The sequence below is a fragment of the Streptomyces antarcticus genome (assembly GCF_026627255.1).
GTDB lineage: Bacteria > Actinomycetota > Actinomycetes > Streptomycetales > Streptomycetaceae > Streptomyces > Streptomyces antarcticus.
Genome location: NZ_JAPNLM010000006.1, coordinates 113,252 through 170,922, shown reverse-complemented (window position 1 = coordinate 170,922; position 57,671 = coordinate 113,252). Strand labels below are relative to the sequence as shown.

42 protein-coding genes, 4 pseudogenes and 1 riboswitch (2 of these 47 running past the window's edge) are annotated in these 57,671 nt (G+C 73.8%); of the genes and pseudogenes, 22 read left to right on the top strand and 24 right to left on the bottom strand.

Annotated elements, in window-relative coordinates:
• Positions 1–556: pseudogene (locus OTB16_RS12365) on the bottom strand (tRNA (adenosine(37)-N6)-threonylcarbamoyltransferase complex transferase subunit TsaD) (its annotated part extends 112 nt beyond the left edge of the window); the annotation flags it as partial.
• Positions 557–704: 148 nt separating this feature from the next.
• Between OTB16_RS12365 and OTB16_RS12360 the strand changes: the two are divergent.
• Complete coding sequence (locus OTB16_RS12360; protein WP_267720160.1) at positions 705–1,646, top strand: trypsin-like serine peptidase; 942 nt, start codon at positions 705–707, stop codon at positions 1,644–1,646.
• Between the two features lie 77 nt (positions 1,647–1,723).
• On the opposite strand, the pseudogene OTB16_RS39520 reads toward OTB16_RS12360, so the two are convergent.
• Both OTB16_RS39520 and OTB16_RS12350 read right to left on the bottom strand, forming a co-directional pair.
• Positions 1,724–2,003 (bottom strand): annotated as a pseudogene (locus OTB16_RS39520) (IS701 family transposase); the annotation flags it as partial.
• A 232-nt stretch (positions 2,004–2,235) separates the two neighbouring features.
• On the bottom strand, positions 2,236–3,198 hold the full coding sequence (locus OTB16_RS12350; protein ID WP_267720158.1) for a hypothetical protein: 963 nt from the start codon (positions 3,196–3,198) through the stop codon (positions 2,236–2,238).
• A 53-nt stretch (positions 3,199–3,251) separates the two neighbouring features.
• Between OTB16_RS12350 and OTB16_RS12345 the strand changes: the two genes are divergently transcribed.
• The 3 genes from OTB16_RS12345 to OTB16_RS12335 all read left to right on the top strand — a co-directional run bounded on the left by OTB16_RS12345 (position 3,252) and on the right by OTB16_RS12335 (position 5,132).
• Positions 3,252–3,755 (top strand): EndoU domain-containing protein, encoded by a 504-nt coding sequence (locus OTB16_RS12345; protein WP_267720156.1) that lies wholly within the window; start codon positions 3,252–3,254, stop codon positions 3,753–3,755.
• 93 nt (positions 3,756–3,848) lie between these two features.
• Positions 3,849–4,226, top strand: a complete 378-nt coding sequence (locus tag OTB16_RS12340; RefSeq protein ID WP_267720155.1) for a hypothetical protein — start codon at positions 3,849–3,851, stop codon at positions 4,224–4,226.
• Between the two features lie 273 nt (positions 4,227–4,499).
• A complete protein-coding gene (locus tag OTB16_RS12335; protein ID WP_267720154.1) occupies positions 4,500–5,132 on the top strand; it encodes a TetR/AcrR family transcriptional regulator in 633 nt (210 codons plus the stop codon).
• Between the two features lie 313 nt (positions 5,133–5,445).
• Here the strand turns inward: OTB16_RS12335 and OTB16_RS12330 are convergent, their stop codons facing one another.
• Both OTB16_RS12330 and OTB16_RS12325 read right to left on the bottom strand, forming a co-directional pair.
• Entirely contained in the window at positions 5,446–6,378 is a 933-nt protein-coding gene (locus OTB16_RS12330) for an oxidoreductase (RefSeq protein WP_267720153.1), read from the bottom strand.
• A 51-nt stretch (positions 6,379–6,429) separates the two neighbouring features.
• Positions 6,430–7,392, bottom strand: coding sequence for a winged helix-turn-helix domain-containing protein (locus tag OTB16_RS12325; protein ID WP_267720152.1), 963 nt, complete (start codon positions 7,390–7,392; stop codon positions 6,430–6,432).
• A gap of 442 nt (positions 7,393–7,834) precedes the next feature.
• On the opposite strand from OTB16_RS12325, the gene OTB16_RS12320 reads away from it, so the two are divergent.
• From OTB16_RS12320 to OTB16_RS12305, 4 genes are read left to right on the top strand one after another with little or no spacing between them, the layout of a single operon-like run.
• Positions 7,835–9,052, top strand: coding sequence for an MFS transporter (locus OTB16_RS12320; RefSeq protein WP_267720150.1), 1,218 nt, complete (start codon positions 7,835–7,837; stop codon positions 9,050–9,052).
• Positions 9,049–10,383 carry a precorrin-6y C5,15-methyltransferase (decarboxylating) subunit CbiE gene (cbiE, locus tag OTB16_RS12315; RefSeq protein ID WP_267720149.1) on the top strand — a complete coding sequence of 445 codons (1,335 nt, stop codon included), beginning with the start codon at positions 9,049–9,051 and terminating at the stop codon, positions 10,381–10,383. Before OTB16_RS12320 ends, cbiE begins: the two co-directional genes overlap by 4 nt.
• Positions 10,380–11,129, top strand: coding sequence for a precorrin-4 C(11)-methyltransferase (gene cobM, locus OTB16_RS12310; RefSeq protein WP_267720148.1), 750 nt, complete (start codon positions 10,380–10,382; stop codon positions 11,127–11,129). Before cbiE ends, cobM begins: the two co-directional genes overlap by 4 nt.
• Positions 11,119–12,006 (top strand): cobalt-precorrin-6A reductase, encoded by an 888-nt coding sequence (locus OTB16_RS12305; RefSeq protein WP_267720147.1) that lies wholly within the window; start codon positions 11,119–11,121, stop codon positions 12,004–12,006. The genes cobM and OTB16_RS12305 overlap by 11 nt, the downstream gene beginning before the upstream one ends.
• An 85-nt stretch (positions 12,007–12,091) precedes the next feature.
• On the opposite strand, the gene OTB16_RS12300 is transcribed toward OTB16_RS12305, so the two are convergent.
• From OTB16_RS12300 to cobG, 3 genes are read right to left on the bottom strand one after another with little or no spacing between them, the layout of a single operon-like run.
• Entirely contained in the window at positions 12,092–13,597 is a 1,506-nt protein-coding gene (locus OTB16_RS12300) for a precorrin-2 C(20)-methyltransferase (protein WP_267720146.1), read from the bottom strand.
• The gene (locus tag OTB16_RS12295; RefSeq protein WP_267720145.1) at positions 13,594–14,241 is read right to left on the bottom strand and encodes a precorrin-8X methylmutase; all 648 of its coding nucleotides are present in this window, start codon (positions 14,239–14,241) and stop codon (positions 13,594–13,596) included. The genes OTB16_RS12300 and OTB16_RS12295 overlap by 4 nt, the downstream gene beginning before the upstream one ends.
• On the bottom strand, positions 14,238–15,545 hold the full coding sequence (gene cobG, locus OTB16_RS12290; protein ID WP_267720144.1) for a precorrin-3B synthase: 1,308 nt from the start codon (positions 15,543–15,545) through the stop codon (positions 14,238–14,240). The genes OTB16_RS12295 and cobG overlap by 4 nt, the downstream gene beginning before the upstream one ends.
• Positions 15,546–16,089: 544 nt before the next feature.
• Positions 16,090–16,189, top strand: a riboswitch (cobalamin riboswitch).
• A 53-nt stretch (positions 16,190–16,242) separates the two neighbouring features.
• On the opposite strand from cobG, the gene cobN reads away from it, so the two are divergent.
• Both cobN and OTB16_RS12280 read left to right on the top strand, forming a co-directional pair.
• On the top strand, positions 16,243–19,860 hold the full coding sequence (gene cobN / locus OTB16_RS12285; protein WP_267720143.1) for a cobaltochelatase subunit CobN: 3,618 nt from the start codon (positions 16,243–16,245) through the stop codon (positions 19,858–19,860).
• Between the two features lie 324 nt (positions 19,861–20,184).
• The gene (locus OTB16_RS12280; protein ID WP_267720142.1) at positions 20,185–22,401 is read left to right on the top strand and encodes a terpene synthase family protein; all 2,217 of its coding nucleotides are present in this window, start codon (positions 20,185–20,187) and stop codon (positions 22,399–22,401) included.
• Between the two features lie 86 nt (positions 22,402–22,487).
• On the opposite strand, the gene OTB16_RS12275 is transcribed toward OTB16_RS12280, so the two are convergent.
• From OTB16_RS12275 to OTB16_RS12250, 6 genes are all read right to left on the bottom strand, one after another.
• Positions 22,488–23,729, bottom strand: a complete 1,242-nt coding sequence (locus tag OTB16_RS12275) for a GNAT family N-acetyltransferase (protein ID WP_267720141.1) — start codon at positions 23,727–23,729, stop codon at positions 22,488–22,490.
• A gap of 178 nt (positions 23,730–23,907) precedes the next feature.
• Positions 23,908–25,059: an XdhC family protein gene (locus OTB16_RS12270; RefSeq protein WP_267720140.1), complete on the bottom strand. Its 1,152-nt coding sequence runs from the start codon at positions 25,057–25,059 to the stop codon at positions 23,908–23,910.
• A 70-nt stretch (positions 25,060–25,129) separates the two neighbouring features.
• The gene (locus OTB16_RS12265; RefSeq protein ID WP_267720139.1) at positions 25,130–26,593 is read right to left on the bottom strand and encodes an NCS2 family permease; all 1,464 of its coding nucleotides are present in this window, start codon (positions 26,591–26,593) and stop codon (positions 25,130–25,132) included.
• Positions 26,594–26,920: 327 nt separating this feature from the next.
• Positions 26,921–29,323, bottom strand: a complete 2,403-nt coding sequence (gene pucD, locus OTB16_RS12260; protein WP_267720138.1) for a xanthine dehydrogenase subunit D — start codon at positions 29,321–29,323, stop codon at positions 26,921–26,923.
• 2 nt (positions 29,324–29,325) lie between these two features.
• Positions 29,326–29,937, bottom strand: coding sequence for a (2Fe-2S)-binding protein (locus OTB16_RS12255; protein ID WP_267720137.1), 612 nt, complete (start codon positions 29,935–29,937; stop codon positions 29,326–29,328).
• A gap of 2 nt (positions 29,938–29,939) precedes the next feature.
• On the bottom strand, positions 29,940–30,833 hold the full coding sequence (locus tag OTB16_RS12250) for an FAD binding domain-containing protein (RefSeq protein ID WP_267720136.1): 894 nt from the start codon (positions 30,831–30,833) through the stop codon (positions 29,940–29,942).
• Positions 30,834–31,086: 253 nt separating this feature from the next.
• On the opposite strand from OTB16_RS12250, the gene OTB16_RS12245 reads away from it, so the two are divergent.
• Together OTB16_RS12245 and OTB16_RS12240 are read left to right on the top strand one after the other, a co-directional pair.
• Complete coding sequence (locus OTB16_RS12245; protein WP_267720135.1) at positions 31,087–32,766, top strand: PucR family transcriptional regulator; 1,680 nt, start codon at positions 31,087–31,089, stop codon at positions 32,764–32,766.
• A gap of 165 nt (positions 32,767–32,931) precedes the next feature.
• Positions 32,932–33,711, top strand: a complete 780-nt coding sequence (locus tag OTB16_RS12240; protein WP_267720134.1) for a hypothetical protein — start codon at positions 32,932–32,934, stop codon at positions 33,709–33,711.
• A gap of 108 nt (positions 33,712–33,819) precedes the next feature.
• Here the strand turns inward: OTB16_RS12240 and OTB16_RS12235 are convergent, their stop codons facing one another.
• A complete protein-coding gene (locus tag OTB16_RS12235) occupies positions 33,820–34,635 on the bottom strand; it encodes a GntR family transcriptional regulator (RefSeq protein ID WP_420717682.1) in 816 nt (271 codons plus the stop codon).
• Between the two features lie 21 nt (positions 34,636–34,656).
• Between OTB16_RS12235 and OTB16_RS12230 the strand changes: the two genes are divergently transcribed.
• Together OTB16_RS12230 and OTB16_RS12225 are read left to right on the top strand one after the other, a co-directional pair.
• The gene (locus OTB16_RS12230; RefSeq protein WP_267720132.1) at positions 34,657–35,517 is read left to right on the top strand and encodes a (2Fe-2S)-binding protein; all 861 of its coding nucleotides are present in this window, start codon (positions 34,657–34,659) and stop codon (positions 35,515–35,517) included.
• Positions 35,518–35,771: 254 nt separating this feature from the next.
• Positions 35,772–36,860, top strand: a complete 1,089-nt coding sequence (locus tag OTB16_RS12225) for a DUF2637 domain-containing protein (RefSeq protein WP_267720131.1) — start codon at positions 35,772–35,774, stop codon at positions 36,858–36,860.
• Positions 36,861–36,990: 130 nt separating this feature from the next.
• Here the strand turns inward: OTB16_RS12225 and OTB16_RS12220 are convergent, their stop codons facing one another.
• The 4 genes and pseudogenes from OTB16_RS12220 to OTB16_RS12205 form a co-directional block, all read right to left on the bottom strand.
• Positions 36,991–37,404: an ATP-binding protein gene (locus OTB16_RS12220; protein WP_267720130.1), complete on the bottom strand. Its 414-nt coding sequence runs from the start codon at positions 37,402–37,404 to the stop codon at positions 36,991–36,993.
• 172 nt (positions 37,405–37,576) lie between these two features.
• Positions 37,577–38,927 (bottom strand): annotated as a pseudogene (locus tag OTB16_RS12215) (thiamine pyrophosphate-dependent enzyme).
• Positions 38,928–39,011: 84 nt separating this feature from the next.
• Positions 39,012–40,067: a protein phosphatase 2C domain-containing protein gene (locus OTB16_RS12210; RefSeq protein WP_267720129.1), complete on the bottom strand. Its 1,056-nt coding sequence runs from the start codon at positions 40,065–40,067 to the stop codon at positions 39,012–39,014.
• A 741-nt stretch (positions 40,068–40,808) separates the two neighbouring features.
• On the bottom strand, positions 40,809–44,576 hold the full coding sequence (locus OTB16_RS12205; protein ID WP_267720128.1) for a S8 family peptidase: 3,768 nt from the start codon (positions 44,574–44,576) through the stop codon (positions 40,809–40,811).
• A 200-nt stretch (positions 44,577–44,776) separates the two neighbouring features.
• Between OTB16_RS12205 and OTB16_RS12200 the strand changes: the two genes are divergently transcribed.
• Positions 44,777–45,754 carry a helix-turn-helix domain-containing protein gene (locus OTB16_RS12200; protein ID WP_267720257.1) on the top strand — a complete coding sequence of 326 codons (978 nt, stop codon included), beginning with the start codon at positions 44,777–44,779 and terminating at the stop codon, positions 45,752–45,754.
• Positions 45,755–46,024: 270 nt separating this feature from the next.
• Positions 46,025–47,233: a cation diffusion facilitator family transporter gene (locus OTB16_RS12195; protein WP_267720127.1), complete on the top strand. Its 1,209-nt coding sequence runs from the start codon at positions 46,025–46,027 to the stop codon at positions 47,231–47,233.
• 156 nt (positions 47,234–47,389) lie between these two features.
• Here OTB16_RS12195 and OTB16_RS12190 read toward each other — a convergent pair whose 3' ends face one another.
• From OTB16_RS12190 to OTB16_RS39515, 3 genes and pseudogenes are all read right to left on the bottom strand, one after another.
• Entirely contained in the window at positions 47,390–47,857 is a 468-nt protein-coding gene (locus tag OTB16_RS12190) for a hypothetical protein (RefSeq protein ID WP_267720126.1), read from the bottom strand.
• A gap of 149 nt (positions 47,858–48,006) precedes the next feature.
• On the bottom strand, positions 48,007–49,131 hold the full coding sequence (rsgA, locus tag OTB16_RS12185; protein WP_267720125.1) for a ribosome small subunit-dependent GTPase A: 1,125 nt from the start codon (positions 49,129–49,131) through the stop codon (positions 48,007–48,009).
• Positions 49,132–49,534: 403 nt separating this feature from the next.
• Positions 49,535–49,750 (bottom strand): annotated as a pseudogene (locus tag OTB16_RS39515) (hypothetical protein); the annotation flags it as partial.
• 304 nt (positions 49,751–50,054) lie between these two features.
• On the opposite strand from OTB16_RS39515, the gene OTB16_RS12170 reads away from it, so the two are divergent.
• Positions 50,055–50,477 (top strand): VOC family protein, encoded by a 423-nt coding sequence (locus tag OTB16_RS12170; RefSeq protein WP_267720122.1) that lies wholly within the window; start codon positions 50,055–50,057, stop codon positions 50,475–50,477.
• Here OTB16_RS12170 and OTB16_RS12165 read toward each other — a convergent pair.
• Both OTB16_RS12165 and OTB16_RS12160 read right to left on the bottom strand, forming a co-directional pair.
• A complete protein-coding gene (locus OTB16_RS12165; RefSeq protein ID WP_267720121.1) occupies positions 50,387–51,196 on the bottom strand; it encodes a helix-turn-helix domain-containing protein in 810 nt (269 codons plus the stop codon). The two genes, OTB16_RS12170 and OTB16_RS12165, sit on opposite strands and share 91 nt — an antisense overlap.
• Before the next feature lie 38 nt (positions 51,197–51,234).
• Positions 51,235–52,350, bottom strand: a complete 1,116-nt coding sequence (locus OTB16_RS12160) for a YihY/virulence factor BrkB family protein (protein WP_267720120.1) — start codon at positions 52,348–52,350, stop codon at positions 51,235–51,237.
• 17 nt (positions 52,351–52,367) lie between these two features.
• Between OTB16_RS12160 and OTB16_RS12155 the strand changes: the two genes are divergently transcribed.
• The 5 genes from OTB16_RS12155 to OTB16_RS12140 all read left to right on the top strand — a co-directional run.
• A complete protein-coding gene (locus tag OTB16_RS12155; protein ID WP_267720119.1) occupies positions 52,368–54,011 on the top strand; it encodes an acyl-CoA dehydrogenase family protein in 1,644 nt (547 codons plus the stop codon).
• A gap of 372 nt (positions 54,012–54,383) precedes the next feature.
• Entirely contained in the window at positions 54,384–55,646 is a 1,263-nt protein-coding gene (locus OTB16_RS12150; RefSeq protein ID WP_267720256.1) for a GAF domain-containing protein, read from the top strand.
• Positions 55,647–55,651: 5 nt separating this feature from the next.
• Positions 55,652–56,215, top strand: coding sequence for a GNAT family N-acetyltransferase (locus OTB16_RS12145; RefSeq protein ID WP_267720118.1), 564 nt, complete (start codon positions 55,652–55,654; stop codon positions 56,213–56,215).
• 206 nt (positions 56,216–56,421) lie between these two features.
• Positions 56,422–56,505 carry a putative leader peptide gene (locus OTB16_RS39240; protein WP_312847410.1) on the top strand — a complete coding sequence of 28 codons (84 nt, stop codon included), beginning with the start codon at positions 56,422–56,424 and terminating at the stop codon, positions 56,503–56,505.
• Between the two features lie 219 nt (positions 56,506–56,724).
• Positions 56,725–57,671 carry the 5' portion of a nitrite/sulfite reductase gene (locus OTB16_RS12140; RefSeq protein ID WP_267720117.1) on the top strand. The gene runs 763 nt beyond the window's last position, so the window shows 947 of its 1,710 coding nt (coding positions 1–947); its start codon is at positions 56,725–56,727; its stop codon lies off the right edge, out of view.

The window sequence follows — 57,671 nt, the reverse complement described above, 5'->3', positions numbered from 1 at the left end:
GCGCCCGCCCGTACCAGGAGGTCGCCGATGGCGGCGATCATCGCCCCGTTGGAGGTCCCGGACCCGGGAGTTGGCTGCGACGCCGCCGACCACCACGAGGGTCCTGACCCCGTGGGCCGTGCAGGCCGCGACCGCCTTGCGGGTGAGGACGTCGGCCACCGCATCCTGGATCGAGGCCGCGCCGTCGGCGACCGGCGGCTCCTCGCCGCGCAGCCGGTACCCCTCCGCCCAGCGGGCGGGGGAAGGAGACGGCCTGGGGATCGCCGCCGCGGGCGGCGCGGTCGATGGCCGGGCCGCCGGGGTAGGGCAGGCCGAGCACCCGGGCGACCTTGTCGAAGCACTCCCCGGCGGCGTCGTCCAGGGTGTCCCCGAGGTACAGGATCGGCTCGCGCACGAGATCGCGTACGAGCAGCACCGAAATGTGGCCGCCGGAGACGATCAGCACCATGCAGGGCTCGGGCAGCGGACCGTGCTCCAGGGGGTCGGCGGCGACGTGGCCGGCGAGGTGGTGGACGCCGTAGAGCGGCAGGCCGAGGGAGTGCGCGAGGGTCTTGGCCCGGGGACGGGGACGGGACGGGGACGGAAGGGGACGCGCCGGGCGGCTGTGACGACGGACACGCCGCTCCCCCGGAACCGGCGCGGCCGTACCCCCATCGAACGGTGCGGAAAAGAATCGGACGGGTGAACGCGCGGGAGTGCCACACATGTCGAACGAGTTCCGCGGGCGGGGCCTGCGCGCCACCGCGCTCGCCGCCGTCCTCGTCACGCTGGTCCTCGCGGGCGGCTGGTACGTGTGGGAGCTGCGCGGCATCGCGGCCCACCGCGCGGACGGCAACCCGGCGGAGGGCTCCTACCAGCAGGACCCGGAGCGCGCCGACCGGACGGCCTTCGCCGTCCTGGAGTCGGTCACCCAGGGCAGCCCGGAACCCGGGCCGGACGCCAAGACCTCCGCCGGCGCCGCACCGGAGCGGTGGCGGTCCGGCGGCTGGCAGCCCTCCGCCCCCCTGGAAGCCCGGCCCGTACCCGCCTCGCCCTCGATCGGGGCACTGTTCTCCCCCGGCGACGACACCGACCCCGACCACCACTGCTCGGCGGTCGTGGTCCACTCCCCCGGCGGCGACCTGATCGCCACCGCCGCCCACTGCGTGTACGGCGGCGGCTTCCGGACGAACCTGGCCTTCGCGCCGGGCTACCGGGACGGCGCGGCACCGTACGGGGTCTGGGTACCCACCCGGATCGACGTGGATCCGCGCTGGGCCGAGGACCAGGACCCCGACCACGACCTCGCCTTCGTCCACCTGCGCCGGCCGGGCTATCCGGAGCAGCGGCTGGAGGACATCACGGGCGCCGAGACGATCGGGTTCGGGACCGAACTGCCCGCGCCCACCCGGCTCGTGGGATACCCGAACGACTCCGAGGCGCCGGTCGACTGCCGGACCACCGCCGTCGCGGCCGGTCCGACGCAGCTGCGCCTGGACTGCGCGGACGTCCCCAACGGCACGAGCGGCGGCCCCGTCCTGACCGACGGCCGCACCCTGGTCGGGGTGATCGGCGGACGGGACGGGGGCGGCGACGAGGAGACCTCGTACAGCATCCGCTTCGGCGACGACGCCCGCGCCCTGTACGAACGCTCCGCCAAGGCCTAGTTGGTGGTGCTTTGTCAGGGGATGGTGTCGTAGGGCTGCCAGGGGGCCGGTGGTCGGCAGGTGGGGCAGGTGCCGGTCCAGGTGGCGAAGGAGCGGTCCTCGAAATGGTCCGGGCCCAGGGCCGTTCTCAGTTCGCGGTAGTCGTGTCCGATCCGCCGGCGGGACTTCGCGAGCCTGATGAGGTCCTTCGCCGGGATGCCGGCGGGCAGGTTCGGGAGCCGGCACTTCACCGGCTCCGCTTCTCCTTCGGGCGGGCCACTGTGCGATCAGCCAGGTCAGCGGGATCGTTCCGTCGGCAGCGGGTTTCGGGCGTCGCCCGGCGAGACGGACCCGCAGCAGCACGAAGCGCGATCTCAGCGCGGCGGGCCGCAGCCCGACCCCGGCGAGTGCGTCGAGCACGTCCAGCGCGAGCCGCCCTTTCGGCTGGTGGTGCCCGTCCTGTGGGATCCGGCAGGCGGTCGCCTGCTTCGAGCGCTGCGGAGGTCGGCCGTATCCGGGCCGTGCCAGGACTCGGGCAGGAACGGGGCATCGCGACTCGCTACGACAAGACCGCCGCGTCCTACCAGGCGGCCGTCAGGGTGCCGCAGTGTCACCAACGCCATTGAAAGCCGACGACCGTCTGCTCCAGGTAGGGGAAGAACTGGTGCAGTTCCCCTTCGGGTGAGACATCGATGCCGATCGCACGGACCGGCTCGGACCCGCTGTAGGCGTCCCACACGCACCACCATGCGGTTCTGGGCCGGGCTGCTTCGAACACCACCCGCATGTCGACATTGTCGATGCGTTTGCGCGCCGCCCTGCGGACGTGGACGCAAGGGTCGGATGCCGGCCGGTGGAGCGTCGTGTACTGCAATGACGAGTGCTCACCCGCCGAGAGGCGCCGGTCCAGCCGGAATTCCGCCCCGACGTAGCCCGGACTGCTGGGGCGGAATCCGATGAAGGTCCCGCCGACCACCGATTCGACGCCGATCACCGTGTCGCGGGGACTGTAGGCAAAGCCTTCGAGGCCGTCGTTGACAGCGGCGAGGACGTGACTGGTCTCTATGCGCCGCAAGGCACGGTCGGCCGACACGTAGTAGCGCGAGAACAGGGCCGTCGTGCGGTGACCCTGCGGTCGGACAAGCGCAACCGGCGCGCCGCGCAAGGTGAATGACACACCGTTCCCGCCCAGGTCGACAGCGCTGTGGCCCGAGAAGGCATCCCAGACCTCCGCGACGTCCTCGGACGTGAATTCGAAGGATTCGGCGATCCAGGCGATCGTCTCGTGAGTGAGCTGCCGCCCGAGCAACGCCTGCCGCACGCGGTCACGCAGCTTCCTGGGCAAGGCTTGGTCGGTGTCGGCGCGCAGACCGCTTTCCCACAGGTACAGGGCGACGACCTGGGCGATCCCGGAGTAGCTGACGTCATCCCCTCGCCGGCGCTGTGTATGGGCCAGCCAGCGAGCCCGGTACGCGCGACGCCCGGCCAGCAGGGCGCGTAAGCGCTTTCCGGCCTCAGCGACCCGCTCCGACTCCGGGTCCTGCGGATGCCCACTGCCGCCGCCCGCCTCCATTGCGTCACCCTATAGTCCTCCCCCGCCCCCTTTACCGCCTTCCAGGAGACCCGATGACGACCGAGCCGGAGCCGTACCGCCCCAGGAACGTCTACGGCCACGAACAGGGCGGCAGAGAGGCTCTGCCCGGGAGGTACGGAGGCTGGGAGGACATCGCGGTGTCAGGGGAGGACGGGCTCGAGATCAGCGCTGAACTACGGAAAGCGGGCAGCTACCTCTCGCCTTTCCGCATGGATCACATCGCGGAGCTTCATTCCGACAGAGCTGCGGCCAGGCAGCTCGGAAAAAGCCTGTTCCCCGAGAACTGGGCCGACGAGAAGATCTTCGGGGCCGCTCAGGCGGTGGCCGCCGACCCCTCTTCACGGTGGAGCCGCGGGGACGACGACTACAGCGGCAAGCCCGGGACGCTGTTCAACCCGTGGCATCGCCTCCCGGACGTGGAGTGGGCCATCCCGGCCCGTTTCCGCGTCGACGGACACCACCAAGGGCTGGCGATCCGCGTGATCGTGGAGCCCTACGGAGAGGGCATCGTCTCCGCCTACCCGCTGCCGCTCTGATCAGAAGCCATCGCCATAGCAGCGCCACAGCCTCCCTACGGTGAGGTTTCCGGCACGCGGCTCAAGCCCGCTGCCAGACCGAAAGGGTGAGGCATGACAGTTCTGCTGAAGCGCATGAGCCTAGCCGCCGCCGCCTTCTTCCTGATGACCGGCGCCATGCTCACGATCGCACCGGCCGCGCACGCGGCCGGCTATCCGACGATGACCGTCCAGGCCGGATCCGCAGCCCGCTCAGCGCCCTACGCGGAGTCGTGGTCCTTCATCGGCTGGGTGACGTCGGATGGCTGGCGCAACCCGAACGGGCAGGCGTCCTGGGTCTCCTGCTACAAGGACGCGGGATGGGCGACCGGGAACTACTCCAGCAACCGGTGGTTCAGGGCCTACGTCAACTACTCCGGAGGATCCGCCCCGGTCTGGGCCTACGTGCACTCGTCGTTCGTGACCAACCAGTCCTCGGTGCCGGCCTGCTGAGGGCGGAGCGACGAGGGCGACCTCGAGAACTGCTGGTCCTGGCCCGGTACGAAACGGCCAGGGCCGGCAGCACGTCCGCCGCACAGAGGCGGCCCCCCTCGAAGCGACGGAAGGGGAATGCCGCCTCCCGGCCTGGGCGGCCTCTGACGACCGGTCCGGACGGTGTCCGTCAACTCCGCCCCGATCAGCGGCCTTACACCCATCGCCAAGCCAAGAAACAGAGCCTGTTTCTAGAATCTTCCTCTAGTTGAATGGGTTGCTAGGCTCTCCGCCATGTCTCCTAAGCAACAACGCGGTGAAGCCACCGTCGATCTGCTGCTGACCACCGCACTGAGGGTCTACGCGGAGTCCGGCCAGCAGGGGTTCACGGTGAACGCCATCGTCGCGGCGAGCGGAGTCAGTCTCGGCAGCCTCTACCACCACTTCGGGAGCTTCGACGGCCTCGCCGCCGCCCTCTACATCCGGTGCATGGACCAGTTGTGCGACGACATGGTCGCCTCGCTGACCCGCTGCCGGACCGCCCGCACCGGCATCCGAACCTGGGTCGCTTCCTACCTGCGCTTCACCCGCGAGAACCGGGACATCGCACTGTTCCTGCACGCGTCCGCCTACTCCGGCTACCTGGTGGCCCACGCCGAGGAGATCGGCGCGGCCAAGGCGGCGAAGTTCGCGGCCATCACGGACTGGCTCCGCGTGCGCGTGGAGCGCGGCGAGATCGCCGCCCTTCCGGCGCCCGTGATCGAGGTCCTCGTCATGGGACCGGTCACCGAGGTCGCGCGCCGCTGGCTCTCCAGCACCTACGAGATCGACCTCGCCGAGGTCACGCGCCTGCTCCCCGACCTGATCTGGCGCTCGCTCCGCCCCGACCAGGACGGAGCCGAGCCGCGTTCGCGGACCACGGCGTGACCGTGGGCGTCTGGGTGGTTGTCCGAAACGTCGTCGTCCATGCCGCCGAGTCTCCGGGGACCGTGGCGCGCCGGTCAGGTCCCGCCCGGGGCGCCTTGAGGCGCCCCGGGGGCGGACGGACTCACGTCGGGGCGCCCGCCCGGTACGCAAGCGACCCCGGTCACCTCCGCCGACCGCGTCACCAACCCGCCCGGACGGCATGTTCGGGCCGCCTCTTTCGGATCTTGTCGGTCGAGTCCGCGTCGTCCGGTGCCGTCCGGTCCGCTCCCCTGCCGGAAGTGACCTGCGGGTGGCAGAAGTTCGCCCCCGCGCGTCAGCGCGGCAGGGACGCGTACGAGACGCCGGTCAGCTTCTCGGAGGCGGCCCAGAGCCGTTCGCCCGTTGTGTCGTCCAGGGTCCACTTCGCCCGCCAGGAACGCACTGGTGCACCCCGCCAGCCGAAGCGCGGGCCGATGAAGTCGTCCGGGCGGACACCGGGGGCGGTGGCGGCGTAGAGGGTGGGGAGGGCGCCCGAGGCCGCGGGCTGGGCGACGACGGCGTTGCCGATGGCCACCACACGGGAGCTGAAGGTGGGGCCCTCCTCCTTCGCCGCGCCGGCGTGGAGGTTGGTGGAGGCGTATCCGGGGTGGGCGGAGGCCGCGACGATCGTCTCGCCGGCGTCGGTGAAGCGCCGGGACAGCTCGTGGGTGAAGAGGAGGTTCGCGGTCTTGGAGCGGCCGTAGGCCACCCAGCGGCGGTAGCCGTGCTCGCTGCCGAGGTCGGCGAGGTCGATGTCGCCGAGCGCGTGGAAGCCGCTGGAGACGTTCACGATCCGGGCGCCGGGTTCGGCGGCGCGCATCCTCGGCAGGAGCAGGCCGGTCAGGGCGAAGTGCCCCAGGTGGTTGACGCCGAACTGCGTCTCGAAGCCGTCTACGGTCCGCCCGTAGGGCAGCGCCATCACGCCCGCGTTGTTGACCAACAGGTCGAGGGTCCCGTGGCGTTGCCCGTACCACTTCGCGAACTGCCGTACGGAGGAGAGGTCCGCGAGATCCAGCTCGGCGAACTCCACCTCGGCGGCCGGGACTTCGTTCCGCAACCGGATCACGGCCGCGCGGCCCCGGGCGGCGCTCCGGCAGGCCAGCACCACGACGGCCCCGCGCCGGGCGAGCTCACGGGAGGCGGCGTAGCCGATCCCGCTGTTGGCGCCGGTCACGACCGCGGTGCGGCCGCTCTGATCCGGGATGTGCGTGGCGTTCCAGCCGGGCATGGCTACTCCTTCGCGACACTGGTGGGTTACCTCCGGTAAACCTGGGTCACCCTACTCGGGGCCGGTCGCCGCCGACACCAGCACGTCTCCGGCCGCCACCCGGCTGTACAGCACGGTGCGGCCGGTACGGCGGCGCAGGATCAGCCCGGCCCCGAGCAGCACCTTCAGCTGCCCGCCCACCGCCCCCAGGCTGAGCCCGGTCAGCGCCACCAGCTGCGTTGTGGACTTCGGGCTCTCCAGCAGCACCAGCACCCGCGCCCGTACGGGCCCCAGCAGCCGGACCAGCGCCTGCGGGGCGCCGGCGGCCGGCTGGGCCAGCTGCCCCGCGCACGGGTACACCAGGGCGTGCCGTCCCGGGCCGGCCCACGACACCCATCCGTGCCCCGGCGTCACGGGGACGAACACCAGCCCGGCGCTGCCCGCCAGGTCGCGCGGCGGCCGCTGCTGGAGGTTGATCCGCAGGCGGCCCCCGCCGAGCCAGGCCATTCCCGGCCGCATCCCGGACAGCGCCGCCGACCACCCGCCCAGGCTCAACTCCCGCGTGCGCAGCAGCACGTCGGCCTCGGCGACCCGGCGCCGCCGCTCCCAGTCCGGGAGCACGGCCTCGGTCCACACCCACTCCAGCACCTCGGCGGCGCGCGGCCCGAGCCCCCGGACCCGGGCGAGGGACCCGGGCAGCCCGGACGCGGCACGCAGATCCGTACGGACCACGGCGTCCGGGGTCGCCCGCACCACCGCCAGCTCCTCCGCGAAGGGGCGGCCGTCGGGCGGCGGGGTCAGGAAGCCCGCGTTCCACACCCGGCCGAGGGCCGCCCGTACGAGTGCGGCGTCGAGCGGATCGGCCGCCAGGCGGGCCCGGTAGTGCGGCAGCCGGTCGGCGAGCCAGGCCCGGTCGCCCGGATGCGCGGCGGTCCGCCGCTCCAGGGCCATGAGCGCGGCCGTGGTCTCGGCGAGCGCGGACACCACGAACCGGCTCCCGGCCAGCGCGTCGGCGTCGATCCGCCACCACCCCATACCGGCCCCCACCCCTCCCGGCGCCGCCTCCGGCCCCACCACGGCCGCCGGCCCGGTCGCCGCCGCCCACTCGCCCTCCGGCTCCGGCGCCCCTCGGGACTCCGACCCGCCGCCCCGCAGCCCCATCGGGACACCGGCACCGTCCGGCTCGCGTACCCGCCCGTGAACGGCTCGCGTACCCGCCCGTGAACAGCGCGGGCCCGGCGCCGGTCCCGCACCCGCGGGTCCCGAACCGCCCGCACCCGCCCCGGGCCTGCCGGGCCTGCCGGGCCTGCCGGGCCTGCCGGGCCTGCCGGGCCTGCCGGGCCTGCCGGGCCTGCCGGGCCTGCCGGGCCTGCCGGGCCTGCCGGGGGGATCATGACGGGCGCGGGCCACAGGCCGCCACGTTTCGCCTCCGCGCGAAACTCTAGGCGACCGCCGGGCCCGCCCCGAGACTCCCCGCATGCCCCGGACCTACCGCACGCTCGCCCGCGTCCCCGAGTTCACCCCGTTCTTCGCTGCCGCGGCCCTGCGGACCGGCGCCTCGACCATCGGCGGCCTCGCCCTCGGCGTCCTCGTCTACGACCGCACCAACAGCCCGCTGCTGGCCGCGCTCGGCATGTTCGGCCCCTCCCTCGCCCAGGTACTCGGCGCGACCCTGCTGCTCTCCGCCGCCGACCGGCTGCCCCCGCGCGCCGCCCTCGCCGGACTCGCCGCCCTCGCGGCGCTCGGCACCGCCCTGCTCGCCGCGCCCGGCCTGCCGCTGTGGGCCGTGTTCGCGGTGCTGCTCGGCCAGGGGCTCGCCGACTCCCTGGCCGGCGGGGTCCGGTACGGGCTGCTCACCGAGATCCTGCCGCCCGCCGACTACCTGCTCGGCCGCTCGCTGCTCTCCGTCTGCGGCGGCGCGACGCAGATCGCCGGCTTCGCCGCCGGCGGCCTCCTCGTCGCCGCGCTCTCCCCGCGCGGGGCACTGCTGACGGCCGCCGGGCTGGGGCTCGCCGCCGCGCTCACCGTGCGGCTCGGGCTGCTCCGGCGCCCGCCGCGCGCGGTCGGCAGGCCCTCTCCGGGCCTGACCTGGCGCACGAACGCCGCCCTGCTCTCCGACCCGTCCCGGCGCGCCCTGTACCTGGCCCTGTGGGTCCCCAACGGCCTGATCGTGGGCTGCGAGGCGCTGTTCGTCCCGTACGACCCCGCCCGCGCCGGGCTGCTCTTCGGCTGCGCCGCCGCCGGGATGCTCGTCGGGGACACCCTCGTCGGGCGCTGGCTGCCCGCCCGGCTGCGGGCCCGGCTGGCGGCCCCGCTGCGGCTGCTGCTCGCGGTGCCGTACCTGGTCTTCGCCCTGGAGCCCGGGCCCGTCCTGGCGGCGGTCGCGGTGACCGTGGCCTCCGTCGGGTACTCGGCGGGGCTGCTCATGCAGGAGCGGCTCGTCGCCCTGCTCCCCGAGGGGACGCAGGGCCAGGCGCTGGGCCTGCACTCGGCCGGGATGCTGACCCTGCAGGGGCTGTGCGCCGCGCTCGCCGGAGCCGTCGCCCAGTTCACCTCGCCCGCGGTCGCCATCACCGCCCTCGCCACGGCCTCGGTCCTGGTCACCCTGGCTCTGGAGCGGCGCCTGCGCCCCAGTAGGCTGCGGGTTCACCCCTCGCACGCCCCTTCTCCCGTTCCCCGAGGTACCGCGCAGTGAGCTCCGTACCAACCCCCTCGCCCGTGACGGTCGTCGGACTCGGCGCCGACGGCTGGACCGGGCTCACCGCCGCCGCGCGGTCCGCGCTCGGCTCCGCCGACGTCCTGATCGGCGGCCCCCGCCAGCTGGACCTGCTGCCCGCCGCCGAATGCCCCGGCGAGCGGGTGGCATGGCCGAGCCCGCTGCGGCCGGCCGTGCCGAAGCTGATGGCGGAGCACGCCGGCCGCCGCATCGCGGTGCTCGCCAGCGGCGACCCGATGTTCTACGGCATCGGCCGCGCCCTCGCCCAGGAGCTGGGCCCCGAAGCCCTGCGGATCCATCCGCACCCCTCCTCGGTGTCGTACGCCTGCGCCCGGCTGGGCTGGCCGGTGGAGGACACCGAGGTCGTCACGGTCGTCGGCCGCCCGGTGGCCCGCCTCGCGTCCGCGCTGTACGAGGGGCGGCGGGTGCTGGTGCTGAGCGCGGGCGCCGGCTCCCCCGGCGAGATCGCGGCGCTGCTGCGGGAACGGGGCTTCGGCCCGAGCCGGATGCGGGTGCTGGAACAGCTCGGCTCCGAGCGCGAGGACGCGTACGAGGGCGTCGCGGACGGCTGGGAGCACCCGGCGCGCGAGCCCCTGAACGTGGTGGCCGTCGACTGCCGCCGGGACCCCGCGCACGCGGGCCCGCGGATCGGCGCGACCCCCGGCCTGCCGGACACCGCGTACGAGCACGACGGGCAGCTCACCAAGCGGCACGTCCGCGCCGCGACCCTGGCCGCGCTGGCCCCGGCCCCCGGGGAGCTGCTGTGGGACATCGGCGGCGGCTCCGGCTCCATCGGCATCGAGTGGATGCGTACGCACCCCTCGTGCCGGGCGGTGGCGGTGGAGCGCGTCCCGAAGCGGGCGGAGCGCATCGCGCGCAACGCGGCGGCGCTCGGCGTCCCCGGCCTGCACGTGGTCGTCGGCGCCGCGCCGGACGCGCTCTCGGGGCTCCAGGCCCCGGACGCCGTGTTCATCGGCGGCGGCCTGACCGCGCCGGGACTCCTCGACACGGTCTGGGCGGCGCTGGCCCCCGGCGGCCGGCTCGTCGTCAACACCGTCACCCTGGAGTCGGAGGCGGTCCTCGCCGAGCGCCACCGGCGGCACGGCGGTGACCTGGTGAAGCTCGCCGTCGCGCACGCCGTGCCCGTCGGCGGTTTCACGGGCTGGCGGCAGGCCATGGCGGTCACCCAGTGGTCGGTGACGAAGCCGGCGGAGCCCGCCGGAACGGCCGGGACGGTAGTGACAGCCGAGACGGTAGAAACCCCGGAGGCCTCGGCGGCCGCGGACACCAAGGAGACGGAGCGGTCATGACCGTGTACTTCATCGGAGCGGGCCCCGGCGCCGCCGACCTGATCACGGTGCGTGGCGCCCGGACCCTCGCCGCAGCCCCCGTCTGCCTGTACGCGGGCAGCCTGGTGCCGCGCGAGCTGCTCGCCGAGTGCCCGCAGGGCGCACGGCTGGTCGACACCGCGCGGCTGAACCTGGACGAGATCGTCGCCGAGTGCGTCCGCGCGCACGCGGCGGGCCTGGACGTGGCACGGCTGCACTCCGGCGACCCGTCGATCTTCAGCGCGGTCGCGGAGCAGATGCGGCGGCTGGACGCGGCCGGCATCCCGTACGAGGTGGTCCCGGGCGTGCCGGCCTTCGCCGCTGCGGCGGCCGCGCTCAAGCGGGAGCTGACCGTCCCCACCGTCGGGCAGACGGTGATCCTGACCCGGGTCTCCCAGCAGGCCACCCCCATGCCGCCGGGCGAGGACCTGGCCACGCTGGGCCGCAGCGGTGCGCTGCTGGTCCTGCACCTGGCCACCCGGTACGTGGACCGGGTCGTGGACGAACTGCTGCCGCACTACGGACCCGAGTGCCCGGCGGCGGTCGTGGCGATGGCCAGCCGTCCGGACGAACTGGTCCTGCGCGGCACCCTGGCCGACATCGCCGACCAGGTGAAGGCGGCGGGGCTGGTGCGGACCGCGGTGATCCTGGTGGGCCGCACGCTGGGCGCGGAGCAGTTCCGCGACAGCCACCTGTACTCCCCCGAGCGCGACCGGCATGCCTGCTGATCCCGGCCGTCCCGCGGACCGCCACGTACTGATCCTGGGGGGTACGACGGAGGCCCGCCGCCTCGCGCAGGCGCTGGCCGGCACCCCGGCCGAACCGGGCCCCGGGGGCGGGGCCGCGGAACCCGCCGCCGTGGGCCGGCCCGCCGCCGTGGCGCGGCCCGCCGGGGATCCCGCGCCGGACGGGCCGCCCGGCCCGTGGGACGGGACCCGGGTCACGACGTCCCTGGCCGGACGGGTCGCCTCGCCGGTGCTCCCGCCGGGCGAGTCCCGGATCGGCGGGTTCGGCGGCGTCACCGGGCTCGCGGCCTGGATCGTCGCCCATGACGTCACGCACGTCGTGGACGCCACCCACCCGTTCGCGGAGCGGATGAGTTTCAACGCCTCCGAGGCGCGCGCGTTGACCGGCGTCCCGCTGCTGGCACTGCGGCGCCCCGGCTGGACCCCCGGGCGCGGCGACGCCTGGACGTTCGCGGACTCCCTCGCCGGGGCGGCCGCGCTGCTGCCGGAGCTGGGCGGCGGCCGGGTGTTCCTGACCACGGGCCGGATGGGCCTGCACGCCTTCGCGCACCTGGCCGGCCCCTGGTTCCTGGTGCGTTCGGTGGACCCGCCGGCCGGTCCGGTGCCGCCGCGGCTCGAAGTGCTGCTGGACCGGGGCCCGTTCACCCTCGACGGCGAGCGGGAGCTGCTGGCCCGGCACCGCATCGACGTACTGGTCACCAAGGACAGCGGGGGCTCCGCCACCGCGCCGAAGCTCACCGCGGCCCGCGAGGCCGGTGTCCCGGTCCTCGTCGTACGCCGCCCCGCGACCCCCCAGGGCGTACCGGAAGCCCACTCGGTCCCGGCAGCCCTCAACTGGCTCGCCCATACCTCGTATTGAGCCCCCGGCCCCAACTCCCCTGCCGGGGGCGGGCGGTGGCCTTCGCGCACCACCCGGCCCCGGTCGGGGAGCGGCCGTAGCCCGGTCAGCCGTAGCGGCGCGGGGTCCAGGTGAGGCGGGAGCCGTCGGGGCGCTCGGTGACCTGGGTCTGCGAGGAGCCGATCAGCAGGATCGTCCGCATGTCGACCTCGGAGGGCTCCAGTTCGGCGAGCGTGACGATCCGCACCGACTGCTCCGGGCCGCCCACGTCCCGCGCGACGACCACCGGGGTCCGCGGCGAGCGCAGCTCCAGCAGCAGCTCGCGGGCCTGCGCGACCTGCCAGGTACGGCTGCGCGAGCCGGGGTTGTACAGGGCGAGCACCAGGTCGGCCGCGGCGGCGGCGCGCAGCCGCTCCGCGATGACCTCCCACGGCTTGAGCCGGTCCGAGAGGGAGACGGTGGCGTAGTCGTGGCCGAGCGGGGCTCCGGCGGCGGCGGCCGCCGCGTTGGCGGCGGTCACCCCCGGCAGGACCCGTACGGGCACGTCCGCGTACTGCGGCTGCGCGGCGACCTCCAGTACGGCGGTGGCCATGGCGAAGACGCCCGGGTCGCCGCCGGAGACCACGGCCACCCGCTTGCCGCGGCGGGCCAGGTCGAGGGCGAACTCGGCGCGCTCGGACTCCACCTTGTTGTCCGAGCCGTGCCGGACCTGGCCCGGCTTGGCCGGCACCCGGTCCAGGTAGGTCGTGTAGCCGACCAGCACCTCGGCGTCGGCGAGCGCCCGCCGGGTCTGCGGGGTCAGCCACAGCGGGCCCGCCGGGCCGGTGCCGACGACCACGACCCCGCCGGGCCCGGACGGCACGCCGCCCGGGTTTCCGATCCGGCTGGGGACGACGGCGACGGCGAAGTACGGGACGGATTCGGGATCGGTGTCGGCGAGGAGGCCGGTGCGCTCACCGGCCATGGTGGCGCGCTCGACGTAGCGGGCCTCGGCGAGCCGGCCGCTGCTCTCCATGGCTCCCCGGACGGCGGGGAAGGTGCGGCCGAGCTTCATGACGACCGCCGAGTCGGTGGCGGCGAGGCGGGCGGCGAGCTCCTCCTCGGGGAGGGTGCCGGGCAGGATCGTCAGCACCTCCTCGCCCTCGACGAGCGGGGTGCCGAGGCGGGCGGCGGCGGCGCTCACGGAGGTGACGCCGGGGATGACCTCGGTGTCGTACCGGTGCGCGAGCCGTTTGTGCATGTGCATGTACGAGCTGTAGAAGAGCGGGTCGCCCTCCGCGAGCACGGCGACGGTCCGGCCGGCGTCCAGGTGGGCGGCCAGGCGGGCGGCGGCCGACTCGTAGAACTCGTCCATCGCACCCTGGTAACCGCCGGGGTGGTCGGTGGTCTCGGTGGTGACCGGGTAGACCAGCGGCTCCTCGACGTGGTCCTCGCGCAGGTGCTTCGCGGCGATGGACCGGGCGATGGAGCGGCCGTGCCGGGCGCTGTGGTAGGCCACGACGTCCGCCGCGGCGATCACCTCGACCGCGCGCAGGGTCATCAGGTCGGGGTCGCCGGGACCGAGCCCGACGCCGAAGAGGCGTCCCGCGGCCTGCTCGACTGCGGCGCTCATTCGGCCACGCTCGCAATGGCGTTGACGGCGGCGGCCGCGATGGCGCTGCCGCCCCGGCGGCCCCGCACGATCAGGTGGTCGAGCCCGGACGGGTGCGCGGCGAGGGCGTCCTTGGACTCCGCGGCGCCGATGAAGCCGACGGGCACGCCGATGACGGCGGCGGGACGCGGGGCGCCCTCCTCGATCATCTCCAGCAGCCGGAACAGCGCGGTCGGCGCGTTGCCGACGGCGATCACCGAACCTTCCAACAGGCCCCGGTCGCGCCACACTTCGAGCGCGGCGGCGCTGCGCGTGGTGCCCATCTTCGCCGCCAGGTCCGGTACCGAGGGATCGGAGAGGGTGCAGATCACGTCGTTGCCGGCGGGCAGCCGCTTGCGGGTGACCCCGCTGGCGACCATCTGTACGTCGCACAGCACCGGTGCGCCCGCCTCCAGGGCGGCGCGGGCCCTCAGCACCACCTCGGGCGTGTACCCGAGGTCCTGCGGGAGGTCGGTCATCCCGCAGGCGTGAATCATGCGCACCGCGACCTGGGCGACCGAGGCGGGCAGCCCGGAGAGGTCGGCCTCGGCACGGATCGTGGCAAAGGACTGGCGGTAGATCGCGGCGCCGTCCTTCTCGTACTCGAACACTGTGTACTCGCTCATTTCTTCACTGCGTCTTCGGAGGTGTCGCGGGCTGCCGTGAGGGCGGCGGCCAAGTCGGGACGGTACGGCAGGGGCCGCCCGTGCACGGAGAGCCGGTAGCCGTCGCCGTCGGCCGTGGCCAGGGCGTCCACCCAGGCGGTCCCCCGCGGATGGCCGCACCGGCGCTCGCAGCCGGACCAGTGCACGGGCAGCCGCCCCCGGGAGGCATGGACGACGGCGGCCGCGTCGGCGCGTACGTCCGCGAGGGACTTGGCGCAGCCGGGCCGCCCCGTACAGGCGGTGACGGACCGCCAGGGGTCGTCGGCGGCGGTGATCAGGCCGGCGTCGGCGAGCCCGGCGAGGGCCCGGCCGGCGCGGTCCGCGGGCAGGCCCGGAACGACGATCCCGCGCCACGGCGTGAGGCGGAGCCGGCCGGTCAGGCCGGCCAGGTGGCACCACTGGTCCGCCGTGAGCCGCCCGAGGGGCGCGAGGGCGGACAGCGCGGCGGTGCCGCCGGGGCCGTCCACGAGGCCCGGCTCGGGCGCGGCCGGAGGGCCGGGAGGCCGGGCGGGCACGGGCGCGGACTCCGCGGCGATCCCCGCGGCCTCGAGCCGTACGGTCAACCGCGCTCCGGACAGGGCGTGTTCGCTCGGCAGCTCACTCACCCGCCAGGCGCGGGTGCCGGCTTCGCGGGCCGCGTCGAGGAAGTACGCGGCGGCCGTCAGGGCGGCGCGGGGGGCGTCCGGCGCGGCGACGAGAGCGCCGTCGCGGGCGCCGGCCGTCCACACCAGGGCCCGGCCGCCGTCCCGTGCGGTGAGGTTCACGTCCGCGGCGAGGGAGGCCACGTCGCCGCGGCCGTCGTCGAGGGCGAAGAGGAAGCGTCCGGACAGGGCGGCCGCGGCGGGGTCGGCGCACAACAGCCCGTCCAGCTCCGGGACCCAGGGGGCCACGTCGGGCAGTCCGCGGCGGTCGAGGCCGGTCAGCGGCGAGGCGACGACGTTGCGGACCCGCTCGTGGGCGGGGGCGGGCAGCAGCCCGGCCGCAGCCAGCAGTTCCGCCAGCTCGCCGCCGCAGTTCGCGCCGAGGCCGCGCAGCTGAACGTTGCCGCGCGAGGTGAGGTCGAGGCGGCCGTCACCGAGCCGGTGCGCGGCCTGCGCCAGCATCAGGGCGGCCCGGCCGTCGAGCAGCCCGCCCGGGATGCGCACCCGCGCCAGGAACCCGTCGTCGGCCGCGTGCAGCCGCAGCGCGCCGGGGCAGGCGTCACCGCGGTCCCGTACGACGGATTCGTCGCGCGGCGCGGCGGAGGCGGGCGGGGGCGGGGGCATGGCGGCGAGCATACCCACGATTCCCGCCCCCCGACCTGTGTCCGTCACCACCCCACCCCCGTGACCAGCACTCCCCCCGCCCCCGCCCCAACGCCACTCAGCCCGCACCCAAGCCCCGCCAAACCCAGCCCCACCAACGTTCAAGACCCGGCCCCCGCACCCAACCTCCGCACCCAAGCCCCGCGACCAAGCCCGCACGCCCCGCCACATCCAGCCCCGCCAACGTTCGAGACGCGGACCCCGCACCCAAGCCCGCACGCCCCGCCACATCCAGCCCCGCCGGCGTTTGAGGCGCGGGGCCCGGGGCGGAGCCCGGCAACGGCCCCGCACCCGGCGCCGCCCACCCGCACGGCACCCGCCCCGCCCCCGGCGCCCCGGCAACGGCCCCGCACCCACCCGCCCCTGGCGGAAGCGGCGGAAGAGGCAGAAGAGGCAGCACCGCCAGGACCCGCCACACCCCGGCGGCACCGCCGCCCCGGCCCCCCACTCCCGGCCAGGGAAGACGCCGCCTAGGATGACCACCGGCGGGCCACTCGGCCCGCCATCGCCGAGGACGGCGACATGGGAGGAAGCCCGGTGCGATTCCGGCGCGGTCCCGCCACTGTGAACCCCGCGGAGCGATCGGCGGGGTGAGCCAGGAACTCCCGCCGTCCTCACTGCCCGGGGCGCGGAAACCCCGAGGAAGGCCTGCCGCCGCATGATCCTGCTGCTGTCGACGTCCGACACCGATCTGCTCAGCGCCCGCGCCGCGAACACGGCGGACGGCCCCGTGCCGTACCGGTTCGCGAACCCCTCCCGCCTTCCCCTCGACGACCTCCCCGGCCTCCTCGACGGCGTCGGCCTGGTCGTCGTACGCCTCCTCGGCGGCCTCCGCGCCTGGCAGGAGGGTCTCGACGTGCTGCTGGCCCCCGGCCAGCACCGTCCCGTCGTGGTCCTGACCGGCGAGCAGGCCCCGGACGCGCAGCTGATGGAGGCCTCCACGGTCCCGATCGGCATCGCGGCCGAGGCCCACGGCTACCTCGCGCACGGCGGCCCCGCCAACCTCGACCAGCTGGCCCGCTTCCTCTCCGACACGGTCCTGCTGACCGGCCACGGCTTCGAGCCGCCCGCTGCCTCCCCCACCTGGGGGCCGCTGGAGCGCACCGCCGGGCGGACCGACGGCCCCAAGGTCGCCGTGCTGTACTACCGCGCCCACGAGATGAGCGGCAACACCGCCTTCGTGCACGCCCTGTGCGAGGCCGTCGAGGCCCACGACGCGCGGCCCGTGCCGCTGTACGTGTCCTCCCTGCGCACCCCCGAGCCGGAGCTGCTGGCCGCGCTCCAGGGGGTCGACGCGGTGGTCACCACCGTCCTGGCGGCCGGCGGCACCAAGCCCGCGACCGCCTCGGCCGGCGGGGACGACGAGTCCTGGGACGCGGGCGCCCTCGCCTCCCTCGGCGTACCGATCCTGCAGGCCCTGTGCCTGACCGGCTCGCGCAGCAACTGGGAGGAGAACGACGAGGGCCTCTCCCCTCTGGACTCCGCCACCCAGGTCGCCGTGCCCGAGTTCGACGGCCGCCTGATCACCGTCCCGTTCTCCTTCAAGGAGTTCGACGCTGACGGCCTGCCCGCCTACGTGGCCGACCCCGAGCGGGCCGCCCGCGTCGCGGGGATCGCCGTGCGCCACGCCCGGCTGCGGCACATCGCCCGCCGCGACAAGAAGGTCGCGCTGGTCCTCTCCGCGTACCCGACCAAGCACTCCCGCATCGGCAACGCGGTCGGTCTGGACACCCCGGCCAGCGCCGTCGAGCTGCTGCGCACGCTGATCGCCGGCGGGTACGACTTCGGTCCCGTCGAGGGGATCCCCGGCCTGGTGTCGGGCGACGGCGACGAGCTGATCCGGGCCCTGATCGAGGCCGGCGGCCACGACCAGGACTGGCTGACCGAGGAGCAGCTGGCCCGCAACCCGGTGCGCATCCCGGCCGCCGACTACCGGCGCTGGTTCGCGCTGCTGCCCGCCGAGCTGGGCGAGAGCGTCGAGCGGCACTGGGGCGAGGCGCCGGGCGAGATGTTCGTCGACCGGTCCTCGAACCCGGAGGGCGACATCGTCCTGGCGGCCCTGCGCCGCGGGAACCTGCTCATCCTGATCCAGCCGCCGCGCGGCTTCGGCGAGAACCCGATCGCGATCTACCACGACCCGGACCTGCCGCCCTCACACCACTACCTGGCCGCGTACCGCTGGATCCAGGCCCGTGCGGAGGACGGCGGCTTCGGCGCCGACGCGATGATCCACCTGGGCAAGCACGGCAACCTGGAGTGGCTGCCGGGCAAGAACGCGGGCCTGTCCGCGGCCTGCGCGCCCGACGCAGCCCTCGGCGACCTGCCCCTGATCTACCCCTTCCTGGTCAACGACCCGGGCGAGGGCACGCAGGCCAAGCGCCGCGTGCACGCCACCCTGATCGACCACCTGGTGCCGCCGATGGCGCGCGCGGAGTCGTACGGGGACATCGCGCGCCTGGAGCAGCACCTCGACGAGTACGCGCAGATCTCGGCGATGGACCCGGCGAAGCTGCCGGCCATCCGCGCCCAGATCTGGACCCTGATCCAGGCCGCGAAGCTCGACCACGACCTCGGTCTTCAGGAGCGTCCCGACGACGAGGGCTTCGACGACTTCCTGCTGCACGTCGACGGCTGGCTGTGCGAGATCAAGGACGCCCAGATCCGCGACGGGCTGCACGTCCTGGGCGGCGCCCCGACGGGTGCGGCCCGGGTCAACCTGGTCCTGGCGATCCTGCGCGCCCGTCAGATCTGGGGCGGTACGACGGCCCTGCCGGGTCTGCGCGAGGCGCTGGGCCTGGACGAGTCCGCGGCCACCCGTACCTCGGCGGACGCCGTCGAGGAGACGGCCCGCGCCCTGGTGCAGGCGATGGAGGACGCGGACTGGTCCCCTGAGGCCGTCGCGGCGGTCGCCGAGGGGCACTCGGCCGACGTCGCCGCGGTCCTCGCCTTCGCGGCGCACGAGGTGGTTCCCCGCCTCGCGGGCACGGTGGACGAGATCGCGCACGTGGTGAGCGCCCTGGACGGCTCCTTCGTCCCGGCCGGCCCGTCGGGCTCGCCGCTGCGCGGCCTGGTGAACGTCCTGCCGACCGGCCGCAACTTCTACTCGGTCGACCCGAAGGCCGTCCCGTCCCGGCTCGCCTGGGAGACCGGCCAGGCCCTGGCGGAGTCGCTGCTGACCCGCTACCGCACGGACAACGGCGAGTGGCCCGCGTCCGTCGGCCTGTCCCTGTGGGGCACCAGCGCGATGCGCACCTCCGGCGACGACATCGCGGAGGCCCTGTCCCTGCTGGGCGTCCGCCCGGTCTGGGACGAGGCCTCGCGGCGCGTCACGGGCATCGAGCCGATCCCGCTCGCGGAGCTGGGCCGTCCCCGCATCGACGTCACGCTGCGCATCTCGGGCTTCTTCCGCGACGCGTTCCCGCACGTCATCGGCCTGCTGGACGACGCGGTGCGGCTCGTGGCCTCCCTGGACGAGCCGGCGTCGGACAACTACGTCCGGGCCCACGCCCAGGCGGACCTGGCCGAGCACGGCGACGAGCGGCGCGCGACGACCCGGATCTTCGGCTCGCGCCCGGGGACGTACGGGGCGGGCATCCTCCAGCTGATCGACTCCCGCGACTGGCGCACGGACGCCGACCTCGCGGAGGTCTACACGGTGTGGGGCGGGTACGCGTACGGCCGCGGCCTGGAGGGCCGTCCGGCGCGCGCCGAGATGGAGACGGCGTACAAGCGGATCACGGTGGCCGCGAAGAACACGGACACCCGTGAGCACGACATCGCGGACTCGGACGACTACTTCCAGTACCACGGCGGCATGGTGGCCACGGTCCGCGCACTGCGCGGCACGGCCCCCGAGGCGTACATCGGCGACTCCACCCGCCCGGAGACGGTCAAGACCCGCACCCTGGTCGAGGAGACCTCCCGCGTCTTCCGCGCCCGCGTGGTGAACCCGAAGTGGATCGAGGCGATGCGCCGCCACGGCTACAAGGGCGCCTTCGAGCTGGCGGCGACGGTCGACTACCTCTTCGGCTACGACGCCACGACGGGTGTGGTGGCGGACTGGATGTACGACAAGCTGACGCAGACGTACGTCCTGGACCCGGAGAACCGCGCCTTCCTGGAGGAGGCCAATCCCTGGGCCCTGCACGGCATCGCGGAGCGGCTGCTGGAGGCCGAGTCGCGCGGCATGTGGGAGAAGCCGGACCCGCAGGTCCTCGAAGCCCTGCGCCAGGTGTACCTGGACACGGAGGGCAACCTGGAGGGCGAGGCGCAATAGCCCGTCCCCGGGGTGCCCCCGCCGGGACCGCGCCCCGGGGGTCCGCGGTGAAGGCCGTCCTGCCCGCCCTCACCGGGCCGGCCGGGGCGGCCTCTTCACGTCGGCGCGTCCGCGCACCCCGCGTCCACGGCTCCCCCGCCGACGGCCCCGCCCCGCCTCCCATATCCGGCGCGGGCCCGCCCCGGCGCGGAACGGCACGTCCGTCACCTGAAGCGGTGAACTCCCCCTTGGGCCACCCGCATCAGGGGTAGGGCACTGCTGATCTCGTGCGGGGGGCCGGGCGCAACCGGTTCCCGTACCCATGGACGAAGGGCCGACCCTGCCGTGACGCAGCCGTTTCAACTGCCGGACTTCTATGTGCCGTATCCGGCGCGACTGAACCCCCACCTGGAGGACGCGCGGGTCCACACCAAGACGTGGGCGCGCGACCTCGGAATGCTGGAGGGCTCCGGCGTCTGGGAGGAGAAGGACCTCGACTCCCACGACTACGCGCTGCTCTGTTCCTACACCCACCCCGACTGCGACAGCGAGGCTCTGTCGCTGGTCACCGACTGGTACGTGTGGGTGTTCTTCTTCGACGACCACTTCCTGGAGATGTACAAGCGCTCCCAGGACCGTGACGGCGCCAAGGAGTACCTCGACAAGCTCGCGGCCTTCATGCCCATGGACCTGTCCGACGGGTTCCCCGAGCCGACCAACCCGGTCGAGGCGGGGCTCGCCGACCTGTGGGCGCGGACCGTCCCGGCGATGTCGGCGCACTGGCGGGAACGGTTCTCCGAATCCACGAAGAACCTCCTCGACGAGTCGATGTGGGAACTCGCCAACATCAACATCGGACGGGTGGCGAACCCCCTCGAGTACATCGAGATGCGCCGCAAGGTGGGCGGCGCCCCCTGGTCGGCCGGCCTCGTCGAGTACGTCTCCGCCGAGGTCCCGGCGCGCGTGGCGCACTCGCGGCCGCTCGGGGTGCTGCGCGACGCCTTCTCCGACGCCGTCCACATCAGGAACGACATCTTCTCCTACGAGCGCGAGGTCGCCGACGAGGGCGAGCTCTCCAACGCCATCCTCGTACTGGAGACGTTCCTCGGCTGCTCCACCCAGGAAGCCGCCGAGGCCTCCAACGACCTGCTCACCTCGCGCCTCCAGCAGTTCGAGCAGACCGCACTCGCCGAGCTGCCCCAGCTCTTCGCCGACCACGCGATGAACCCGGCCGAGATCGCCGCCGTGCTGGCCTACGCCAAGGGCCTCCAGGACTGGCAGTCCGGCGGCCACGAGTGGCACATGGTCTCCGGCCGCTACATGAACAAGGAGGCCAAGGCCACCGCGCCGCTCACCCTCCCCTTCCTCCCGGCCGGGCTCGGCACCACCGCGCTCGACCTCCGGTCGGTGTTCACGCGGCGCTCCATGGAGCTGCGCCAACGCTCCTTCACCCACGTCCCGTTCGAGAAGACCGGCCCGTCCGTCATCCCCGACATCTACATGCCGCACCCGCTGACCTTCAGCCCCCATCTGGCGCACGCGCGCGAGGAGTCGGTGGCGTGGTGCGGGCGGATGGGCATGCTGGACCCGCAGCCCGGCGACCCCGGCTCGGCGATCTGGAACGAACAGAAGCTGCGGGGCTACGACTTCGCGGTCTGCTCGGCGGGGATCGACCCCGACGCCACCCCGGAGGCGCTCGTCCTGAACGCGTGCTGGCTGAGCTGGGGCACGTACGGGGACGACTACTACCCGGTGGTCTTCGCCCAGGCCAGGAACCTGCCCGCCGCGAAGGCGGCCACGGCGCGCCTGATCGCCATGATCCCCGTGGACCACGCCGAGCAGCCCGTCCCGGCGACGGCCATGGAGCGCGGGCTCGGCGACCTGTGGGTGCGTACGAGCGCCGGCATGTCCACGGAGCAGCGCACCGAGTTCCGCACCACCCTGGTGGACATGCTGGAGGCCTGGCTCTGGGAGGTGGACAACCAGATCCAGAACCGCATCCCCGACCCGGTGGACTACGCCGAGATGCGGCGCAGCACCTTCGGCAGCCAGTTGACGATGTACTTGTGCCGGCTGGGCCACCAGGGCCGGGGCATCCCGGAGGAGATCTACGCCTCCGGCACCATCCGGTCGCTGGAGAACGCCGTCTCGGACGCCGCCTGCCTGATCAACGACATCTACTCGTACCAGAAGGAGGTCGAGGTCGAGGGCGAGGTGCACAACTACGTGCTCGTCACCCGGAACTTCTTCGACATCGACTACCCGCGGGCGCTGCACATCTGCCACGCGCTGATGACGCAGCGCACCGAGGAGTTCGAGCACATCGTGGCGAACCAGCTGCCGCTGCTCTACGACGACTGGAAGCTGAGCGCGGAGGCACGGGCCGCCCTCGACGCGTACGTCGGCGAGCTGAAGGACTGGCACGCGGGCATCCTCAACTGGCATCAGAAGATCGCCCGTTACCGTCCGCAGGACCTGCACGCGCTGCCCGACGGGCTGTCCACCGGCATCTGGGCATCGGACTTCGGCATGTCCGCGGCCCGCATCTCGCTGCCCGCCTAGTCCTCGCCTGGTCCCGGGGGCGATGGCGGGGGCGGTCCGCTCGCCCGCCCCCGCCGCCGCTCCCTCAGGCCTGGGAGCAGTACGCCTCAGAACTCGTCGGCGGTGTGCGGCAGCAGGTCCCCCCGCAGGGCAGCGTCCAGCGCCGCCGCCGCGCCCGGCGTGTGCTCGGCGACCAGTCCGGCGGCGACGAGCTCGACGGCCCGGGTCCCGCCCAGGTAGCAGGCGGCCAGTTCCCGTACGTCCAGGGTCAGGTCGGGGGCCGCGTGGGCCGGTTCGTACGCGGCGCCGTCCGGCCCGGCCTTGAGCCGGAACCGTCCGGCGTTCGCGGGGAGCCGCGCGTCGGTCAGCTCCAGCACCAGTTCCACCGGCGCGGCCCAGGAGCGCGCCGCCAGCGCCGCCCGTACGTCGACCAGCCGCAGCCAGAGCGCGGGAAACTGGGCGGTGGCCCGCACCTGGTCCCGGTCGGCCGCGAAGTGAAGCAGCGGATCGTCCACCGGGCGCCCCCAGGCGCGGACCCGGCCGGTCAGGTCGAGGGAGGCGACGCATTCCCACAGGGCCGCGGCGACCGCCGGGGTGTCGGCCTCCAGTTCGTCGACGCGGACCAGTCCGAGCGTGCGCACGCCGCTCGCACTGGCGCCGCCGTCCTCCGACTTGGTCCGGTAGAGCACGTACCCGGCGACGGGCTCGCCCGGATCCCCCAGGACGATGACCCGGGGCGGGCCCAACTCCTCGTCCTCCTCGTCCTGTTCGGACAGCCACTCCTCGGTCCAGCGCTGGGTGTCGCGGGTCGGGCGGCCGGCCCGCTGGGCGCGGGCGCGCTCGTGGAGGGGCCCGACGACGGCGAGCACCTCGTCCGTGCCGAGGAGCCGCAGCGGGCGCCGGTCGGGGGCGATCCGCAGGGCGAGCGGCCGGGTCGAGTCGATCTCGATGGTGGCGCCGGTGGTGGCGGCGCCGAAGCCGAAGCGGCCGTAGATGACGGTCTCGGATGCCCAGAGCGAGGCGAGCGGCCGGCGCGCTGCCGCGGTCCGCCGCAGCTGCTCGTCCATCAGGGCGGTGAGCACCCCGCGCCGGCGGTGGGTGGGGGCGACGGACACGAAGGTGAGCCCGGGGCAGGGCAGGTCCGCGCCGGGTACGGAGAGCCGGAAGTCGTGCGCGGCCATGAACCCGACGAGGGAGTCGCCCTCGTAGGCGCCGATCCGCTCGCAGCGGGTGAGGAGCGCGCGGTGCTTCCCGCGGCGCTCCTTCTCGGGCCGGTCGTGGAAGACCAGGTACGCGAGCTCCAGAGCACGGTCGATGTCGGACTCGGGTACCTCGCGGATGTCCACCATGATCGCGAGACTAATCGGTCATCGCGGACCGGTCACCTCATAATGGCCGGATCTGCCCGTCCGGCGACCACGCGGCGCCCGGCCCGCTCCGCCCGCCCGGCGGAGGTACGGAGCGGCGGACGGCGGAAGGGCGCCCCCGGGGGACGCGCCCGTCCGCTCACGTCGCGGGGTCGGCCCTTCAAGCGACGGAGCCTATGCGGCCGATCACCGTGCTGGAGGCGTCGGGGTGGATCGGGATGTGCGCCCCGGTGAGCGCGACGCCGGTACCGCCGCGGCGGTTGGCGACGATCTCGGCGGCGATGGACAGCGCGGTCTCCTCCGGGGAGCGGGCGCCGAGGTCCAGGCCGATCGGTGAGCGCAGGCGGGCCAGTTCGAGCTCGGTCACGCCGACCTCGCGGAGCCGCTTGTTGCGGTCCTCGTGGGTGCGGCGGGAGCCCATGGCGCCGACGTAGGCGACGGGGAGCCGCAGGGCCAGTTCGAGGAGCGGGACGTCGAACTTGGCGTCGTGGGTGAGCACGCACAGGACGGTCCGGCCGTCGACCTCGGTGCTCTCCAGGTAGCGGTGGGGCCAGTCGACGACGATCTCGTCGGCCTCGGGGAAGCGGGCCTTCGTCGCGAAGACGGGCCGCGCGTCGCACACCGTGACCCGGTAGCCGAGGAACGTGCCGATCCGCACGAGGGCGGAGGCGAAGTCGATGGCGCCGAAGACGATCATGCGCGGGGGCGGGACGCTGGACTCGACCAGCACCGTGAGCGGCTCTCCGCAGAGCCGGCCGTCGGCGCCGATCTCCAGCACTCCGGTCCGCCCGGCGTCGAGCATGGCACGGGCCTCTTCGGCGATGGTGCGGTCCAGCTCGGGGTGTCCGCCGAAGCCGCCCTCGTGGGCGCCCTCGGTACGGACGAGTACGGCGCGGCCCATGAGCTCGGCCGGACCCTCGGCTATCCGGGCGACCGCGGCGGCCTCACCGCGGGCGGCGGCGGCCAGCGCGGCCGCGAACACCTCCCGTGCGGCGGAGCCCACGGGCACCGGGGTGACGAGGATGTCGATGATTCCGCCGCAGGTCAGACCCACGGCGAAGGCATCGTCGTCGCTGTACCCGAAGCGCTCGGTGACGGTCTCGCCGTCCTCGAGCGCCTGCCGGCACAGCTCGTACACCGCGCCCTCCACGCATCCGCCGGAGACCGAACCGATCGCCGTGCCGTCGCTGTCGACGGCGAGGGCGGCCCCGGGCTGGCGGGGCGCGCTCCCGCCGACCGCCACGACCGTGGCGACGGCGAAGTCACGTCCCTGCTCGACCCACCGGTTCAGTTCTTCGGCGATGTCCAGCATGGGGGCCTCCTCGGAGGGGTTCGGTTCCAGTATCGGATGCGTGGGGGTCAGGTACGGATCATCGCCCGGCCTAGCCGACGCCGAGCAGTCCCTCGATGGGGTGGAGGGCGAAGAACACCAGGAAGATGCCGGTCAGCGCCCACATGAAGGCGCCGATCTCGCGCGCCTTGCCCTGCGCCACCTTGATGGCGACGTAGGAGATGACACCGGCGGCGACGCCGGCCGTGATCGAGTACGTGAAGGGCATGACCACGACGGTCAGGAAGACCGGGATCGCGGTCGCGCTGTCGGCCCAGTCCACGTGGCGGGCGTTCTGCATCATCATCGCGCCGATGACGACCAGGGCGGCGGAGGCGACCTCGCCCGGGACGATCTGGGTGATCGGGGTGAAGAAGAGGCAGGCGGCGAAGAACAGGCCGGTGACCACGGAGGCCAGACCCGTACGGGCGCCCTCGCCGACTCCGGTGGCCGACTCGACGAACACGGTCTGGCCGGAGCCGCCCGCGACGCCGCCGATGGCGCCGCCGGCGCCGTCGATGAACAGGGCCTTGGACAGGCCCGGCATCCGGCCCTTGTCGTCGGCGAGCTTGGCCTCGGTGCCGACGCCGATGATGGTGGCCATCGCGTCGAAGAAGCCGGCGAGCACCAGGGTGAAGACGATCATGCCGACGGTCATGTAGCCGACGTCGCCCCAGCCGCCGAAGCTGACGTCGCCGAAGAGCGAGAAGTCGGGCGGGGAGATTACGGAGCCGCCGAGCACCGGCGGGCCGTTCTTCCACGCCTTCGGGTCGATGTCCACGATGGCGTTGAGGATCGCGGCCAGGATGGTGCCGCCGACGATGCCGATCAGGATCGCGCCGGGCACCTTGCGGGCCTGGAGCATGAAGATGGCGATCAGGGTGATCGCGAAGAGCAGAACGGGCCAGCCGGAGAGCTCGCCGGTGGCGCCGAGCTGCACGGGGGGCATGAACTCCCCGCCGTTGCCGACGAAGCCCGCCTTGACGAAGCCGATCAGGGCGATGAAGAGGCCGATGCCCATGGTGATCGCGTGCTTGAGCGCGAGCGGGATCGCGTTCATGATCATCTCTCGGAGGCCTGTGACGACCAGGAGGCAGATCACGACGCCGTAGACCACGCACATGCCCATGGCCTGCGGCCAGGTCATCTGCGGGGCCACCTGCGAGGCCAGTACGCCGGACACCGAGAGGCCGGCGGCGAGGGCCAGCGGCACCTTTCCGACGAAGCCCATCAACAGGGTGGTGACGGCCGCGGCGAACGCCGTGGCGGTGATGATCGCCGAGGCGGCCATCGCGGTGCCCTCGACGTCCTTGCCCGAGAGGAGCAGGGGGTTGAGGAGCAGGATGTACGCCATGGCCATGAAGGTCGTGATGCCGCCACGAACCTCGTTGCCGACGTTGGATCCTCTGTGCGTTATGTGGAAGTACCGATCGAGCCAAGACCGTCCGGCGGGGTTCAGAGAGCCGTCGCCGGCCTCTTCCGCACTGGTCTTGGGCTCCACAGACGATTGGGTCATGGTGCCTAACTCCCAAGGTTCAAAGGGGCACCCGCATGAAGATTGGAGACGCGGGATTTGGGAAACTCCGTTGGCTGCACGACCCGGGGTGACGGCCCGAGGCGACGCGAATGTTCACTGCGTGTACTGCGGGTAGTGCGGGGGTTACCGCTGGTACTACGGGGGGTTTCCGCAGGGGTACTGCCGGGTGAAGGGACCGCGAGCGGTGCGGTACTTCGTGTACTCCGGGCGGTGTGGGTGGAAGTGTGACGTTCCCGGGTCACACCGCCCGGAGGGTCTGGGGGGTCTGGGGGTCCGGGGGCCTCTCGGCCCCCGGACCGCGCCGTCCTAGAGGGTGCCGGTGAGGGCTTCCGGACGGATCGGCGTCTTGTTGATCTCCAGACCGGTCGCCTGCCGGATCGCCGCGAGGACGGCCGGGGTGGACGAGAGGGTCGGGGCCTCGCCCATGCCGCGCAGGCCGTACGGGGCCTTCGGGTCGGCGAGCTCCAGGACGTCGACCGGGATGGTCGGGGTGTCGAGGATGGTCGGGATCAGGTAGTCCGTGAAGGAGGGGTTGCGCACCTTCGCGGTCTTCGGGTCCACGATGATCTCTTCCATGATCGCCACGCCGAGGCCCTGGGTGGTGCCACCCTGGATCTGGCCGACCACGGAGAGCATGTTGAGCGCCTTGCCGACGTCCTGGGCGGTCGCCAGCTCGACGACCTTGACCAGGCCCAGCTCGGTGTCCACCTCGACGACCGCGCGGTGCGCGGCGAAGGTGTACTGGACGTGCCCGTTGCCCTGGCCGGTGACCAGGTCGAAGGGGACGGTCGGGTGGTGGCGGTACTCGAGCTCGAGGTCGATGGCCTCGTCGCCGAGGATCTCGGCGATGTCCGCGAGGACCTCGCCGCCGTCGGTGACGATCTTGCCGCCTTCGAGCAGCAGCTCGGCGGTCGCCCACGCGGGGTGGTACGAGCCGTTCTTGCGGCGGCCGATCTCCAGCAGGGCCTCGCGGACCGCCTCGCAGGTGTTCTTCACCGCGCCACCCGTCATGTACGTCTGCCGCGAGGCGGACGTGGAGCCGGCGGAGCCGACCTGGGTGTCGGCCGGGTGGATGGTCACCTGAGTGACGCCCAGCTCGGTACGGGCGATCTGCGCGTGGACGGTGATGCCGCCCTGGCCGACCTCCGCCATGGCCGTGTGGACCATCGCGACGGGCTCGCCGTTGATGACCTCCAGGCGCACGCGGGCGGTCGAGTAGTCGTCGAAGCCCTCGGAGAAGCCGACGTTCTTGATGCCGACCGCGTAGCCGACGCCGCGGACGACACCCTCGCCGTGCGTGGTGTTGGAGAGGCCGCCGGGCAGCGCGCGGACGTCCGCGCCCTCGCCGGCCGACTCCCACTGGCGCTCCGGCGGCAGCGGGCGGGACTTCACGCGGCGGAGCAGCTCGGCGACGGGCGCCGGGGAGTCCACGACCTGGCCGGTGGGCATGACCGTGCCCATCTCCATGGCGTTCAGCTGGCGGAACTCGACCGGGTCCATGCCCAGCTTCGCCGCGAGCTTGTCCATCTGGGCCTCGTACGCGAAGCAGGCCTGGACGGCGCCGAAGCCGCGCATCGCGCCGCAGGGCGGGTTGTTCGTGTAGAGCGCGATGGCCTCGATGTCCACGTCCTCCAGGACGTACGGACCCACCGAGAGGGAGGACGCGTTGCCCACGACCGCCGGGGAGGCCGACGCGTAGGCGCCGCCGTCCAGGACGATCTTGCACTTCATGTGCGTGAGCTTGCCGTCCTTGGTGGCGCCGTGCTCGTAGTAGAGCTTCGCCGGGTGGCGGTGCACGTGGCCGAAGAAGGACTCGAACCGGTTGTAGACGATCTTGACCGGCTTGTTCGTGGCCAGGGCCAGCAGGCAGGCGTGTATCTGCATCGAGATGTCCTCGCGGCCGCCGAAGGCACCGCCGACGCCCGAGAGCGTCATCCGGACCTTCTCCTCGGGCAGGCCGAGGACGGGGGCGATCTGCTTGAGGTCCGAGTGCAGCCACTGCGTGGCGACGTACAGCTCGACGCCGCCGTCCTCGGAGGGCACGGCGAGGCCGGACTCCGGGCCGAGGAAGGCCTGGTCCTGCATGCCGAAGGTGTACTCGCCCTCGACGATGACGTCGGCGCGCTTGCGGGCCTCTTCCACGTTGCCGCGGATGATCGGCTGGCGGTGCACGATGTTCGGGTGCGGGACGTGACCGATGTGGTGGTCGTCGCGGCCCTCGTGGATCAGCGGCGCGCCCGGGGCGAGGGCCGAGGCCTCGTCCGTGACGAGCGGCAGCTCCCGGTAGTCGATCTTGATCTTGGCGGCTGCGCGGCGGGCGGTCTCCGGGTGGTCGGCGGCCACGAGGGCGACCGGCTCGCCGTGGTGGCGCACCCGTCCGTTGGCGAGGACCGGGGTGTCCTGGATCTCCAGGCCGTAGTTCTTCATCTCGGCCGGCAGGTCGTCGTACGTCAGGACCGAGTAGACGCCGGGCAGCGCGAGCGCCTCGGAGATGTCGATGGAGACGATCTCGGCGTGGGCGACGGTGCTGCGGAGCGTCTGGCCCCAGAGCATGTCCTCGTGCCACATGTCCGAGGAGTACGCGAACTCGCCGGTCACCTTGAGGGTGCCGTCCGGGCGCAGCGTGGACTCGCCGATGCCGCCCTTGGTGTGCTTCTGCGTGACGTTGGTCGGCGTACCCGCCGGAACCGTGCGCGTGTTCTGAGCCATGGTCAGACCGCCTCTCCCTGACGGGCGGCCGCGAGGCGGACCGCGTCGAGGATCTTCTCGTAGCCCGTGCAGCGGCAGAGGTTGCCGGACAGGGCCTCACGGATGTCCTGGTCGGACGGGGAGGAGTTCTCCTCCAGCAGCGCGTCGGCCTGGACCAGGAGGCCCGGGGTGCAGAAACCGCACTGGACGGCGCCGGCGTCGATGAACGCCTGCTGGATGGTGGAGAGCTCCACACCCTCGCCGGTCTGCGAGTCGCCCGCGGGCTTGGCCTGCCACTGCTTGGCCGCGTCCAGAGTGACGCCGCCCTTGCCGCCGCAGCCGCCGCCGGCGCCGCAGGCACCGCCGTGGCCGTGCTGCTCGCGCTGCTTGGAGAATTCCGCCAGGCCCTCGACGGTCACGACGTCGCGGCCCTCGACCTGGCCGGCGGCCACGAGACAGGAACAGACCGGCACGCCGTCGAGACGGACGGTGCAGGAACCACACTCGCCCTGCTCACATGCGTTCTTCGAACCGGGCAGGCCCATGCGCTCGCGCAGGACGTACAGGAGGGACTCGCCCTCCCAGACGTCGTCGGCTTCCTGCTGACGGCCGTTGACAGTGAAATTGACGCGCATGATTACGCAGCCCCTTCAAGCGAGCGGCCGGTGGTGCCGCGGTACTGCTCCCAGGTCCAGACGAGCTGGCGGCGAGCCATGATGCCGACCGCGTGACGGCGGTACTTCGCCGTGCCGCGGACGTCGTCGATCGGGTTGGCCGCGCCGGAGGCGAGGTCACCGAACTGCTTGGCGATCGACGGGGTGATGACCTTGCCGGACTCCCAGAAGCCGCCCTCTTCGAGCGCGGCGTTCAGGAACTCCTCGGCGGCCTTCGCCCGGATCGGGGTCGGCGCGGCCGATCCGATGCCGGTGCGGACCGTGCGGGTCTGCGGGTGCAGCGCCAGGCCGAACGCGCAGACCGCGATGACCATCGCGTTGCGGGAGCCGACCTTGGAGTACTGCTGGGGGCCGTCCGCCTTCTTGATGTGGACGGTCTTGATGAGCTCGTCGGCGGCGAGCGCGTTGCGCTTCACTCCGGTGTAGAACTCGTCGATCGGGATCAGGCGGGAGCCGCGTACGGACTCCACCTCGACCTCGGCACCGGCCGCGAGGAGCGCCGGGTGCGAGTCGCCGGCCGGAGAGGCGCAACCGAGGTTGCCTCCGACACCGCCGCGGTTGCGGATCTGCGGGGACGCGACCGTGTGCGAGGCGAGCGCGAGTCCCGGAAGCTCCGTCCGGAGGTTCTCCATGATCTGCGTGTACGGGACGGAGGCGCCCAGACGAACCACGTCCTCGCCGACCTCCCACTCCCGCAGGAGACCGATGCGGTTCAGGTCCAGGAGGTACTCCGGCCGACGGTGGTCGAAGTTGATCTCGACCATCACATCGGTGCCACCCGCGATCGGCACAGCTGTGGGGAACTCGGCCTTAGCGGCGAGCGCCTCCTCCCAGCTGGCGGGGCGAAGGAAGTCCATGTGCGGCTCTCTTCTTCTTCATCGTGTCGTTCACTTCAAGCCAGGAGGCCCAATGGCCCTCGACTGGTCGTTCACGTGCTGTTAACGCGGTGTGGAGTCAGTACACAATCCGCGCGTCCCCCGGGTGCAGTCACCGAAACCATGAAGGAGTTGGCTGGGGACCTCCCTCGTCTTGTAGATTCGTATGAAAGGCAGGATGCGACGACCTGCCCGATTTCCAACGGCAACATCGAGACAGATCGGCGGCGACATCATGCGGCTGCGCGCACTGCTGGAAACCGAGGCGCTGGGGCTGCGGCTGCTGGGCGGCGAGGATGAACTCGACCGGACGGTCCGCGGGGTCATGACGACCGACCTGCGGGACCCCAGCCGATACCTGTCCGGAGGCGAGCTCGTGCTCACCGGCCTGGCCTGGCGAAGAAATTCGGCCGATTCCGAGCCGTTCGTACGAATCCTGGCCGGCGCGGGCGTGGCGGGCCTCGCCGCGGGCGAGGCCGAGCTGGGGGACATCCCGGACGACCTGGTATCGGCCTGTCTGCGCAACCGCCTGCCCCTGTTCGCCGTGAACGAGGACGTTGCATTCGCCACGATCACCGAGTACGTGGTGCGCCAGGTCTCCGGAGAACGCGCCGGGGACCTCGCCGCCGTCGTGGACCGCCACCGCCGCCTGATGACGTCGGGGCCGACCGGCGGCGGGCCCGACGTGGTGCTGGATCTGCTCACCACCGACCTCGATCTCCGGGCCTGGGTGCTGTCCCCCACGGGCCGGCAGATCGCCGGGGCCGGCGAGCCGCTGGCCCCGGGTGTCTGTGCGGCACTGGCGAGCGAGCACCTCGCGGCGGTCCGGACGGGCCGCAGGGGCCCGCACCGGATCTCCATCCAGGGTATTACGTACTCGCTCTTCCCCATCAGGGGACACGGGCGCGGCGCGGCCGGTCCGGCCGCCCGTGACGTGCGCGAGAGCGTGCTGTCGGACTGGCTGCTGGCCGTCGAGGCGGACGCCGGCGACTGGCCCGCCGAGCGCCTCGACCTGCTCCAGGGCGTCACCCAGCTGATCGCCGTGGAGCGGGACCGGCGCGACGCGGCCCGTACGGTGCGCCGCCGCCTCGCCCAGGAGGTGCTGGAACTGGTCCAGACGGGCGCCGCGCCCGCCGAGATCGCCGCCCGCCTGCGGGTCGCGGCCCCGGTGCTGCTGCCCGGACTCGGCGGCCCCCCGCACTGGCAGGTCGTCGTGGCCCGGGTGGACTGGGACGGCGGCGACATCCCCGGCGGCCCGGTGGCCCAGTCGCTGCTGGAGGAGATCCTCGTCGACCCGACCCTGTCGGGGCCCGAGCCCTCGGACCGGATCGCCGTGGCCCACGCGGGCGACGAGGCCATCGCCCTGGTGCCGCTGCCCGCCCTGCCCGGGGAGGCCGGTGAGGACAAGGGCCCCGGCCCTGCCCTGCACGCCGACGAGCTCCTGGCGGTCGTACGGGACCCCCTGCAGGCAGGCCTGGCCGACGACGGCCGGCTCACGCTGGGCGTCAGCGCGGCCGTGCACTCCGCCGAAGGGCTGCGCGGGGCGCTGGAGGAGGCCCGGCACGCCCGCCGGGTCGCCGCGGCGCGCCCGGGCCGGGTCTGCGCGGCGGGCCACCACGAGCTGGCCTCGCACGTCCTGCTGCTGCCGTTCGTGCCCGACGACGTACGGCGCGCCTTCACGGCCCGGCTGCTGGACCCGCTGCGGGACTACGACCGCCGCCACCGCGCGGAGCTCATCCCGACGCTGGAGGCCTTCCTGGACTGCGACGGTTCGTGGACCCGCTGCGCGACGCGGCTGCACCTCCACGTCAACACGCTGCGGTACCGCGTCGGGCGAATCGAGCAGTTGACGGGGCGCGACCTGTCGCGGCTCGAGGACAAGCTCGACTTCTTCCTCGCACTGCGCATGAGCTGAGAAGATCCGCTCCCGGACCGCACGGCCCGGGCCGGGGGCGGCTGATGATCCGTCCGGACTTTGTGAAAGAGTTCACCCGACCCCTTGGCCGGAGCCTCCGATCCGTGCTCTCATTTCGCCCCAGGGCTCAACGATGTGCTGCTTGGTTGCTTTGGGGAGGGCAATGTGGCGGATACCGCCATGTCCGGTGCCGGATCTACTGGGGGAGACGACCCCCTCCAGCGGGCGATATGGCGGCTGCGCTCGCGCGGCTGTTGGACCGACGCGGCCGCCCTGCTGACGCCGCACCTGAACCACGCCGGAGCCGCCGTGCAGCGCACGGCGCTGCTGGTGGAACGCTGCCTGTTCACCGGGCAGGGCTGGGCCGAGGCCGAGGACGCGCTGCGGGTCGCCGAGGCCGTCTCGCAGGACGACGACGACCGGGGCGCCGCCGCCTGCGAGCGGGGCCACCTGGCGTACGCCGCCACGGTGCTCGGCGTACGCGACCGGGCCGACGAGGCCCGCTCGGCGCTGGGCCGGGCCGCGGCCCTGCTCTCCGCCGGGTCCCGGACCCGGCCGCTGCTGGACTTCCGCCGGGGGCTGGTGGCCGAGCACCTCGCGGACGCCCCGCAGTCGGCCCGCCCCGCCTACCACCGGGCCCACGCGGGCGCGGAGGCCCACGGGGACACGCTGCTGCTCTCCTTCACCTGGCGGCACCTGGCGGCGCTCGCCCTGCGGGACGGCGAGGTGGCCGAGGCGCGCAAGGGCTTCACGGAGTCGCTGCGGATCCGGGAGGAGCTGGGCTTCCTGATCGGCACGGCCCCGGCGCTGGCCGCCCTGGCCGAGGCCGAGCCGGAGCCCGAGGCGGCCCGGCTGCGCGCGGAGGCCCGTCGGCTCTTCCACCTGCTGGGGGGCATCCCGACCTGGCTGGCGGACCAGCTCCACCCGGACCCGGCTCCCGCGTAGCCCGGCGGGGGGCTCCGGGGCAGCCCCGGAGCGCCCCGCCGGACCGGACCGGACCGGGGTGGCCGGGGACCGGGTCGGCCGAGGGACCGGGCCGGACGGCGGGCCCGGTCAGCCGGCGGAGCCCGCGAAGTGCTCCCGTACGAGTGACTCCACCACCGGGAGGTCCCCGGCGATCAGGGCCTCCAGCAGGGCCGTGTGCTCGGCCGCGTCGGCCACCAGCTCCGCACGGCGCACCCGCGGGGCGCCCGGCAGGGGCCACTGGGCGCGGCGGTGGAGTTCCCCCGCCACCTGGACCAGCTGGTCGTTGCCGGCCAGCGCGAGCACCTCGCGGTGGAAGGCCCGGTCGGCCTCCGCGTAGCCGGGCAGGTCGCCGACCGCGGCGGCGGCGGCCGTGGCCGCGGCGGCCGGCCGCAGGGCCTCCCAGCCGGCCGCGGGCACGTCACGGGCCAGCCGGAGCATCACGGGGACCTCCAGCAGGGCCCGTACCTCGGCCAGCTCGGCCAGCTCGCGCGGGGTGCGCGACAGGACGCGGAAACCCCGGTTGGGCAGGCATTCCACCGCCCCGTCCAGGGCCAGCCGCTGCATCGCCTCGCGCACGGGGGTCGCCGACACTCCGAAACGTTCGCCCAGGGCCGGGCCCGAGTAGATCTCCCCCGGCACCAGTTCGCCGTCGACGAGCGCCGCGCGGAGCGCGTCGAGGACTTGGCCGCGCACCGAATGGCGCATCACCTTCCGCGGTATCTTCTGCGCCGGAATCGACGGCCGCGCGGCCTCCGCTCCACCCCTGGCCTGCGGCGTTTCGTGCACTCGGTCCTCCTCACAGGTCTCGGCCCGTCCTGAGAACCGAGAATAGGGGACGGCGCGCGAGGCATGAGGGTAGGCATCACTCTCAGTCGGGTAAGGTAAGGCTAACCTCTTATCGATCGCTTGAATCGGTGGTCCACCATGACCGTCACGGTCCTCGGCGCCTCGGCGCGCGTCACACCCGCCCCGGACGGCTCTCCGGTGGCGGATGCGTACGCACGCCTGGCCGAGGTCTACGGCGGACTCGGGGTCGCCGAGCGGGCCGCGCACGAACCTCTCCCTCGCGGTGTGGGATGGGTCGGCGCGGACGAGCTGGCGGCCGGAGGACCGGCGCTCGACGCCTTCCTCGCCTGGGACAACGCCCAGGTGCTGAAGGACTACGGGCACCAGGCCCGCCCCGACGTGGTGGCGAGCTTCGGCCTGCACCGGTACGCGTGGCCCGCGTGCCTGCTGATCACCCTGCCGTGGTTCCTCCACCGGCGGGTGCCGAGCCTCCCCGTGTCCGGGGTCACCTTCCACCGGACGCTCGGCCGGATGGCCGTGCGCGTCGACGGCTTCGCCTGCCTGCCGGACGATCCGGCGGCCGCTCTCCCCGGCGCACGGGTCGTGCCCGACGGGGAGGCGCTGCGCGACGAGGTGCGGGCTGCGGTGGCCCAGCACCTCGGACCGGTACTGGAAGGTTTCGGCCCGCGCATGCGGCGCGGCCGGCGCGCCCTGTGGGGCATGGTCACGGACGAGGTCGTCGAGAGCCTCTGGTACATCGGCACCCTGCTCGGCGAGGAGCGGCGGGCGATGGCCGAGCTGGAGGCCCTGCTGCCCGGCTCGACGGCCCCGTACACCGGCGGCGCGGGCTTCCGGACGCTCGCGGGCCCCGACGGCACGGAGCTGCCCACCCGGGACCGGGCCAGCTGCTGCTTCTTCTACACGATCCGCCCGGACGACACCTGCGTGACCTGCCCCCGCACGTGCGACGCGGACCGCGTGGCCCGGCTCACGGCGTAGCCGCCGGGCCCCCGGCGGGGCCGGACCCCGGCCGCCGCCGCCCTCCCGCTCCGAACCCACCCGCGGGGGTGACCGCAAATCGAACTCAACTCAGTCCGTACGGGCTCCAGTTCGACGGACAACACCCTATCCGGCGGGCCCCGCCCCCCGATGGCGTCCACTTGCCCCGAAACCCGCGTGTACGGCGGACCGGCTGCGCCACTATGACGCCCGGAAAGCCGCACGACCGCAGACGCGAGGCAAGGGACATCCGCATGAGACTGACCGACATATCGCTGGACTGGCTGCTGCCCGGCAGCCTGCTGATCCTGGGCGTGCTTGCGGCAGTTGCGGTACTGGCCCGGGGAAAGCGCGAGAGCGAGAAGGCCGCGGCCGAGGACAGCTGGGAGCGCAGCGAGGAGCGGCGGCGGCGCAAGGAAGCCGTCTACGGGACCGCCTCGTACGTCCTGCTCTTCTGCTGCGCGGCGGTCGCCGCCGCGCTCTCCTTCCACGGGCTGGTCGGCTTCGGCCGGCAGAACCTCAACCTCTCCGGGGGGTGGGAGTACCTCGTCCCCTTCGGCCTCGACGGCGCCGCCATGTTCTGCTCGGTGCTCGCCGTCCGCGAGGCCAGCCACGGCGACGCGGCACTGGGCTCGCGCATGCTGGTCTGGCTGTTCGCGGGGGCGGCCGCGTGGTTCAACTGGGTTCACGCGCCCAGGGGCCTGGGCCACGACGGGGCCCCGCAGTTCTTCGCCGGGATGTCGCTCTCGGCGGCGGTCCTCTTCGACCGGGCCCTGAAGCAGACCCGCCGGGCGGCACTGCGCGAGCAGGGCCTGATCCCCCGGCCGCTGCCGCAGATCCGGATGGTCCGCTGGCTGCGGGCGCCCCGGGAGACCTTCGGCGCGTGGTCCCTGATGCTGCTGGAGGGGGTCCGCACCCTCGACGAGGCCGTGGACGAAGTCCGCGAGGACAAGAAGGAGAAGGAGAACGACCGGCACCGGCGGCGCGAGCAACACCGCCTGGACCGCGCCCACATCAAGGCACTCGGCCGGCAGAACCGGGCGTTCGGGCGGGCCCGCGCCCGCGAGGGCGACATGCCGGGGCTGGCTCCCGGACCGGGCTCCGCGCCGGTCGGCGCGGAGCCGGCCATAGCGGGCCCGGGACAGCTGACGCCGCCGCCCCGGCTGCCGCTGGGAGGGAGTTCCGGAAGGCCCTCGCTCCAGGCCGTGTCCGGATCCTCCGAATCCCTCGAGGTGACCGGTCCGCGGACGGTGGACCTCACCGCCGAGGACGACACCCAGACCATCCCCCGGCTCGACTCCCTGGAGCGCAAACTGAAGGACCTGGAGCAGCAGTTCGGCTGACGGCTCCCCGTCGGCACTCCGCGGGGCCCGCTCGTTCAGGCGGGTCCCGCGGGCCCAGGGGGTGTCGTCAGACTCGTTCCGTACGCCCGCAAGGCGCGCCGCACGGCAGGAACGATCGTGACGGCACCCCCTACGCCGCCTCGTATCCCGGGGTACGGGTGGCGTGCAGTTCGAACCACACCACCTTGCCGCCGCCCGCGGCCGACCCGTCCACGCCCCAGGCGTCGGCGAGGGCCTGCACCAGCGCCAGGCCCCGCCCGTGCGTACCGTCGTCGGCGGTCGGTACGTGCGGGCGGGGGCGGCGGGCGGCGTAGTCGCGGACCTCCACGCGGAGACGGGATCCGCCGAGGCTGGCGGAGACCTCGGCGCCCTGGTCGGTGTGGACGAGGGCGTTGGTGACCAGTTCGGTGATGAGCAGCTCCGCTACGTCGGCGGCGTCGGTCCGGCACCGGTGGCGCATCAGCTCCCGTAACGCCCGGCGGACTTCCCCCACGGCCTTAAGATCCGCCCGGCGCACGCTCCGCGTGATCCGCTGCGTGTCCACCGCTCCCCCGTCCTCGGCGCCGGTCGATGGTTCTCGCGGTACGGGCCGCCCCCTCTTCCACAGCTTTCCGGTCTTCGCCCCCACCCGCACGGCGATGTACCTCCCGCGTCCATGACTCTCGAACAGGTCTACGGGATGCATGCCCCTCGGACCGATCCGCACTCCTGCGGGCTTACGGGCGGGGCACGTTGCGCAGGTTGGATCGAGCCATCTGGATCATCCGGCCCACCCCGCCGTCGAGCACGATCTTGCTGGCGGAAAGTGCGAAACCGGTCACCATGTCGGCACTGATCCTGGGCGGAATCGACAGGGCGTTGGGGTCGGTCACCACGTCCACCAGAGCGGGTCCCTTGTGCCGGAACGCGTCCTTCAAAGCCCCTGTGAGCTGCTTCGGCTCTCCACCCGGACCCCGTAGGCGCCCGCCGCCCGGGCGATCGCGGCGAAGTCGGGGTTCGTGTTCGTGGTCCCGTAGGAGGGCAGGCCGGAAACCAACATCTCCAACTCCACCATCCCGAGGGATGAGTTGTTGAACAGGACCACTTTGACGGGCAGGTCGTACTGCACCAGGGTGAGGAAATCTCCCATCAGCATCGAGAACCCGCCGTCGCCCGACATCGACACCACTTGACGGTTCCGGTCGGTGAACTGTGCGCCGATGGCCTGAGGGAGCGCGTTGGCCATGGAGCCGTGGCTGAAGGAGCCGATGATACGCCGCTTGCCGTTCGGGGAAAGATAGCGCGCGGCCCACACGTTGCACATGCCCGTATCCACAGTGAACACTGCGTCGTCGTCCGCCAGTTCGTCGAGGACGGCCGCCACGTACTCCGGGTGGATCGGGGCGTGCTTCTCCACCTTGCGCGTGTACGCCTTGACCACGCCCTCCAGCGCGTCCGCGTGCAGAAGAGCGTGACGCGCTCCGCCTCGTCGACGAGCCGGACGAGCTTGTCGATCTCTCCGTCTCCGGGCCGGACCGTGGGGCGGGCGGTGACGAGCGCCTGCTCGACGGTCTTCTCCGGCGCGGGCGCGCCCGCGATGTCCCCGGGCAGCGAGACGACCCCGACGCCGCTGCGCCCGATGGCGTGCTGGATGGCGCTCTGGAGCACCCGAGGCATCTGGCGGGGGTTGGAGATCAGCTCGCTGTAGGGGCTGCACTCGGCGAACAGCCGGTCGGGGTGGGTCTCCTGGAAGTAGCCGAGGCCGATCTCCGAGGAGGGGATCTGGGAGGCGAGCGCGAGGACCGGCGCCATCGAGCGGTGGGCGTCGTAGAGGCCGTTGATCAGGTGCAGGATGCCGGGCCCGCACGATCCCGCGCAGGCCGCGAGACGGCCGGTGATCTGGGCCTCGGCGCCGGCCGCGAAGGCGGCCGTCTCCTCGTGCCGGACCTGGATCCAGTCGATGTCACCCGTCCGGCGGATCGCGTCGACCACCGGGTTGAGGCTGTCGCCGACGACTCCGTACATCCGCCGGACGCCCGCGCGTACGAGGATGTCGACGAACTGCTCCGCGACGTTCTGCTTGGCCATGGGGAGGCGCCCTCTCCGGTGTCCGGTCCGTTCCCGTCCGGTTCTCCGATGCGCGTGCCTCCCATCCAGCCACGCATGCGCCGGTTACGCCTCCCAGACGGCGGCGGCCGTGCGGTCGTCGGCGTACCCCTTGAGGCGGAGCTGGATGTCCGCGAGGAAGGCCGCGAGGCCCGGCGGCTCCTGCCCCGACCAGCGGGCGGCGAGCTCAGCCGACAGGGCGGCCTCTTCCTCCATCGGCTCGGCCAGGCCGCCCGAGCACAGCAGCAGGGTGTCCCCGGGGCGGGCCACCGACGCGCGGAAGCGGAAGTCGCCGTCCCGTTCCCCGGACGCCGTGGCCGCGGGCGCGTCGGGCTCCAGGTCCTGCCAGCGGCCTCCCCGGAGCCGGAACAGCCCGCCCGCGCCCGAGCCGAAGCAGACCCGGGTGCGGCACCGCGGGTCCACCGGGAGCAGCAGGCCGCGCAGCCCGGCGGTGTACGCCTCCTCGGCGAGGCCCCGTGCGGCGGCGTGCGCCCGCAGCCGCCCGTAGCCCCGGTCGGCGAGCCGCTGGAGTCCCGAGCGCAGGGCCTCGCGGTGCCCGCCGCGGATGTCGTCGGCCAGCCGCTCCTGGCTGCGTCCGACGGCCGCCGCGACGGTCCGGCACAGCTCGGCGGCGGCCTCGGCGGCCCCGGGGGCGGCCCGGTCGCCGCCCGCGATGACCACGAGGACCAGGGCGTCGTCGCCGGTGCCGAAGCGGGCGGTGAGGAGGTGGTCCCGGCGGGGATCGCCGCGGTAGCGCGCGGAGTCCCCGCGCAGGGAGGCGGCGCGCAGGGTGTACGTGCCGTAGCGGGCCCCGTCCAGGACGGTGTCGGGGGTCAGCCCGGCGAGGGCCGACGGGTCGGCGGCGGGCAGGGCGCCCGGTTCGGCGGCGTAGGTCGGGGCCCGGTCACCGAGGTGGCGCACCTCCGGCCGGGCGGTGGAGGCCGGTTCCGGCGGCCCGGACTGCCGTACGGAAGCCGGTACGGGTACGGGAGGCACCTCCACTCCCCCGAGCGCGTAGCCGGTGGCGCCGCCCGCCCGGGGGTCCCAGCGCGGGTACGGCGGCACGGGCGCGGCCGGCGGCACGGGCGGCGGGGGCGGCGGCCCGTCCGGCACGGGCGGCACGGGGGCCGAGCCCTGCCGTGGCCCGGGCAGGAACCCCGCCGCGGGCCTCCCCGAAGGCGGGCCCGCCTCCGCGGGCGGTGACGCGGGCGGTGACGCGGGCGGTGACGCGGGCCGTGGTCCCGCCACGGCGGCAGGCGCCGGGACGGCGGCCGGGGGGGCCGTGGCCTCCGGACGGCGCGCCTCCGGCGGCGGGGGCGGTCCGGGCGGCCCCGGCGGCCCGAAGACGCCGGATGCCGGGAGCCGGGGCAGCGGCGGCGGCGGCCCCGCGGGCGGCCGCGGCGGAGGCGGGCCGGGCTGGGCCGACGTTGACGGGGGCGGCGGCCCCGCCGCGGCCGGGGGTGCAGTCGCGCCGACGGCCGGGGGTGCAGTCGCTCCAACCGCCGGAGGCGCCGCACCGGACGCCGGAGGCGCCGCACCGGCCGGAGGCGCCGCACCGGCCGGAGGCGACCCCGCACCGGACGCCGGGGGTGACCCCGTGTCCGCCTCCGGGGTCGCCTGAGGGGGGACCGTCGGGGGCGTCGTCAGAACCGCCGCCGAGCGGAAGCGGTGATCGAGCGTGTCCCCCGGGTCGGGGTCCGCTCCCGCGTCCGGGTCCTCGTAGAGCTTCTGCCACCAGTCGTCCGCGCCCTGCTGACTCATGGCCCTATTGTCGGCCTCCCGCGGCGGCGGAAAACGTGGAACGCGCGAAAAGGGCCCACCGGACCGCCGTCCGGTGGACCCCTCCCGCTCTACCCGTACGGATCAGCGGACGTCGTACGCCCGTGTCACCGTCTGGGTCACCGACACGCCGTTCGCGTCGGTCAGTTCGACCTTCAGCGATACCGGCTTGCCGGAAGCTCCCGCGTGGTCGACGGCGGCGGTCCACCTGCCGCCGCGCTCGGCCGCCTTCGCCGCGGTCCAGTTCTCGCCGTCGTAGGAGTACGACAGCTTCGCGGACTCGAGCGCGCCGGGCGCGTAGCCCGCGTGCCCGGTGACGCTCAGCCCGATGCTCTGGCCGTTGGCCGCCGGGACCGTCTTGTTCCCGTCGAGCGGGGCCTCGTACCGGGGGAAGAGGAGCGGCAGGCCCTGCGAGTACGCCGACGGGTCCCGCTTCGAGGTGAAGCCCCACGTCGTCCGGACCGCGGTGGACCGCTGCCAGGTACGGGCGGGCGGGCCGATCTTCTCGATGCCCTGGGTCAGTTCGTACCGCGCCTCGTCGGCCGGGACCTCGAACACTCCGAAGGGGTACCAGCTGTCCCCGATGACCTCGCCGTTGCGCTTGAGCTGGAGGCCGCCGATGTCGCCGAAGGAGCCCGGCTGGGCGAAGTGGGCGCTGTCGCCCCACATCGCCGGGGCGAAGCCGATCAGGTTGCCCTGCCGTTCGGCGGCGAGCGCCTCCTTGCCGGTGCGGTCGCGGGGTGCGACCGGGGCGGTCACGCCGTCGTACCAACTGACCGTGGTCTTCTGGCCCTTGGCGTAGGCACGCTGCTCACCGGTCATGAACTCGCCCCACGGGAAGCTGCTGGAGAGCAGCTGGTCCCAGGAGGTGTCTGCGGCCGAGTAGAACTCGGTGCGCCGGCCCGGCGCGGCGACGGTCTCGACCGAGCCGAAGTAGACGGCGCTGCCGATCGGCCGGTAGGCACCGGAGATGTCGATGAAGTCCGAGGCCACGCCCATGGAGTGGTAGGTGGCGTCCACCTGGCCGAGGTCGCGGTCGCGGACCCGGTAGGTGTGGTTCCCCTGCACCTGCCCGGTCTCGGGGAAGGCGAGGGAGTAGACGTACGGACTCTTCGCCGTGCCCTTCCAGGACAGTGCGACCTCGCCCGCGGCGAGCCGGGCGAGCAGCGCCTTGCCCTCGCCGGACTGGAGGGCGAGGACGGGCACCGGGGCGCCCGCGAAGCCGGTGGAGGCGACCCAGCGGCCGGGCGCCTCGCGGTAGGCGAGCACCGCCGCGGCGCCCGCGGCCCTGGCGTTCCCGGCGACGTCGTACAGCGCCCCGTCCGTGGCCTTGACCAGGACGACGGCACCCTTGGCGGCGACCGCGGCGAGCTCCTCGGGGGTGCCGGAACCGGCGTTGACCAGGGGGGCGCTGCCATGGCCGTCGAGGTTGTCGCTGCCGGTGGACGCGGTGATGGGGTGCAGGACCGGGCCGCCGGCCACCTTCAGCTCGGAGAGCACGGGGGCGCCGGCCCGCCAGTAGCTGCCGAACTCGAACGCGCCGTCCTCGGCGCGTCCTTCGACGGAGGCGTAGTAGCCGCGGATGGTCCGGCCGCCCATGGCGGTGCCGGCGTGCAGCCAGGTGTCGTCCCAGCTGCGGGCGAAGCCGAGGGTGGTGTTGCGTGCTTCGAGGGGCTTGTCGCCCGCGATGTCCAGCCGGCCGGCCTTGCGGGCGTCCAGGACGACGGTCGTGTCCTTCCTCAGTTCGACCTGGGGGCGACCGAGGTAGGTGAGGGAGTCGGTCAGCTCGGCGCCCTCGCCCGCGTCGGGGGTGCCGACGAAGGCGGAGAGGAAGTACGCGCCGGGGCGCACCCGGTAGACCTGGTCCGCGGCGCCCTCGTTGAAGCGGCGCTCGCCGCTCGCGTCGTCGGTGCCGATGACGTCCAGGGAGGACGGTCCGGCGGCCGGCTTGCCCGAGCGGTCGATCAGCTTGACGCGCAGGGTCACCGTCTCCGGCTCGACGTAGAGCGAGAAGGGGGTGGAGACGCGCACGCCGTTCGCGGTGGCGACGACGCGGCCGGTGACGTCCCCGTACTGGGAGCGTTCCAGCTTCGCGGACGGGTCGAGGGCGAGGGGCACCTTGACGGTGGCGCCGGCCGGGACGGTCACCGTGCGCCGGACCAGGCGGGCGATCCCGCCGCGGACGGCGGAGCCGTCGTTGCCGGTGACCTTCTCGACGGCGAGGTCCAGGGTGACGGACCGGGCGGCGGTGTTGGTGTACGGGACCTGGACGGTCGTCCGGTCGCTGCGGTCCTGCGGCCAGTTGTACGTGCCGCCCTGCACGGCGGGGGCGCCGACGACGGCGGTACCGATCGCCGCCTTCACGTCGAGGCGGCCGCCACCGGTCTGCCGTACGTCACCGGGGACCTTGGTGTCGGCTGAGCCGACGAGGGCGGCCTTGACCTGCTGGGCCGTCCAGTCGGGGTGGCGCTGCTTGACGATGGCGGCGGCGCCCGCGACGTGCGGGGTGGCCATCGAGGTGCCGGACATGGACTGGTACGCGTACACCCCGCGCCCGCCGGCGGCGGCGGCCGAGATCCCGACGCCGGGGGCGGCGATCTCGGGCTTGAGGGTGTGCTGGAGTCCGGCGGGGCCGCGGCTGGAGAAGGAGGCCGTGGTGTCGTCGCGGTCGACGGCGCCGACGGTCAGCACGCTGGGCGCGCAACCGGGCGCGGACACCGTGTTGTTGCCGGGGCCGGTGTTGCCCGCGGCGATCACGAACAGGGTGCCCGTGTTCTGCGCGAGGCGTTCGGCGGCGGCGCTCATCGGGTCGTCGCAGCTGGTCTGGGAGGGGTCGCCGAGGCTCATGGAGACCACGTCGGCCTTGCTGTCGACGGCCCACTCCATGCCGGCGATGATCCACGAGTCGAGGCCGTAGCCCTGGTCGTTGAGGACCTTGCCGCTGAGCAGTTCGGCGCCGGGGGCGACGCCCTTCTTCGCTCCGCCGCTCTCGGCTCCGGAGCCGCCGACGGTGGAGATGGTGTGGGTGCCGTGGCCCTGGCGGTCGGCGTCGGAGTCGGAGTCGGTGAAGTTCTTCGACGCGCCGACGCGGCCCTTGAGGTCGGGGTGCTCCAGGTCGGTGCCGGTGTCGAGGACGGCGACCTTGGTGCCCTTGCCGTCGTACCCGGCGGCCCAGGCGGCGGGGGCGTTGACCTGGCGGGTGGAACGCTCGAGGTTCGCCTGGACCTTGCCGTCGAGCCACAGCTTCTTCAGCGGGCCGGCGGCGGCGCGGGCACGGGCGTCCGTACCGGTGACGTCGGCCCAGAAGGCGGCGGCCTGCTGCTTGTCGGCGGAGAGCGCGACGGCGCCGATGGAGTCGAGGACCAGGGAGCGGTCGGCGCCGCGGGGTGCGGGCGGGGCGGCGCGCGCCACGTTGACGGAGGCATCGTAGACGGCGATCAGCGGGAGCTTCTTGCTGTGCGCGTCGTCGTAGCCCTGGCGGACGAGGCCGGTGACGTTGAACAGCTCGTGGTCGACCTTGCCCGAGGCGAGCGCGGGGACCGCGTCCTCGGGGTAGACGTAGAGGTCCTTGCCGGACTGGCGGGTCTGTACGAGCGGCTGCGACCCGTCCTCGCGGGGCATCGCCGTGGCGGCGGTGCGGCCGGCGGCGTCGGTGGAGACCAGGACCCTGTCGCCGGTGACCAGGGTCACGGTGACGGGGGCCGCGGGCTGCTTCCCGGCCGCTTCGCTCCCCGTGACGGGTCTTCTGTCCGGCGCTCCGTCGCTCGGCTGTGCCGTGGACGGGCCCACGGCGGTGGCGGCCAGGACGGCCGCTGTGGCCGCTCCCAGCACCGTACGCGATATCGGGCGCATCGCTCTCTCCAGGTGAATTCCGGCCAACTACTGCATTGCACGGCAAAGCCGCCGCGTAAATGGCTTCTGGCCAGCGGATGTTGGTGCTGCGGTGGCATGACCTTGGCAGAGTGGCGGGGGGTGCGGCGATGATGTCCGCGGCGGGTTTGCGCCGTGGCCGCTTCCCGCCAGGCGCCGCGTGGAGAGGTGGGGTGGACGGGTTGCTGGGTGCGATAGGCCTGGACGAGGGCCAGGAGTCGGCGTACCGCGCGCTGGTGGCGCTGGGGGCGGCGGAGGTGCCCGACCTCGCGCACCGGCTGACCCTGCCCGTGCCGCAGACCGAGCGGGCGCTGCGGCACCTGGAGCGGCACGGGCTGGCGGCCCAGTCCTCGGCCCGGCCGGGGCGCTGGGTGGCGGCCCCGCCGGGGGTGGCCCTGGGGGCGCTGCTGACGCAGCAGCGGCACGAGCTGGAGCAGGCGGAGCTGGCGGCGGTGCTGCTGGCGGAGGAGTTCCGGGCGGAGGCCGCCGAGCCGGCGGTCCACGACCTGGTGGAGGTGGTGCAGGGCGCGAGCGCGGTGGCGCACCGCTTCCACCAGCTTCAGCTGGGCGCGGTGGAGGAGGTGTGCGCACTGGTCACCGGCCGGCCGCAGGTGGTGACGGGCACCGACAACGAGGCGGAGGACCGGGCGGCCGTCCGCGGGGTCGAGTACCGGGTGGTGATCGAGCGGGAGGTACTGACCCTGCCGAGCGGGATCCGCGAGGCGTCGACGGCGCTGGCGCGCGGCGAGCGGGTCCGGGTGACGGGGCAGGTCCCGACGAAGCTGGTGATCGCGGACCGCACCCTGGCCATGGTGCCGCTGACGGCGCGCGGCGCGGAGCCGGCGGCGCTGGTGGTGCACGCGTCGGGGCTGCTGGAGTCCCTGACGGGGCTGTTCGAGGCGGTGTGGCGGGAGTCGCTGCCGCTGCGGCTGGGCGCGGCCGGCTCGGCAGAGGAGTCCGGGGGCAGCCCCGACACCACCGACCTGGAGATCCTGTCGCTGCTGCTGGCGGGGATGACGGACGCGAGCGTGGCCAAGCACTTGGAGCTGGGCCTGCGGACGGTGCAGCGGCGGGTCAAGGGGCTGATGGAGGTGTCGGGGGTGACGACCCGGCTGCAGCTCGGCTGGCACGCGTACGAACGGGGCTGGGTGGCCCGATGATCCACCCGGAGCGGGTCCGCACGTGGGGCCTGGACGGCGTGCCGCCTGGGGTTGGCCGAGCAGTCGACCCGGGCCGGTGGTGAAGCCCACCGGCCAGGACGGCCAAGGCCGCGGCGGGCCGATGGCCACGGCGCCCGGCCGGTGCCCGAACCGGGCCGAGGCGCACCGGGCGCTACGGCGCCACGGGCGCTGCTGCGCAGGCATCGCAGCTGGTCACAGGAGGTAGGACGGTGATGGCCGCAATCGGATCGTTGTGCCACCGTAGGCGGGATGGAGGGTCACGGGCACACGCACGGACACGACGCACACGGCCACGGCCACGGGCACGGGCACGGTCACGGTCACGCGGGGCCTGAAGGCCACGCGGGGCCCGGTCACGACGGGCCTGACGATCACCCGGGGCCCGGGCACGACAGATCCGGCAACGGTCACCGCCACGGGCACGCGCACGCGCACGCGCCGCAGGGTGGTCCCGGGGGTGCGGCCCGGGCGCGGAAACGGCTGGCCCACCTCCTCAGGCCGCACGGCCATGAGGCCGCCGACAAGGTCGACGCCGCGATGGAGACCTCCCGCGCGGGGATGCGCACCCTGTGGGTCTCCCTGGCCGTCCTCGCGCTGACCACCGTCGTCCAGGCGGCGGTCGTCCTGCTGTCCGGGTCGGTGGCGCTGCTCGGCGACACGGTCCACAACGCCGCCGACGCGCTGACCGCCGTCCCGCTGGGCATCGCGTTCGTGCTCGGGCGGCGGGCGGCGAACCGCCGTTACACCTACGGGTACGGCCGCGCCGAGGACCTGGCGGGCATCATCATCGTGGCGACCATCGCGGCGTCCGCGGTCCTCGCCGCCTGGGCGGCCGTGGACCGGCTGCTCGACCCCCGGGACGTCACGCACCTGTGGGCGGTCGCGGGCGCGGCGCTCGCCGGTTTCGCCGGGAACGAGTGGGTCGCCCGGCTCCGTATCCGTACGGGCCGCCGGATCGGTTCTGCCGCGCTGGTCGCCGACGGCCTGCACGCCCGTACGGACGGCTTCACCTCGCTGGCCGTCCTGCTGGGCGCCGGCGGAGCGGCACTGGGCTGGCGGGCCGCCGACCCGGTGGTCGGCCTGCTGATCACCCTGGCGATCCTGCTGGTCCTGTGGGACGCCGCCCGCGAGGTCTGCCGGCGGCTGATGGACTCGGTCGACCCGGCCCTGGTCGACGCGGCGGAGGCCGCGCTGCGCGCGGTGGACGGGGTACTGGACGTGGGGCGGGTCCGGATGCGGTGGATCGGCCACGCGCTGCGGGCCGAGGCGGACATCGTGGTCGACCCCGGGCTGACGGTGGTACGGGCGCACGCGCTGGCGGTGGCCGCCGAGCACGCCCTGATCCACGCGGTCCCCCGGCTGACCGCGGCGACGGTCCACACCGACCACGCCCCCACCCCCGACGGCGACCCCCACACGCCCCTCGCCCACCACACCGCCCACCCGGCGTCCACCTGAGCCCCGTCCGCACCGGTGGGGCCCGGACCGGGCCACGCGAACCCCGGAATGAGCACGTCGGCCCGCCCCTGCGGCGGTCGACGCGGTGCTCGGCCGCCCGGTAGCCGTAGGGGCCGGGGTCCTCGAAGGACGGGGACGCATTCTCCCGGAGCGGCGTCAGGGGGAGGTCGGTCCGACGTCGCGGACCCACACGTGCGCCGCGGGTGCGGCCCGATCCGGCCGGCCCGTCACGTCGTCGAGGTCCGACCGGGTGACGGCGCCCGGCTCCACGCCGTTCAGGAAGCCGGCGACGACGGGGCCGAGGTCGGCGGTCAGCACGTGGGCGCCGCCGAACGGCAGCTTGTCGGCGGCCACCGAACCGGTCGAGCAGCGGAGCTGTCCGGCCCGCCGGTCGTGCCAGACGTGGAACGTCGCGACCCCGGCGAAGCCCGCCGGACGGATACGGAACCGGATCGCCTCGGCGGTCCGCTCGAACGCGGCGACCACCTCGGTCACGGACAAGGACCGCCTGTCCTCGTCCTCCGCGCTCAGCCACCAGGTGTCGGTGTCCGACTCCGACCGCCGGTCGGCCGGCTCGAGCACCAGGGGCTCGTCCGCCACCTCCGCGATCCATGTCAGCAGCATGTCCGCAGTATCGCGGACCGGGAACCGCTGCGGGCGGTGGCGCCGGGCGGCCGCGGTGGACGCCCGGCGGCACGGCACCCGCCCCTCGGGGGGTGTCGTCGAACTCGCTCCTGCCGTGCGGGCGTTCGGAACGACTCTGACGACACCTCCTAGGCGCGGCCGGTGCGCTTCGCCGCGTAATTGGCGCGGCCCTCCGCCGACTTCAGGCGCCAGTCCCGGCGGATCTCCGACCGCAGGCGGGCGTCCGTCTTCGCGACGATCCGCTGGTTCTCCCGCAGCAGTTTGCGGTAGCTCTCCAGGCGGCGTTCCGCCAGTTCCCCCGAGGCCAGGGCGGCCAGCACCGCGCACCCCGGTTCCGCCGCGTGCGCGCAGTCGTGGAAGCGGCACTGTGCCGCGTACTCCTCGATCTCCGCGAAGACCTGGCCGACTCCGACCTCGGCGTCCCAGAGCCCCACGCCCCGCAGTCCGGGGGTGTCGATGAGGACGCCGCCGCCGGGGAGGGCGAGCAGGTTGCGCGTCGTCGTCGTGTGGCGGCCCTTGCCGTCGACCTCGCGCGCCTCCTGGACCTCCATCGCGTCGGTGCCGAGGAGGGTGTTGGCCAGGGTGGACTTGCCGGCGCCCGAGATGCCGAGCAGCACGCTGGTACCGCCCGCGACGACGGCGGCCAGGACGTCCGTGCCGTCCCCCGTGCGGGAGGAGACGGCGAGCACCGGCACCCCGGGCGCGGTGTTCTCCACGTCCTGGACCAGGTGGGCGAGCGTCGCCGGGTCGGGGACCAGGTCCGCTTTGGTGAGGACGACCAGCGGCTGCGCGCCCGACTCCCACGCCAGCGCCAGGAAGCGCTCGATGCGCCCCAGGTCCAGCTCGACGGCGAGGGAGACGGCGATGATCGCGTGGTCGACGTTCGCGGCGAGGATCTGCCCCTCGGACCGCTGCGAGGAGGTGGACCGTACGAAGGCGGTCCGGCGCGGCAGGTACGCCTTCACGTACCGCGGGTTTCCGGCCGGCTCGACGGCGGCCCAGTCACCGGTGCAGATGACCCGGAGCGGGTCGTGCGGGGTGACGAAGGCGGTGTCGGCGCGGACCGCGCCGTCGGGGGTCATGACGTCGCACTGGCCCCGGTCGACCCGTACGACGCGGCCGGGGACGAGGCCCTGTTCGACGTACGGGGTGAACTCGGCCTCCCACGCGGTGTCCCAGCCGAAGGCGGCGAGGGCGTGCGGGAGCGGAGCCTGCGGGAAGGAGGAGAGCGAGGAGAAGGAAGAGAAAGACAAGGGAAACCCTTCACAGGGTGGCCCCGGCGGCACGCGCCCGGCGCGTGGAGGTGTGTGAGGTCAGCCGGAGACCACAGAAGTGACATTGATGGTCTTCTGAGTGCGGGCAGCGCCCTGCGCGACGACAGTCATCAACGAACTCACCTCCGGGTCATGCACGTGCTGGCTGTTCCGCACCGGTCGGCGGGAACGGATCCACCGTAACAAGGTCCCGTGGGCGGAGGCCACTTCTTTTTCCACCGCCCGCGGCCGGGTCCGGCGCCCCGCGTCAGCCGAACCGCACGGGGAGGTTCTCGATGCCGTTGGTGAAGTCCGACCGCAGCCGGCGGACCGCTCCGGTGAGTCCGGAGCCGGCCTGCCGCATGAGGAGCACGGTCCGCCGACTCCCCCACCTGACGACTCGTCAAGGTCCGTACGCACGGATCGCCAACTCGCCCGCCGCCAGGCGGTCCGCGAGGAGATTCGCGAGGAGGGCCGGGGCCGCCACCGCACGGGTGGCCAGGTCGCCGTCCGGGCCGCCGAGGGGCTGGGAGCGTACGTACGCCGCCTTGAGCGGGGCCCACCGCACCACCTGAACATCCGTCAGAAGGTTGCGCGGTTCGGCCAGTTTGAGCAGGTTCGGGCGGCCGGCCGGCGCCGGCGAAGGCGTGCCGGCCGAGCCGGAGGGCGGCGCCGCCCTCGGTGTAGAGGTCCCGGCGGTCCCGCGCGGCGGCCGTACGAGGACCGTGGTGGCGGTGCGGGCCGCGAGGGCGGCGAGGGCGGCGAGGACCAGGACACCCGGACGCCCTCCAGCCGATCGCAGGGCCCCGCCCTCCCGGTGCCTCCCCGCCCGCTCCACCCCACCGGGGCAACGGGGTCCGCGGCACGCCCGGATGTCCGTTTCCTTCAAGACGCGGGCCGCGGGCCGTACCTAGGCTGGCGGCATGACTCCTCGACTCGACATGATCGGCATGGTCGTCTCCGACATGGCCGCCTCGCTCGCCTTCTACCGCCGCCTCGGCCTGGACGTTCCGCCCGGCGCCGAGGAGCAGCCGCACGTGGAGGCCGTGCTCCCCGGCGGGCTGCGGATCGGATGGGACACGGAGGACACCGTGCGCTCCTTCGACCCGTCCTGGGTCCGGCCCACCGGCGACGGCCGCCGCGACCTGGCCTTCCTGTGCGACTCCCCCGCCGAGGTGGACGCGCTGTACGCCGAGCTGACCGCCGCGGGGCACCCCGGCCACCTGAAGCCGTGGGACGCCTTCTGGGGCCAGCGCTACGCCGTGGTCCTCGACCCGGACGGCTGCGGGGTCTCGCTGTTCGCCCCTTCGGAGTCGGCCCCGGGAGCCCCGGCCGAGCCCTCGTAGGTGCCCCGGCGGGCCCCGGCGGAGCCGGAGCCCGTGGTGTAGGCGGTCAGCGTGGTCCCCGCCAGCGCGCGGACCTCGCGGGCCAGGTGGGCCTGGTCGGCGTACCCGGCGGCGTGCGCGACCTCGGCATAGCGCATCCCGGACCGGGCGAGCGCGAGGGCCCGCCGCATCCGCAGCACCCGGCCGAGGGTGCGGGGGCCGTACCCGAACGCGTCGAGCGAGCGCCGGTGCAGCTGGCGCTCGCCGAGCCCGACCGCCGCGGCGACCGCGGCCACCGCCTCCCCCGCGCGGAGCCGGGCGGCGACCTCGGCGGTGACCGGGTCGGGCGGCCCGGCCCCGGCGGCGCGCCGGGCGGCCAGCTCCTCCAGCCCGGCGCGCGGGTCCCCGTACGACCCGACGAGCCCGGCGAGGCGGCGCGCCTCGCGGGCCGGCCACAGTTCGGCGAGCTCCACGCGCCGGTCCCGCAGGACGTGCGCGGGTACGCCGAGCAGGGCGGGGGCGGTGCCGGGTGCGAGCCGGATCCCGGCGAAGACACCGCCGGGGACCTCCCCGGCCGGGTGCGGCCGGGTGTCGGTGCCGGCGACCAGCAGCCGCCCGTCCACCCACAGCAGGTCCATGCACCCGTCGGGCAGCACCATGCCGCCCGAGCCGCCGCCGGGGCCCCCGGCCCGCCACAGCACGGCGCCGGGCACGGCCGCCGAGCGTGCTTCCTCGTACATGGGACCAGGCTAGTGCTGCGCCCGGCGGGGTCCGCCGGTCAGTGCTTGCGGATCCTGGAGGTGTAGTCCTCGGGCGGGAGGAACTTCGACCAGCGTTCCGGGAACTCCGACGGCATCCCGTCGTCCTCGTCGTCCTCCGACTCGCCCTCCGCCATCGCCCGCCAGGCGGCGGCCCGCGCGATCAGCTGGGCCGCCTCCGCCTCGCGGACCCGCTCGTTCGCCTCGCGGGCCGCCGCCGTGGCCACGGACGGCCAGACGCGGTCGATGGCGGCGTTGACGGCGGCGCCGACGAGCACCGCGAAGGCCGAGATGCCGATCCACAGCAGGATGGCGACCGGCGCGGCCAGCGATCCGTAGATCGTCGGGCCCTCCACGGTGTTGGTGAGGTAGATCCGCAGCAGGAACGAGCCCAGCACCCACATCGCGAGGGCGACCAGCGCGCCCGGCACGTCCTCGATCCACGGAGAGCGCACCGGGACGGACACGTGGTAGAGCGTGGTCAGGAAGGCGATGGACAGCACGGTGACCGTCGGCCAGTAGAGCACCGCGATCACCTCGGTGCTCCAGGGCAGCAGCCGGACCACCGCGTCGGGGCCGACGGCCATCAGCGGCAGCACGATCGCGCCGATCAGCAGGGCGATGATGTACAGCAGGAAGGCCAGGAGCCGGGTCTTGACGATCCCGCGATGGCCGTCGAGTCCGTACATGACGGTGATGGTGTCGATGAAGACGTTGACGGCGCGGGAGCCCGACCACAGCGCGAAGGCGAAGCCGAGCGAGATCAGGTCGGGCCGGCCCCGGCTGGTGACGTCGTCCAGCATGGGCCTGGCGATGTCGTTGACGCCCCGGTCGGAGAGCACCGTGCCGACGGCCCGCAGGATGTTCTCCTCGATGCTCTGGACGGACTCGGTGTCCGTCCAGCCGTCCACGTAGCCGAGGAGGCCGAGCAGGCCGAGGAACAGCGGGGGCAGCGAGAGCAGGGTGAAGAAGGCCGCCTCGGCCGCGAGTCCGAGGATGCGGTACTCGATGCACGAGTTGACGGTGTCCTTCAGCAGCAGCCAGGCCATCTTCCGCTTGGAGACGTTGCGGTAGAGGGCGCGGGCCCGGTGGAGCCGTCCTGGGATCCGCTCGGGTGTTTCTTTTGCTGGCTGCACGTCCTTACGGTATCCGCATGGCAGCCACCACCCACACAGTCAGCAACCAGGCCCCGCCCCTGGTGGGCCACGACGTCTACGGGGGCGATCACGCCCTCACGGAGGGCGTGGAACGGCACCTCGCCTCCGCGGACCCCGAACTCCTGGGGGACGTACGGGAGGAGCTCACGACGCTCGGGCGCGCAGCGGGCTCCGCGCAGGCCCAGGAATGGGGTGAACAGGCGAACGCGCATCCGCCGGAACTGCGCACGCACGACCGGTACGGGAACCGGATCGACGAGGTGGACTTCCACCCGGCCTGGCACCGGCTGCTCGGGCACGCCGTGACCTCCGGGCTCACCGACGCCTGGGGGCGTCCCGCGGGGCACCTGCGCCGCGCGGCCGGATTCTTCGTGTGGTCCCAGGCTGAGGCCGGGCACGGCTGCCCGGTGTCGATGACGCACGCCGCCGTGCCGGCGCTGCGGGCCGATCCGGAGCTGGCGGCCGAATGGGAGCCGCGGCTGACCTCGCACGTGTACGAGCGGGGCCTGCGGCCGGCCGGGGAGAAGGCCGGCGTGCTGTTCGGCATGGGGATGACGGAGAAGCAGGGGGGCAGCGACGTACGGGCGAACACGACGTCGGCGGCGGCGCTGGACGCGTCCGGGGAGTACCTCCTCACCGGGCACAAGTGGTTCTGTTCGGCGCCCATGTGCGACGGGTTCCTGGTGCTGGCGCAGGCACCGGGAGGGCTGACCTGTTTCCTGGTGCCGCGGGTGCTGCCGGACGGCACGCGCAACGTGTTCGCGATCCAGCGGCTGAAGGAGAAGCTGGGGAACCGGTCGAACGCGTCGAGCGAGGTCGAGTTCGACGGGACCTGGGCGCGGCGGGTGGGAGAGGAGGGCCGGGGGGTGCGGACCATCATCGAGATGGTCGCGGCGACCCGGCTGGACTGCGTCATCGGCTCGGCCTCGCTGATGCGGCAGGCGCTCACGCAGGCCGTGCACCACACGGAGCACCGCTCTGCTTTCGGAGCACCGCTCATCGACCAGCCGCTGATGCGCAACGTGCTCGCGGACCTCGCCCTGGAGTCGGAGGCGGCCACCACCCTCACGCTGCGCCTCGCGGCGGCCTATGACGCCGGCACGGACCAGGAGAAGGCGTTCCTGCGCCTCGCCGTGCCCGCGGCCAAGTACTGGGTGACCAAGCGCTGTACGCCGATGGTGGCGGAGGCCCTGGAGTGTCTGGGCGGCAACGGCTACGTCGAGGAGTCCGGCATGCCGAGACTGCTGCGCGAGTCCCCGCTGAACTCCATCTGGGAGGGCTCGGGCAACGTGCAGGCGCTGGACGTACTGCGCGCCCTCCAGCGGGAGCCGCACGCGCTCAACGCGTTCCTCACCGAGGTCGGCCTGGCCCGGGGCGCCGACCACCGGCTCGATTCGGCCATCAAGGGGCTGCTGACGGAGCTGGCCGACCTGGACGGCATCGAGGCGCGGGCCCGCCGCGTGGTGGAGCGCATGGCGCTGGTGCTCCAGGGTTCGCTGCTGGTGCGGTGGGCCCCGCCGGCGGTGGCGGACGCGTTCTGCGCCTCGCGGCTCGGCGGCGACTGGGGCGCGGCGTTCGGCACGCTGCCGCACAGCCTGGACCTCGGCGCCGTCGTGGAACGGGCGCGGATCGCGCACTAGCCGCTCTCAGGGGACGGCAGGGGGAGGGCGGGCACCCCCCAAGGTCCCCGCACCGCTCCGAGCACGGGATCCGGGCCCGTCGAACGGGACCAGGGGCGGCGCCGCGCCGACTCGGCACCGCCCCTGACCCGAGAAGCCCCGAGGAGGAGCTGTCACGCCGCTCGGCGGCGTGCGGACAGTTTCGGTCGGGTGACCGGGACTTGGCGAGAGTTGCATGACGTTGCACCCTGTGAGTCGGCAGCCGCCCGCCGGGGGCCGGGGCGCGGCCTCCGCGGACCGCCCGGGCGGCCGCGTCGTAGGTCCTGTTCGCACGGGGAGGTTCCGGTGGCCGACACCGCAGGCAGCACGGTCGACGTGGCACGCGTCGCGGCCATGGACGCGCGGCAGGCCGCGCGCCTGCTCAAGGGGGTGCGGGCGGCCGTGCTGGCCGGCGACCGGCTGCGGACGGCGCCCCGGCCGGAGATCGCCGAGTCCTGGCGCCGGATGCTGGCCGGCGGGGTGCACCCGGACCGGGACGCGCGCTCGCGGATGCTGTCGGCGGCCGAGACCGAGGAGCGGCGGCGCGCCTCTCGGCTGCGGGAGGTCCTGCCCGTGCTGCGGGAGGGGCTGCTGCCGTCGCTGGACGGGGCCCTGCACATCATGGTCGTCGCCGACGCGGACGGCCGGCTGCTCTGGCGGGAGGGCCACGCCTCGATCCTGCGCAAGGCGGACCGGCTGGGGTTCTCGGTCGGGGCCGACTGGGACGAGGCCGTGGTCGGCACGAACGGGGTGGGCACGGCCCTGGTGGCCGGGCGTCCCGTCCAGGTGTTCTCGGCGGAGCACTTCGTCTCCAGCCACCACGACTGGACCTGCGCGGGCGCCCCCGTACGGGACCCCCGCGACGGGCGGCTGCTGGGCGTGGTCGACGTCAGCGGGCCGCTGGCCACCATGCACCCGGCGACGCTGGCGTGGGTCAGCTCGGTGGCCCGGCTCGCGGAGCGGGAGCTGCGCCTGCGTCACCTGGAGTCCCTGGAGCGGCTGCGCGCGGTGGCCGCCCCGCTGCTGGCCCGGCTGCCGGGGCGGGCACTGGCCGTGGACCCGAACGGCTGGACGGCGGCCGTGACGGGCCTGGCCCCGGCGGACCGCGTGCCGCTGCCGAAGTCGTTCGGCCCGGGCCGGGTGCGGGTCCCGCTGCTCGGCGAGTGCGCGGTGGAGCCGCTGCCGGGCGGCTGGCTGCTGCGGATCGCCGAGGCCCGTACGCACGCGGCGGCGACCCGGGTCGTACTCGACCTCAGCCGGCCGGGGGCCTGGTCGGCGACGGTATGGGGGGCCGCCGGGAGCTGGTCGCGGGAGCTGAGCCCGCGCCACGCGGAGCTGCTGTTCCTGCTGGCGGAGAGCCCGCGGGGGCGGACGGCGGCGGAGCTGGCCGGGGAGCTGTTCGGGGACCCGACGCGCACGGTGACGGTCCGCGCGGAGCTGTCGCGGGTACGCCGGCACCTCGCGGGGGTCCTCACCCACCGGCCGTACCGCTTCGCCGAGGACGTGAAGGTGGAGGTGGTCCGCCCCGCCGACCCGGCGGCGCTGCTGGCCCACTCCACCGCCCCGGCGGTGATCCGGGCCCGCCTGGTCCGTACCGGGTCCGGCGTGATTCCCTGACCTGCATGAGCACCGTCACCCTCACCACCTGGTCCCTGGAAATGACCTCGCCCGGGGACCTGGTCCCCGCGGCCGCGCCGGGTCCGGAGGTCACCGTCGTCAGGTCCGAGGTCCCCTCCCCCGAGTTCAGCCGCTTCCTCTACGCCTCGGTGGGCGGCGACATCCACTGGACGGACCGGCTGGCCCTGACCCGCGCGCAGTGGGTGGAGCAGCTGGGCCGGCCGGGGGTGGAGACGTGGGTGGCGTACGACCGCGGCACGCCGGCGGGCTACGTCGAGCTCGACCCGCAGGCCGACGGCGTCGTGGAGATCATGTACTTCGGCCTGCTCCCGGAGTTCCGCGGCCGCCGCATCGGCGGGCACCTGCTGTCGCTGGGCGTCGCACGGGCCTGGGACCTGGCGTCCCGCTGGCCGGACCGGGAGCCGACGCGGCGCGTGTGGGTCCACACGTGCAGCCAGGACGGTCCCACGGCGATGGCGAACTACCAGCGGCGCGGATTCAAGCTGTTCGCGACGGAAACGGAATCGAAGGAAGAGTCCGAGACCCCCGGGCCGTGGCCCGGCGCGTAGCCTCCCGCGCGGGCGGCTCCCGCTCGCCCGCCCGGCGCCCCGCGGGCTAGTTCGCAGGCTCCGGGGCGCGCCCGGAGGGGGCTGCGCGAAAACCGGAAGGGGCCCGGCGCGTGACCCCGATCACGCCATCCCGGGATGCGAGACGACTTCGTCCATATCGTGGACAGTAGTGGACTCGTCCAATCGGCACATGACACGCTTCCGTCATGAATGGAGCTGGAATTGCCTTGGTGAGTCGGCGGCACGTCGACCTCGGCCGCATGTCCAGCGCCATCTGTCCGGCGCGCTGACGGAACCAGCAACCGCCGCACATCGCCGCACACCCGGCATCGCCGCCGCGGAAGCGTCGGTCACCGCAGCCCCCTGAAGGCCGCACACCGCCCTGCCCGCCGGCCACCCCGGCAAGGCGCGGATACCAGCCGCACCCACTCAGCGACGCCGACGTGACAGGGGCGCGCGCCGCCCTCCCCCTGCCCCCGCCCTGAGCCGCCGAAGAAGGACGTACCGCCATGGCCGCCACCCCCGAAACGCCCGCAGCCGCCGCTCCCGCAGCAGCCGCGCGCCGCAAGACCGGCCGTCACCGCGGTGAGGGCCAGTGGGCCGTCGGACACCACACGCCCCTCAACGGCAACGAGCAGTTCAAGAAGGACGACGACGGTCTCAACGTGCGGACACGCATTGAGACCATCTACTCCAAGGCGGGCTTCGACTCGATCGACCCCAACGACCTGCGCGGCCGGATGCGCTGGTGGGGGCTGTACACCCAGCGCAAGCCCGGGATCGACGGCGGCAAGACCGCGATCCTGGAGCCGGAGGAGCTGGACGACAAGTACTTCATGCTGCGCGTGCGCATCGACGGCGGCCGGCTGACCACCGAGCAGCTGCGCGTCATCGGCGAGATCTCCGAGGAGTTCGCCCGCGGCACCGCCGACCTCACCGACCGCCAGAACGTCCAGTACCACTGGATCCGGATCGAGGACGTCCCGGAGATCTGGCGCCGCCTGGAGGCCGTCGGCCTCTCGACCACCGAGGCCTGCGGTGACACCCCCCGCGTCATCCTCGGTTCGCCCGTCGCCGGCATCGCGCGGGACGAGATCATCGACGGCACCCCCGCCATCGACGAGATCTACCGCCGCATCGTCGGCAACCCCGACTTCTCCAACCTGCCCCGCAAGTTCAAGTCCGCGATCTCCGGCTCGCCGCTGCTCGACGTGGCGCACGAGATCAACGACATCGCCTTCGTCGGCGTGAACCACCCCGAGCACGGCCCCGGCTTCGACGTCTGGGTCGGCGGCGGCCTCTCCACCAACCCCAAGCTGGGTGTGCGCCTGGGCACCTGGGTCTCCCTCGACGAGGTCCCGGACATCTACGAGGGCGTCATCTCGATCTTCCGCGACTACGGCTACCGCCGGCTGCGCACCCGCGCCCGGCTGAAGTTCCTCGTCGCCGACTGGGG

Coding starts and splice junctions, on each gene's coding strand:
- OTB16_RS12360 (WP_267720160.1), top strand. CDS start 705: ATGTCGAACGAGTTCCGCGGGCGGGGCCTGCGCGCCACCGCGCTCGCC.
- OTB16_RS12350 (WP_267720158.1), bottom strand. CDS start 3,198: ATGGAGGCGGGCGGCGGCAGTGGGCATCCGCAGGACCCGGAGTCGGAG.
- OTB16_RS12345 (WP_267720156.1), top strand. CDS start 3,252: ATGACGACCGAGCCGGAGCCGTACCGCCCCAGGAACGTCTACGGCCAC.
- OTB16_RS12340 (WP_267720155.1), top strand. CDS start 3,849: ATGACAGTTCTGCTGAAGCGCATGAGCCTAGCCGCCGCCGCCTTCTTC.
- OTB16_RS12335 (WP_267720154.1), top strand. CDS start 4,500: ATGTCTCCTAAGCAACAACGCGGTGAAGCCACCGTCGATCTGCTGCTG.
- OTB16_RS12330 (WP_267720153.1), bottom strand. CDS start 6,378: ATGCCCGGCTGGAACGCCACGCACATCCCGGATCAGAGCGGCCGCACC.
- OTB16_RS12325 (WP_267720152.1), bottom strand. CDS start 7,392: ATGGGGTGGTGGCGGATCGACGCCGACGCGCTGGCCGGGAGCCGGTTC.
- OTB16_RS12320 (WP_267720150.1), top strand. CDS start 7,835: ATGCCCCGGACCTACCGCACGCTCGCCCGCGTCCCCGAGTTCACCCCG.
- cobM (WP_267720148.1), top strand. CDS start 10,380: ATGACCGTGTACTTCATCGGAGCGGGCCCCGGCGCCGCCGACCTGATC.
- OTB16_RS12305 (WP_267720147.1), top strand. CDS start 11,119: ATGCCTGCTGATCCCGGCCGTCCCGCGGACCGCCACGTACTGATCCTG.
- OTB16_RS12300 (WP_267720146.1), bottom strand. CDS start 13,597: ATGAGCGCCGCAGTCGAGCAGGCCGCGGGACGCCTCTTCGGCGTCGGG.
- OTB16_RS12295 (WP_267720145.1), bottom strand. CDS start 14,241: ATGAGCGAGTACACAGTGTTCGAGTACGAGAAGGACGGCGCCGCGATC.
- cobG (WP_267720144.1), bottom strand. CDS start 15,545: ATGCCCCCGCCCCCGCCCGCCTCCGCCGCGCCGCGCGACGAATCCGTC.
- cobN (WP_267720143.1), top strand. CDS start 16,243: ATGATCCTGCTGCTGTCGACGTCCGACACCGATCTGCTCAGCGCCCGC.
- OTB16_RS12275 (WP_267720141.1), bottom strand. CDS start 23,729: ATGGTGGACATCCGCGAGGTACCCGAGTCCGACATCGACCGTGCTCTG.
- OTB16_RS12270 (WP_267720140.1), bottom strand. CDS start 25,059: ATGCTGGACATCGCCGAAGAACTGAACCGGTGGGTCGAGCAGGGACGT.
- OTB16_RS12265 (WP_267720139.1), bottom strand. CDS start 26,593: ATGACCCAATCGTCTGTGGAGCCCAAGACCAGTGCGGAAGAGGCCGGC.
- pucD (WP_267720138.1), bottom strand. CDS start 29,323: ATGGCTCAGAACACGCGCACGGTTCCGGCGGGTACGCCGACCAACGTC.
- OTB16_RS12255 (WP_267720137.1), bottom strand. CDS start 29,937: ATGCGCGTCAATTTCACTGTCAACGGCCGTCAGCAGGAAGCCGACGAC.
- OTB16_RS12250 (WP_267720136.1), bottom strand. CDS start 30,833: ATGGACTTCCTTCGCCCCGCCAGCTGGGAGGAGGCGCTCGCCGCTAAG.
- OTB16_RS12245 (WP_267720135.1), top strand. CDS start 31,087: ATGCGGCTGCGCGCACTGCTGGAAACCGAGGCGCTGGGGCTGCGGCTG.
- OTB16_RS12230 (WP_267720132.1), top strand. CDS start 34,657: ATGACCGTCACGGTCCTCGGCGCCTCGGCGCGCGTCACACCCGCCCCG.
- OTB16_RS12225 (WP_267720131.1), top strand. CDS start 35,772: ATGAGACTGACCGACATATCGCTGGACTGGCTGCTGCCCGGCAGCCTG.
- OTB16_RS12205 (WP_267720128.1), bottom strand. CDS start 44,576: ATGCGCCCGATATCGCGTACGGTGCTGGGAGCGGCCACAGCGGCCGTC.
- OTB16_RS12195 (WP_267720127.1), top strand. CDS start 46,025: ATGGAGGGTCACGGGCACACGCACGGACACGACGCACACGGCCACGGC.
- OTB16_RS12190 (WP_267720126.1), bottom strand. CDS start 47,857: ATGCTGCTGACATGGATCGCGGAGGTGGCGGACGAGCCCCTGGTGCTC.
- OTB16_RS12170 (WP_267720122.1), top strand. CDS start 50,055: ATGACTCCTCGACTCGACATGATCGGCATGGTCGTCTCCGACATGGCC.
- OTB16_RS12165 (WP_267720121.1), bottom strand. CDS start 51,196: ATGTACGAGGAAGCACGCTCGGCGGCCGTGCCCGGCGCCGTGCTGTGG.
- OTB16_RS12155 (WP_267720119.1), top strand. CDS start 52,368: ATGGCAGCCACCACCCACACAGTCAGCAACCAGGCCCCGCCCCTGGTG.
- OTB16_RS12150 (WP_267720256.1), top strand. CDS start 54,384: ATGGACGCGCGGCAGGCCGCGCGCCTGCTCAAGGGGGTGCGGGCGGCC.
- OTB16_RS12145 (WP_267720118.1), top strand. CDS start 55,652: ATGAGCACCGTCACCCTCACCACCTGGTCCCTGGAAATGACCTCGCCC.
- OTB16_RS39240 (WP_312847410.1), top strand. CDS start 56,422: ATGAATGGAGCTGGAATTGCCTTGGTGAGTCGGCGGCACGTCGACCTC.